The organism is Bradyrhizobium sp. 482_C4_N1_8, assembly GCF_052075965.1.
GTDB classification, from domain to species: domain Bacteria; phylum Pseudomonadota; class Alphaproteobacteria; order Rhizobiales; family Xanthobacteraceae; genus Bradyrhizobium; species Bradyrhizobium barranii.
Map to the genome: position 1 here is coordinate 8333329 of NZ_CP197231.1, position 54775 is coordinate 8388103.

Below are 54775 nucleotides of genomic sequence, written 5' to 3' on the forward strand. Positions count from 1 at the left end.
TCATGCCCTGGACCTATCCGCCGCAATACGACCTCTTGCTCGCGCCGTTCGCATTCCTGCCGGTCGGCGTCGGCTATCTCCTCTTCACCGCCGCGACGCTTGCACTCTATCTCGTGACGCTCCGGGCGATCGCCGGCCGGAATTTCGCGCAGGTGCTGGTGATCCTGTTTCCGGCGATGGCGATCACCATCGGCTGCGGGCAGAACGGCTTTCTGACGGGGGCGCTGATCGGGCTGGTCTGCCTCAACGTGGAGCGGCGGCAGCTGTTGGCCGGCCTCGCGCTCGGCGCCATGGTAATCAAGCCGCACCTGGCGATTGCCGCCGGCGTCTATCTGCTGGTGACGCGGCGCTGGATTGCGCTCGGAACGGCCGCGGCCGTCGTATTGGCGAGCTCACTGCTCTGCACGCTCCTCTTCGGGTGGCAGATCTGGCTCGCGTGGCTCGGAGCGATCAGGGAATCGGCGGGCTATCTCGAGCAGGGCTTCTACCCACTCTTCCGCATGATCTCGACCTATGCGGCGCTGTACAAGGCCGGCCTTCCCGCAAGCGCCGCCTTCTGGGGACAGACGGCAGTTGCCGGGCTGGCCTTGTTCGCCGTCCTTCTCGGTGCGGCGCGGGGCGCTTCACCGGCCTTCACGCTCGGTGCCGCCGTGATGGTATCCGTGATGATCAGCCCCTATGCGTATGATTACGATCTGCCGATGGTCGGGATCGGTCTGGCCCTGATGCTGCCCGATCTCGCCAGGATGGCAAGCCCGCGCGAGCGGAGCGTCATATACGGGCTGATCCTGTTCGCCGGAGCCTATGGGCTGTTGCAGTCGGGGCGGCTCGCGGTGCAATTCGGGCAGAAGGCCGATCCCGACCAACATTTCGCGCCCGCTCTGGGTGGCTTCGCCCTGATGGCGCTCCTGGTCCTGCTGCTGCGGCTGCTGTGGCGCGGGACGCAGCCGGCGCCCATCCTGTCGCAGGCCGCGGAATAAAGCCTCTACGTCCGCTGCAATGCCAGCGTCACGCCGCCGAGCGTGAGCGCCATCGCCGCCCATTCGCGCAGGCCCAGCGGCTCGCCCAGGATGATCGCGGCGGAGACGACGCCGATCACGGGAACGATCAGCATGCCGGTCGAAGCCGAGGTCGGCGGCAGGCGGCGCAGCGTCTCGAACCAGGTGACGTAACAGACGCCCATCGGCACCAGCGTCATATAGACGAAGCAGCCGAGTCCCAGCGGGGTGATCGCGGTGATGTCGGGATGCTCGAACAGGATGCCGAGGATCAGCATCGTGGCGCAGCCGAGCCCAACCTGCCAGGCGACGACCACGAGCGGCGGCATCGGCAGCGGTTTCCGGTTGAGGACATTGCCGAGCGCGAACAGGATGGCGCAGAGCAGTGCGAGCGCGATGCCGAGCAGCTTGTCGGCGCCGAACGCAAAGCCATGGCCGCCGAGGAGCAGCGCGACGCCGGCGACGCCGAGGACGAGACCCAAAATATCCCGCATGGTCGGCCGCGTACCCAGCACCGGCCAGGCGAACAGCATGGCCCAGATCGGCATCGTATAGGCGAGCAGAGCCCCCTCGCTCACGGTCACATATTTCATCGCGACCGTGCCGAGCCCCATCCAGGCAAGGACGTTGGTGAGGGTCGCAAACAACAGCCGCGGAATCGCCTCGCGCGGAACGGCGAAGGATTCCTTCCGGCTCAGTACCAGCACACCGAGAATGAGCGAGGCGCAGACGCCGGCCAGCCCGCGCGCGAACAGCGGCGGCCATTGCTGGAGCAGCAGCTTCATCAATGGCCAGTTCAGCGCCCAGCCGAACGCGGTCACACCGAGGCAGAGAGAGCCGATCGTCCTGTCGCGCCGCGCCGAATCCATGGACAGCGCTTAGCAGGCGGGTGCGGCGCACTCCACCTCGGCTGGCGCATGCGGGCCATGGCGGACGATGGAACCGGGAACGCCGGTACCCGTTCAAATGGGAGCGGGTGGCGGTGGTGCCGCAGCGCAAACGAGGGAGACGTACCATGCCCACAGCCGAGACGGATCACGTCTACAAGATCCTGGAGCTGGTCGGATCATCCGAAACCTCCATCGAGGATGCGATCAAGAATGCGATCAGCCGCGCCGCCAAGACCGTTCGCGAAATGAAATGGTTCGAGGTGGTGCAGACACGCGGTCACATCGAGAATGGCGCCGTCCGCCACTACCAGGTGACGCTGCGCGTCGGCTTCACGCTGATGGACTGACGCGACAGACGCCGCGCGAAACATCCTGCCGCGGCGGCGTGGTTAACATCCGACGATGAGAGTCGATCAAAATATCGACGATCTCCTCTGGCTGACTACGGACGCGCAAAATCATCGCGGAAGTTGCAACAGGCCGTTAAGACCAAAGTGAGAGGTTTGCTCCGATTTGGAGCAAGCCGATGGTCACGGCCCGCGAGCTCGGCAAGACGCGCCTTCCGCTCTGGGCGGCGGGATTCGTCGTGCTGATCTGCGTGGCGATCCTCGGCTTGAGCGTCTGGCGCGAATGGGAAACGCACAACGCCGATCTCAGGAACGCCGAGATCGACGTCGCCAACCTCGCGCATTCCCTGGTCCAGCACGCGGACGACACGTTCGAGCTTGCCGATACGATCCTGGTCGGACTGGTCCATCGCCTCGAACTCGACGGAACCGGCCCGGACACGATCGCGAAGCTCCAGACTTACCTGCCGACCCGCAAATCATCGGACCGCATCCGCGGCATCTTCGTCTATGACGAGACCGGCCGATGGCTTGCTACGACCGAGCATCTCGACTTCGCCAAGCTCAACAACAGCGATCGCGAATATTTCCGGCAGCACCGTGATTCCCGGGCGAAGGACACGCTGATCGGCCGGCCCATCAAGAGCCGCGCCGGCGGCCAGTGGATCATCACCGCGTCACGCCGGATCAACCACCCCGACGGCAGCTTTGCCGGCGTCGCGCTGCTAACGATCGACGTCGCCTATTTCGCGAAATTCTACGAGCGCTTCGACGTCGGGTCGAACGGCTCGGCATCGCTGCTCAACGACGCCGGTATCATGCTGGCGCGCAGCCACGACGAGAGCGGCGCCTTCATCGGGCGCGACCTCTCCAATGCGCCGCTGTTCAGGGAATGGAAAAGTCGCCCGGCGGCTGCGGTCTACTATTTCAAGTCGCCGCTCGATGGCGTGCAGCGGCTGAGCTACTATCAGCGCAGCAACCGCTATCCGCTGATGGTGCTGGCGAGCAAGTCGCAGGACGACGTGCTGGCGCCCTGGCGGCGCGCGGCAGCCGTACGCACGGTCTTCGTGCTCGGCCTCGTCGCGCTGATCGCGGTGATCGGCTTCTACCTGGTCCGCCAGCTCTGGCAGCGGCAGCGAATGGCGCAGGCCCTGGTCGCGAATGAAGCCCATTTCCGCCTGCTCGCCGAGCAATCCAGCGACATGGTATCCCGGATCGGGCTGGATAACCGGCTGCTCTACGTCTCGCCCTCGTGCGTGCGCATCATCGGCTGGTCTCCCGAGGAGCTGCTCGGCACGTCAGCGGTGGCCGGTATCCACGCGGACGACATGGAGCGGGTCGAGCAGGCCATCGCAGCGCTGAAGAACGGCGAGGCCGAGGAAGCGCGGTTCGTCTATCGCCAGCGCCATCGCGACAAGGGCGATATCTGGGCCGAGGCGGCCTTGCACGTGACCCGAGCCTCCGACAGCGGCGAAGTCGACGGTGTCGTCGCGGTCGTGCGCGACATGACCGAGCAGAAGGACTTGCAGGACAAACTGGCATCGCTCGCGACCACCGATGGCCTGACCGGCCTTGCCAACCGCCGCGCGTTCGACGAACGCCTCGCGGAGGAATGGGCACGCGCCCGGCGCGACGGCACGCAGATCTCGCTCCTGTTGATCGACGTCGATCAGTTCAAGAAATTCAACGATCATTACGGACATCAGGCGGGCGACGGATGCCTGCGCGCACTCGGCCGGATCCTGTCCGCTCAGGCCAGGCGCCCGGCTGACCTCGCGGCGCGCTACGGCGGCGAGGAATTCGCCGTTCTGTTGCCGAACACCGGCCCGGATGGTTGCGCCGAAGTCGGCGAAGGGATTCGCGAGGCACTGCACGACCTCGCCATGCTGCATGCGCAGAATCCGCCCTCCCGGCTGGTTACGGCAAGCATCGGCGCTGCGACAAGCCTTCCATCTCAGACCGCGCTGGACTGCAACACGCTGGTCGCCGGCGCCGACCGCGCGCTCTACGCCGCCAAGGACAGCGGCCGTGACCGTATGGTGATGTCGGGACAGGTCGTGCCCTGGCCCGCGAAGAGCGCGTGACGAATTCTGCCAGGCGTAGCGAACGCCGCCCTTTCCTGCGTAGCAGGCAAGCGAGGCTAGCGCGGCGTGCACATGCGGCACATCGGCGCGCGCCAATTCCTGCCCACCATCGCTTGCGCACCGATTTCTGAATGGCTACATCCCGAGGCGATGTTGGGGGGCCGCCGGACTTCTTCGATCGGGTCCATGCGGTACGGCCTCATCGTGGGGCAATGCAGACGAGACGGCCGTGAACGAGACCATGCCGGCGGACATCCCGGGGCGCGGGGTGGACGCGCTGAGACAGTTGCGCGCCATGACGGCCGACATCTGCGATGTCGTTCCGCTCACCACGGAGGACAACTTCCATGTCACCACCGTGACGATGATGACCCGCAATGCGTTGCTGGTCGATACGCGCGCGACCGATCAGGAATACGACCGGACGCCTGCACACGTCGCCCGCGGTGCGATGGATCACTTTCAGATCACCTTGTGTGTCGAAGGCGAGATGCGGTTCAGCTCCGGCCGGCGCGAGGTGACGATGGGGCCTGGCGCCATCTGCCTGATCGACATGGCGCAGCCGAACCGGACGGTGTTGCGCGGCGGCGGCAGTCGTACCCGTCTGATGGCGATCATCCTGCAACGCGCCATGCTGGCACCACGGCTTGCTCATCCGGATTCGGCCACGGCAACCTTGCTGCCGTCAAACCATCCTCATACGCGCCTGCTTGCCAGCCATTACGCGGCGCTTACGCTGCCACCCGAGCCTGAGGCCGGCAGCGCCGAGGCCACGATCGAAGCGATCGCCGACATCGTTGCCGCGGCCGCCGGCGGGACCGCCGACATTGCAGCCGGAGTCGAACGCGCCGAGCGGCATCTTTATCTTGCGATGATCAAGCGCCGCATCGCGGACAATCTCGAGACCGACGCGCTCACCGCAGACGAGTTGTGCCGCCACTTCCAGATCTCGCGCGCGACCCTCTATCGGCTGTTTGAGGCGGATGGCGGGCTCTCGCACTATGTGAGGGAGCAGCGGCTCAATCTCGCTTTCCGCCAGCTGATATCGCCGTCCGCGGAGGACACGCGGCTGATCGACCTCGCCGTCGGCATGCGCTTCAGCAGCGATTCCACCTTCATTCGCGCATTCCGCCGCAAGTTCGGCTTGACGCCGGGCGAACTGAGGGAGCTGGCCGACAATTGGCTCCGCGAGACTGGTGCGGTCCCGACCATCGACACGGTGCTGCATCAACTGGCCCGCCGCCGCACCTCGTAGCCATGAAGCTGCGACGCTCGACACCAGTATCGCAACGTTCGGCCTTGGCGCCCGGATTTGTCGCCCGCGCTCCAGTGGGATATGACTTTGAGCACGGCCGGATGTTTCGGTCCGGCCGGGAGCGTTCCCGTGCCTGACGAGATCAAGCTTGTCCTCTTTGATATGGACAATGTCCTCTGCGAATACGACAGAGGAAGGCGCGTCGCGTTTCTGGCGGAGCTTGCGGGGACCACCAGTGAGTTCGTCTACAAGGCGATCTGGGAGAGCGGATTCGAGCTTCTCGGCGACTCCGGCACGCTCGATGCCGCCGACTATTTGCGGGGATTTGGCGAGCGCATCGGCTATCCCCTCTCGCTCGATGAGTGGGTGGAGGCGCGCCGCCGTTCGATGAAGGCCGATCGCGCGATGCTGGAGATTGCGCGCCGCCTGCATGAGACCATCGATGTTGCCGTCCTGACCAACAATACCACGCTGGTCGCCGACCATATCGACGCGCTGCTGCCGGAATTGCGTCCGCTGTTCGGCTCCCGCATCTACACGTCGGCCCGGTTCAAGGCCGCCAAGCCGGACCCGCGCTGCTATCGCCTCTGCCTGTCGGAGCTACAGACGACGCCGCAGACCGTTCTGTTCGTCGACGACCTCGCGGCAAATGTCGCCGGCGCGCGGGAAGCGGGCCTCTTCGCGCATCATCACACGTCGGTGGAGGCTTTCCGGCAGGCCCTTTCGGCCCACGGCCTGCTCAGGGACGGATGAACGGGCGCACCGCCTCGCGCGACGTCAGGCGAGATGGCACGCCACAAAATGGCCGCCCGCCCCTTCCCTCAGTACGGGCGCGCTTTCCGCGCAGCGCGGCTGGGCGATCGGGCAGCGGGTGTGGAAGTGGCAGCCGGATGGCGGCTTCATCGGGCTTGGCACGTCGCCCTTGAGGCGAATGCGTTCACGCTTGAGCTTGGGATCGGGCACCGGCACCGCCGACAACAGCGCCCTGGTGTAGGGATGCTGCGGATTGCGGTAGAGATCGCTCGCTTTCGCCAGCTCGACGATCCGGCCGAGATACATCACGGCGACGCGGTCGGAGATGTGCTCGACCACCGACAGGTCGTGCGCGACGAACAGATAGGTGAGGTTCAGCTCGGCCTGGAGATCCTCCAGCAGATTGATCACCTGCGCCTGGATCGAGACGTCGAGCGCGGACACCGGCTCGTCGCAGACGATCAGCTTCGGCTCGACCGCGAGCGCCCGCGCGATCACGATGCGCTGGCGTTGGCCGCCCGAGAATTCGTGCGGGTAGCGGCGCATGTGCTCGGCCTTGAGGCCGACCTTCACGAGCAGGCTGGCGACGCGCTCCTCGCGCTCCTTGGCCGACGACCCGAGCTTATGGATGATCAGGGCCTCACCGAGGATGGCGCCGACCGTCATGCGCGGATTGAGCGAGGCGAACGGATCCTGGAACACCAGCTGCATGTTCCGCCGCATCGCGCGCAAATCATTGCCGCTGAGCTGGCGCACGTCCTGGCCGTCGAACACGACCTCGCCGTCGGTCGGCTCGATCAGGCGCAGCACGCAGCGGCCGGTGGTGGACTTGCCGCAGCCGGATTCGCCGACGAGGCCGAGCGTCTCGCCGCGGTTGACCGAGAACGAGACCCCGTCGACCGCATAGACGCTGCCGACCTGGCGCGACAACAGGCCGCCGTGCACGGGGAAATATTTCTTCAGGCCGCTGACGCGGAGCAAGGGCTCGGTCATGCCGTGCCTCCCAACTGCGTATCTCCGAGGTGACAGGCCATGCGATGGCCGGGCGCGATCTCGCGCAGCAGCGGCTCCTTCTCGGTGCAGACGTTCATGGCAAACTTGCAGCGCGGGGCGAAGCGGCAACCGACCGGCGGATTGATCAGGATCGGCACCGAGCCGCCGATCGCTTCGAGCCTTGTCTTGTGCTCGCTGTCGAGATCGATGCGCGGGATCGAGCGGATCAGCCCCTGGGTGTAGGGATGGCCGGGATTGCCGAAGAGGTCGTCGACGAGCGCTTCCTCCACCACCTTGCCGGCATACATCACGACGACGCGCTGCGCGGTCTCGGCGACGACGCCCATGGCGTGGGTGATCAGCATCACCGCCATGCCGAAGCGCTCCTTCATGTCCTGCAAGAGGTCGAGGATCTGCGCCTGGATGGTGACGTCGAGCGCGGTGGTGGGCTCGTCGGCGATGATCAGCTTCGGCCTGCAGGCAAGCGCCATCGCGATCATCACGCGCTGGCGCATGCCGCCTGAGAACTGGTGCGGATAATTGTGCACGCGTCCCTCGGCGTTGGGGATCTGCACCAGCTTCAGCATCTCGATGGTGCGCTCGAGCGCCTGCTTCTTCGTCACCGCTTCATGGCGGCGCAGGCTCTCGGCGATCTGCTCGCCGATGGTTAGCACCGGATTGAGCGAGGTCATCGGCTCCTGGAAGATGAAGCCGATCTCCTTGGCCCTGATCTCGTCGAGTTGACGGCTCGTCAGCGGCACGAGATCGCGGCCCTCGAAGATGATCTGGCCCGCCGCGATGCGGCCCGGCGGCATGGCGATCAGCTTCAGGATCGACATCGCGGTCACGGTCTTGCCGCAGCCGGATTCGCCGACGACACAGAGCGTCTCGCCCTTGTTGATGGAGATGTCGACACCGTCGACGGCCTGCAGGATGCCGTCGTCGGTCGAGAAGTGGGTTTTCAGCCCTTTGATTTCCAGCAGCGGCGCCATCAGATCACCCGTCGCGCATCGAGCGCGTCACGCAGGCCGTCGCCGATGAAGTTGATGGCGACCACCGCGATGAAGATCGCGCCGCCCGGAAACAGCGCCCAGTGCGGGCCGATGTCGAGGAAATCCTTGGCGTCGTACAAGAGCCGGCCCCAGGTTGGCGTATCCGGCGGAAAGCCGAGGCCGAGGAAGGACAGCGTCGATTCCGCGATGATGGCGGCAGCCACGTCGATGGTGCCGGCGATGATCACGGGACCGAGCGCATTGGGCAGGATGTGCCGCACCACCTGGCGCACCGGACTTGCGCCGAGCGCACGGGCGGCCTCGACGAACTCCTTCTCGCGGATCGACAGGAACTGCGCGCGCACCAGCCGCGCGACCGGCATCCAGCGCAAGCCGCCGATCACGAGCACGATCAGGATGAAGATGCCGCCCTCGGGACCAAACATCTGCTTCAGCCCGTCGCGGAAGAGATAGATCAGCAGCAGCAGCAGCGGCAGTTGCGGCAGGGACAGGAAGAGATCGGTGAGCCACATCAGGCCGTGACCGAGCGCGCCGCGCGACATGCCGGCGAGCGCGCCGATCAGGACACCGATAAAGACGGACACCAGCATCGCGGCAAGGCCGACCGCGAGCGAGATGCGGCCGCCATAGATCATGCGGGCCAGGATGTCCTGCCCGAGATCGTCGGTGCCGAACGGATGGGCAAGCGACGGCCCCTGCATGCCCGCCACGATATCGATGTCGTCGATCTTGACCCGCCAGACGAAGGGGCCGGCCACCACCGCCAGGATCAGAATGAGGAGCAGAAACGCACTGACCACGGCGAGCTTGTGGCGGCTGTAGCGCCGCCACATCTCGCGCCAGGGCGAGTAGACGCGCCGCTCAGCGGAGGGAGATGCGAGGGTCAAGCCAGCCATAAAGGACGTCCGCGATGAGATTGAACAGCACGACGAGGCACGCGAAGACGAAGGTAACGGCCATCACCACCGGCGTGTCGTTGGAAAGGATGGAGGAGATCAGCAGCGAGCCGATGCCGGGGATGCGGAAGATCTGCTCGGTGACGATGGCGCCGCCGAACACGGCCGGCATCTGCAACGCAATCAGGGTGACGACCGGGATCATGGCGTTGCGCATGACGTGCTTGACGATGACCGTGGCCTGCCCAAGCCCCTTGGCGCGCGCCGTGGTGACATAGTCGAGCCGGATCACGTCGAGCATCGCCGAGCGAACGAAACGCGTCATCGACGCCGCCTGAAACAGACCGAGCACCGCCACCGGCATGATCGCCTGCCGGATCATCTCCAGCACCCAATGGATGCCGGTGCCCTTGATGTCGGTCGTATAGACGAAAGGCAGCCAGTCCAGCGTGACCGAGAAGATCAGGATGAACAGGATGCCGGTGAAGAAGGTCGGCAGCGAGAAGCCGACGAAGGCGAGCGTATTGGCGATCTGGTCGAACAGCGAATAGGGCTTTGTCGCCGCATAGACCCCGACCGGGATCGCGATCAGGAGCGCCAGGATCTGCGCCGAACCGATCACGTAGAGCGTCGCCGGCAAACGCTGGAGGATCAGCGTGTCGACGTTCATCCGGCTGACGAAGGAGAAACCCCAGTCACCGTGCAGCATGGCGTTGAGCCAGTGCAGGTAACGGAGGTGGATCGGATCGTCGAGGCCGAACTTGGCCCGAAGTGCGGCCTGCACCTCGGGCGGGACGTTCGGGTTCGTCGCCAGTTCCGAGAACGGATCGCCTGGCGCAAGCGCCAGCACGACGAACAGCACGACCGAGATTCCGAGAAGACTCGGAATCGCGATCAGGAGGCGACGCAGGACGTACTGACTCATAGGGAAAGACCCCGTCTAGAGCTGGGGGATCATTCCTCGCGATACCAATCGTGCAGATTGTCGGTTTCGTTGGCCCAGCCGCTGATGATAGGACGCAGATTGTTGGCCGCCGCTTCCACCTTTAGGCGATGCTGCGCCGGGATGAACACGGTGTCCTGGAACATGAGATCGTTGGCCTTGATATAATGCGCCGCGCGCTTGACCGGATCCATTTCGCCTTCGGCTGCTTCGATCGCTGCGTCATAGTCCTTGTTGACCCAGCGCGGGAAGTTCGTGCCCTGCCACTTGTTCTCCTTCGTGGCGACGTTGGTCGACAGATAGCGGCGCATATGCTGAGACGGATCCGGCTGGCTCAGCGGGATCTGGAACATCTGGAGATCGGCGTAGAAATGCGCGTAGGTGTCGGGGTTGGCGACATCGGAGGAGAAGAACACGGACGCCACCACCGACTTCAGCTCGACGTCGATGCCGGCCTTCTGACAGGCCTGCTTGACGATCGCCTGGGTCTTCTGACGCGGTCCGTTGATCGAGGTCTGGTACAGAAGCTTCAGCTTCTTGCCGTCCTTCTCGCGGATGCCATCCGCGCCGGGCTTCCAGCCGGCGTCGTCGAGCAGCTTCGAGGCCTTCTCGATGCTGAATTCCCAGGTCGTGTTCTTGGAGACGAACTTCTCGGGACCGTTGAGGAAGTTGGCGGTGGTGCGGCCGGCGCGGCCGTAGATCGCCTTCTTGATGGACTCGCGGTCGACCAGCATCGACAGCGCCTTGCGTACCGCCGGATCGGAGAACAGCGGATGCTTGGTCTTCATCGAGGAGCGCTCGCCATCGACCTCGGTGTTCGGATCGGTGAAGTTGAGCGCGATGAATTCGGTGTCCCCGCCCACGGCATAAACGGTCTTGCCCTTGCCGCCCTTTTCGAGGCGCAGCAGCACGTCGTCCTCGACCTGGATGTTCCATCCGAAATCATATTCGCCGGTCTGGATCACCGCGCGCGCCGCAGAGACGGCGTCGCCGCCGCCCTTCATCTCGACCGTGTCGAAATAAGGCCGGTTCGGCATGTGGTAATCGGGATTGAGCTGGCCGCGGACGAGATCGCCCGGCTTGAACTCGACGAACTTGTAGGGGCCAGTGCCGACCGGCGAGAGGTTGGTGGGCGCTTCCCGCGATTTGGACCCCTTGTAGTCGGCGAACAAATGTTTGGGGATGATGGTGTTGGGAGCCCCGACAAAGGCGTCGGCCCAGAACGGCGTCGGCTTGTTAAAGAGGATGCGAACCGTGAGGTCATTCACCTTCTCGACCGTGATGTCGCGGAGCGTCGCGATGGTCAGGGCGGAGGTCGCGGGATCCCTGGCGTATTCCCAGTTGAACACGACGTCATCGGCGGTGAACGGCTTGCCGTCATGCCATTTGACGCCTGGTTTGAGCTTCCAGGTCACCGACTTGCCGTCGGCGGCGAGGCCGCCGTTCTCGATCGAGGGAATTTCGGCCGCCAGAACCAGCTTCATGTTGCCGTCGGGATCCCAACAAGCGAGGGGCTCGTAGAACAGGCGCGCGCCGTCCTGGTCCTTGGTGCCGGTGGCGAAATGCGGATTGAGCAGGGTCGGCCCCTGCCACCACAGCAGCTTCAGCGCACCGCCGCCGCCGCGCTTGGTCGGCTTGTAGGTCTGGGCACCTTCCGCCATGGCGACGCCGCCGAGCGCGAGGATCTGGTTGGCGAGGGGTGCGGTGAGGCCGACCGCGGCCATACGCATGATGAAGGCACGGCGGTCCATCCGGCCGTCCTTCACGTCACCGATCATCGAACGCAGTTCTTTATCCAGCATGGTTGTCCCCCGTCTGGTTCCCGTATGGATGCAGGCAGCCGCACCGCGGCCGCCGGGTTTTGCTGGCGGTAGATGGCACACCGAATAGGCCGCGCGTCAACTGCGACCATGTGTATGCAAACGGTGTTCTGGCTGTCTGTTGGGCAAAACTCTGTTCCGCAGCCCAAGCGTTCGGCAATCCGGCGCTAAATCGCGCCGGAATCCACGTTGCACTGCGGAAAATTTGTTCGCGGCATCAGACGAAGTATCGAGGCGAAATTCTACGCCACGGACATGGTCAGCGGCGGCGCGACGTGGTCCGGCAGCGGGCAGACATAAGGTGTCTTGGCGGTCCGCTTCTGCAAGTCCGCTTTCGCGGCCTTAATCAGCTCCGGATCCGTCAACGCCTTGATGCCGATCCCGGCCATCGCCTTCGCCGCCTGCACCATTGCCTTATGAGCGTGTCCGCTCTTGCCCTGCGCCACCACCTGCCAGGTGTGGAACGGCGTGCCGATTGCAACCGTGGGTGCGTGAACCTGCACGGTCGGCACCACCCAGCTCACGTCGCCGACGTCGGTCGAGCCGACCAGCGGGTTGCGCTTGGCATCGAGCGGCACCAGGAAGTCGGCCAGCGGCCGATCAGTCGGCTCCATGCCGATCGCGTAATAGACCGACGCGATGTCCTTGTCGGTCAGCGTGGCGCGGATCTGGCTGGCAAAGCCCTTGTCGGCGTCGTCGAAATGCGGCGGCCCCAGCTCTTCCATCACCCGGTGCAGCGCCTGCTCCAGCGGCGTGTTCGGCAGGATGTTGGAGACCGCGGAGATGATCTTCATCTCGACCTTGGTCTCGGTCATCAATGCCGCGCCTTCCGCGATCTTGCTGACGCGTCCGACCAGCTCGTTCATGCCGGGCAGATCGCGGGCGCGGATCGAATAGCGCACGCGCGCATGCGCCTGCACCACGTTGGGGGCGATGCCGCCGGTGTCGAGCAGGGCGTAATGCACGCGCGCGTCGCTCGGCATGTGCTCGCGCATGTAGTTCACGCCGACATTCATCAGCTCTACTGCGTCGAGCGCAGAGCGGCCGAGATGCGGCGAGGCCGCCGCATGCGAGGTGCGGCCGGTGAAGATGAAATCCGCGCGCGTGTTGGCAAGCGACGGCGTCACCGCGACTTCCCAGAAGCTGTGCGGATGCCAGGTGATGGCGATGTCGGCGTCTTCAAACGCGCCCGAGCGCACCATGAAGGCCTTGGCTGCGCCGCCCTCTTCCGCCGGGCAGCCGTAATAGCGCACGCGGCCGGGCACCTTGTTCTCGGCGAGCCAGTCCTTCATCGCGGTCGCGGCGAGCAGCGCCGCGGAACCAAGCAGATTGTGGCCGCAACCGTGGCCGTGGCCGCCGGTCTCGACCGGACGGTGCTCGGCGACGCCGGCCTCCTGGCTGAGGCCCGGCAACGCGTCATATTCACCCATGAAGGCAATGACCGGACCGCCCTCACCCCACTCGCCCATTACCGCGGTCGGGATGCCCGCGACGTTCTCGGTGATACGGAAACCCTGGTGGCGCAGCTCGGCGAGATGCTCGGCGGCGGACCGCGCCTCGGTGTAGCACACCTCGGGCATGCCCCAGACCCTGTCGCTGAGGTCGATGAAACGCGCCTTGATCGTGTCGACGCCACGCCAGATGTCGCTGCGATTATCCATGCTTCGGTCCGTGATCTCTTGGTCAAACGAAGCGGCAATGGTTAGCAGCTTCATTGCACCCCGCCTAGCACGTCGCGGGACAGCAGCCATGCGGCCGGTGCTGGATCGCGCGGCCGCTTGCCACCTGTGCGGGCGTCCTGTGCCTGTCGAAGATTTCACGCGGCGATCTCCGGAATAGTTGGGAACGAGGCTTTCAAGACGGCCTCCTCCAGCCTAAATTATGAGTGCTTCGCGCGTCGTTCCGCCGGCCAAGGCGGAGCAATGCTCTCAGCCAGGAGAACTCCATGCCCGCCCTGACCGAATGGAGAGTGCCGCCGGCCAATCAGCCGCGCGCGAGCGATTACGGTTTCGATCTGGACCGTTCGCTCGCGTCCGTCGTCGGCCTGCACGCCATCATCCCGCCCGATGCCTTCAGTGCCGAAACGCTGGGCACCGAACGCGCCGGCAACGGCGTCGTGATCGACAACGGGCTGGTGCTGACCATCGGCTATCTCATTACCGAGGCGGAATCGGTGTGGCTGCATCTCGCCGACGGGCGCGTCGTCGAGGGGCATGCGCTCGGTTTCGATTCCGTCACCGGCTTCGGCCTCGTGCAGGCGCTCGGTCAGCTCGACGTCGAACCCTTGCCGCTCGGCAACTCGGCGAAAACAAGGGTCGGCGACCGCGTCGTGGTCGGCGGCGCCGGCGGGCGCACGCGCTCGGTCGCGAGCCAGATCGTGGCCAAGCAGGAATTCGCCGGCTACTGGGAATATCTGCTGGACGAGGCCGTGTTCACCTATCCCGCGCATCCGAACTGGGGCGGCACGGCGCTGCTCAACGAGCGCGGGGAGCTGATCGGCATCGGCTCGCTGCAGCTCGAGCGCGAACGCGAAGGCAAGGCCGAGCACGTCAACATGATCGTGCCGATCGACCTGTTGAAGCCGGTGCTCGACGATCTGCGCAAATTCGGCCGCGTCAATAAGCCGTCGCGCCCCTGGCTCGGGCTCTATTCGACCGAAATCGACAACCGCCTGGTGGTGATCGGGATCTCCACCAACGGCCCGGCCGCGCGCGCGGAGCTGAAGACCGGCGATGTCATCCTTGCAGTGGACGGCGAGGAGGTGACGAGCCAGACCGCCTTCTACAAAAAGATGTGGGCGCTCGGCGCCGCCGGCGTCGACGTGCCGCTCACCGTGCATCATGAAGGTGTCACCTTCGACGTCACGGTGACGTCGACCGACCGCTTCAAGCTCTTGAAGGCGCCGAAGCTCCACTGACGAGATCGAACCGACATCAGGCAAGGAAGCGGCGATGACCGAGGCCGTCGTTGACGACATCGTGACCGTGCTGCCGCCGTTGCTCAACGCGCTGGAAGCACTCGGCTTCTTCACCCGGAATCTGCATCCGCCGGCCTTTGCCTCGGTGATGAATGCGATCGGCGCGCCCGACGCGGCGCTGCAGGCGGCGCACGCTGCGATTGGTGCCTGGCCCGAGCAGTTCACGGGGCTGCGCGAGCGGCTCGACCGCGCCTGCAACGAGACGATCGCCGCCTTTGCCGCCATACGCGAGGTCGAGCGCGGCAATGGCGATCTCGTCGCGGTCTTCCGCGCGCTGCGCCATCTGCCTCGTGCACAGGAGGCGCTGTATCCGCTGTCGACCCAGTTCCCGCCGGTGAGCAGCTTCTTCCTCAACGCCGCCAATCGCGAGAATGACGATCTGCTGGCGCGGCTGGAAGCCGGCGCGGGCGAACACGCCGGCATCTTCCACGACCACAACGAGCCCGGCAGCCGCGGCGGCTTCTCGGTCTATGTGCCAGAATATTACTCGCCGGAGCGCGCCATGCCGCTGGTGATGGCGCTGCATGGCGGCAGCGGCAACGGCCGCGGCTTTCTCTGGAGCTGGCTGCGCGATGCTCGCTGCCTTGGCGCGATCCTGGTGGCGCCAACCGCGACCGGCCCGACATGGGCGCTGATGGGCGACGATAGCGACACGCCGAACCTCATGCGCATTCTCGATACGGTGCGCAGCCGCTGGACCATCGACGGCTCGCGCCTGCTGCTGACCGGCATGAGTGACGGCGGCACCTTCTGCTACGTCACCGGGCTCGACGGCGCCTCGCCCTTCACGCATCTCGCGCCGGTGTCGGCGACCTTCCATCCGCTGATGGCGGAGATGGCGGACGCCGTGCGCCTGCAGGGACTGCCAATCTTCATCACCCACGGCAAGCTCGACTGGATGTTTCCGGTACAGACCGCGCGCCAGACGCAGGCGGCCCTCTCCGCCGCCGGCGCCGATGTCACCTATCGCGAGATCGACGACCTCAGCCACACCTATCCGCGCGAGATCAACGCAGAGCTGCTGGAGTGGCTGAACCGCGGATGAACGGGTCGTCCTTATCTGCGCCGTACTGCCGCGGAACCATCACTCCGGGCCGACGTTATCGCCCGTCACCGGAGGTTCGCAGATGCAGACGTTTTTCGGAATGATTTTGGGCGCGCTACTGCTCGGTTGCGGCGTATACGTCTATGACTCCATGCAGACGTCGTCGGTCGCCAATGGCGAGGTCGCGACGACCAATCGCACCATCGTGAACTGGGACGTCGCCAAGGCCGACTGGGATGCGCTGCGCGATCGCGCGCACAAGGACTGGGTCCGCATCTCGTCGAAGTAACGACGCCGTATCACGAACAAGGCGCCGTCGCGGGTCCGCGGCGGCGCCTTTGTGTTGACGGCGATCGATCCGGTCGCGTCAGTTCATCTTGGCCTTGCGGGCATCGGCGATGACCTGCTCGAACTCGGTCATGCTGAGCACGCCCGGCACGCGATACTTGCCGACGATGAAGGAGGGGGTACCGCTGAAGCCGAAGGCTTCGGCCTGCTCGTTGTTGCGCTTGAGGACGGCGTCGATGTCATTGGCGCGGTCGGTGAGATCGCGCTTCAGGCGGTCCATGTCGACGTCGGCGGCCGCGAGCAGCTCGTTGATGCGCGGCTCTGTCAGGCGCGAGCTGACACCCATCATGGCGTCATGCGCCTGATGGTACTTGTCTTGGAATTTTGCCGCGAGCGCGATCCGCGCCGCGGTGACCGAGACCGGCCCGAGGATCGGCCAATCCTTCATCACCAGCCTGACCTTGCCATCGTCCTGGACCACCTGGCGCAGCTCCGGCTCGAGCTTGCGGCAATAGGGACAGTTGTAGTCGGACCATTCGATGATGCTGATGTTGCCGTCGGGATTACCGGCGACGGGAACATCGGGGTCGCGCAGCACCTTGGCTTCGGTCAGCACCTCGTCATCGGCGGCGGCCGCGCGCGCAGAGGTGATCCGACCTGCCGCAAGGGCACCCGCCCCGATCAGCGTCAGCGCCGCACGCCGCGTCGCCACGAGGCCCTTGTTCCTGAATCCAGCCATATCTCGTCCCGTTTCGGTCCCATCGCTGCAAATACGGTTCGCGACCGGGAACTGTTACGCGTCATATAGAGCGTTGCGGGCGCGATGTCATCGCCATGCTATGCGCGGATCGCCGCCGGCGCTGGCGAAGCCGCCGCGCGGGGCAGCATCGCCATCAGCGTCCCGGTCATGGTGGCGATCAGCGTGGTGTTGCCCTCGTGCTCGGCAAAGGCCCTCGCCTCGCAGAAGGTCAGCGTCCGGCCGGGCTTGACCACCTCGGCCTTGAAGACGAAGCGAGTGCCGCGGGCGGGTGCCAGCAGCGTGGTCTTGAACTCGACGGTCAGGATGTCGGCCTCGCGCGGCATCAGGGTGAAGGCGGCGACACCGCAGGCATTATCGAGGCCTGCCGTGATGATGCCGGCATGGATAAAACCGTTCTGCTGCGTGAAGGCCGCCGAATGCAGCATTGCCAATTCGACCTCGCCCGGCGCGAGGCGGACGATCACGATGCCGAGCGTGCGCATCGCCGGCTGGCCGTCGAACATGGCAATGGCGGCAGCGCGATAGCCCGGATTTTTCGGCTCGAACGCGGCCATGGCTCAGGCCTCGGCCGGCTCGGCAAGATGTTGCAGAGCGACCGCGCGGATCGCATCCGTGAACGGCGCCGACTTCCGCTGGCTGCGGTCCATATGCACGCCGGTGATGTCGCAGAACGCGGCGATCTCGCCAGTCTCGGCATTGGTCATGTCGTGCCGGAAGCGGATCGACTTGTCGCGGACCTCCAGCAAATGGCTGCGGATCTCGACGATGTCGCCGGCGAGCAGCTCCCGCCTGTAGGTGATGTTCTGCTGGACGGCGGCCATGCCGCGGCCGGAAGAGCGCAGATAGCTCGGCGTCAGCCCGAGGCGGGCGAACAGATTCCAGTTGGCCTCGTCGAATTTTCCGACATACCACATGATGTTCATGTGGCCGACATGATCGCACTGCCACGGATAGACCGTGCCGCGATAGGTCGCCTCCTGCATCGCAATTCCTCCTGCCGTTTTTCCGCCCTCTGATCATTGATACGGTAGCGTATCAACGCCTCCGCGCGTTAGCAATACGGTACCGTATCAAGAACCGGTGAGGCTTCCTTCATGAACGACGGCAAGGGCGATGTCTGGGTCGAGGCAGGGTTTACCGAGCTCGCCCGCTCGGGGGTCGAGGGTGTCAGGGTCGAGGTGCTCGCCAAGAACCTCGGCGTCACCAAGGGCGGCTTCTACCGCCGCTTCGCCGACCGTGCCGCGCTGCTCGATGCCATGCTGGAACGCTGGCGCGAGGGACGTGCGGCGTCAATCGCGCAGCAGACAAGCCTCGATGGGCAAGAGCCCCGCGAGCGGCTGAAGGCGGTGATCCAGCTCTATTCCGAGCGGCTCAATCCGGAGGGCATGGCGATCGAGCTCGCGATCCGGCAATGGGCCCGCTCGGACGAAAACGCCGCCGCGGCGGTCGCGAGCGTGGACGCGGCGCGGCTCAAGCACGTCGCCGAGCTTTATCGCGCGACCGGCCTCGAGGCCGAGGCGGCCGAGGCGCAGGCCTTCCTGTTCTATTGCTTCATCTTCGGCCAGAGCTTGCTGTTCGTCGAGCGCGGTCCACGCAAACGCTCGCAGCTCGTGGCGAAGTCGGCCGAGAAGCTGCTCGACTAGCGAAATGGCCGGAGCTTTGCTCCGGCCATCGCATCATGTCGAAGCTCAGGCGGCGCCCTTCAGCTTCTTGTTGCACTCGCTGTAATAGCCGCCGCCCTTCTCGATCCACTTCATGCCGCCATTGCCGTTGGTGGTCTTGTTGGCGTTGTACTGGTCGACGCAGGTGTGGAGGCGGGCCTTGCCGGCGGTCTCCTTGGCGTATTTCGGGTCGACCGCATTCGGATAGATTGCGGGTCCGGCCGGCAGGGTTGGCGCGGCAGCGGGGGCCGCCTCCTTCTTCGCCTGCTTCGGCTCGGCAGGAGCGGCGGGCGCAGCCGGAGCAGCGGCGGCCGGCGCGGCGGCAGGCGTCGCATCCGCTCCGCACTGGGCCTTGCGGAAGTCATTCCACTTCGTTGTGCCAAGCGAGCCGTCCTTCTTGGCGGCCTGGTATTTCGCGCTGCACTCCTGCGAGGTCAGCGCCTGCGCCGGCGCGCTCGCGACCAGCGCGGCAAAGCCCGTCAATGCAACCGCACACAGCAATTTTGATTGAATGGTCATCCTTGGTCCTCCTCCTTGGTCTTCCCCGACGGAAGCGAAACGAGGATTGCTATCCTAGCGTGCCGCCCGGCCGCGACAAGGAAGCGATGGCTCCTGCCGCCAAAATATAGTGATCCCCCGGCTCGGATTATTCATGTCGCGTTCAGCAAGGCGAGCCGACGTTCCCAACCCTCCGCAATCTCGCAAGAGTGCACCACCATGACCTTCACGTCTCGCCTCGCCATCGTCGCCCTGACCTCCCTGCTCGCCACCGGCACCGCCTTCGCGCAGACCGCCGCGCCGGCTGCCAAGACCGACGCCAAGACCACAACTGCCGCCGCCCCCGCCGACAAGAAGGCGTCGAAGGAGCGCTCGGCGGAGTCGCTCGAATGCTCCAAGCAAGCGGACGCCAAGGCGCTGAAGGGCAAGGAGCGCAAAAAATTTCGCCGTGAGTGCATGAAGGAAGCGAAGGCCGGCACCGCCGCCCCCGCCGCCCCCGCCGCCGACAAGAAGTAAATCCGTCACACTACGGCTCGCGAGCATCCGTGAGAGGCGCGCGCATTGCGGCATGACGAAGCTGCAATTGTGTGCCTCTCGCTGATTTGCGATAAGGTGGCGTGAAGCAAATCACCGCCTCCCTGCCGTTCGAATGGCCAAGCCGTGCCAAGATCTTGAGCACGGTGGAGACGCTCGTCATCGGCACCGTCGGCGGCCTCGTGTTTCTGGTCGCCGGACTTCCCGGGGGACTGATCTCGGGCTCGATGATCGCGGTCGGGATCGCCGCGATCGCCGGCCGCCAGCTGGCGCTGCCGCCGATCCTGACCCAGACCGTGCTGGTGCTGCTCGGCATTTCACTGGGCTCGGTCGTCTCGCGCCACCTGCTGCAACAGGTCAGCGCCTATCCCCTCACCATCGGCCTGCTTGCGCTCGCGACCTTCTGCTCGACCTTCGGCTCGAGCTATTACCTCCAGCGCATTCATGGCTGGGACCGCACCTCGGCCTTCCTCGCCGGCAGCCCCGGGGCGCTGTCGCAGATCACGATCCTGGCGGTCGAGCGCGGCGCCGACCTGCCCGGCATCGCGGTGGTGCAGACCATGCGCGTCATCATCCTCACCGCGGCGCTACCGATGGTGCTCGCGTTCGCGGGCGTGGCGCCCTCCGTCGCACCGTCGCTGACGACGACGATCGCCTCACCGCTCGAGCTCGTGGAGCTGGTCGCGGCCTCGCTGGCCGCGGCGCTCCTGCTGCGGCTGATCAGGTTTCCGGCGAGCTGGATGTTCGGCGCGATGATCGCCTCCAGCGTGCTGCATGGCGCAGACTGGGTCGAGGGCGGCCTGCCGAACTGGGTGCGCGGCGTGGCGTTGATCGGCATCGGCGCATTGATCGGCAGCCGTTTCGCGCGGATGCGGATCAAGACGCTCGCCGGCCACATCCATGCGGCGCTGGGCTCGTTTGCCGTGGCCATCGCCGTCTCCGCCATCTTCGTCGGCATCATCGCGCTCACCGCGCAGGTGAAATTATCGGATGTCGTCGTCGCCTTCGCGCCGGGCGCGATGGATGCGATGCTGGCGCTCGCGCTCACGCTGCACATCGACCCGATCTTCGTCGGCGCCCATCATTTGTCGCGCTTCGTGTTCGTGACGATCGCGACCCCGGGCATCGTGCACCTGTTCGGCCGCACGCAGGACGATGTGGATGATTAGCGAAGCGCCGCAGTCGTAGCGGAGCTCCGGTCTCGTAGGATGGGCAAAGGCGCGCTAGCGCCGTGCCCACCATGCTCCCGCACTATCGCTAAAAATGGTGGGCACGCTTCCGCCATCGCTCTTCGAGCTACGGCGGACAAGTCGCTTTGCCCACCCTACGGCGCTTGCCTAGCGCTTCGCCGTCCGCAAAAATCCCCACGCCGCGATCGCGGCCATCAACAGCGAGATCAGCACATTGTAGCCGGCGAGCGAGAGACCGAGGAAACGCCACTGCACCTCGTCGCAGCGCACCACCTTGACGGTATCGAGCTTGGACAGCAGGTCGGCGGCATTGCCGAGATTGATGACGGGACCGGAGCAATCGGTCGGGCCCTTCCAGAACCCCCATTCGACGCCGGAATGGTAGGTGCCGAGGCCGGCATTGGCGAGTGTCGCCAGCGCGAGGATCGCAAGGCCCGCGAGCAGCAGCGGCCGCGGCGCCCCGCTCCGCGCCGCAAGCGCCGTGAGCACACCGACCGGGATCGCGAAATAATAGGCGTAGCGCTGCTCCAGGCACAGCGGACAGGGCAGGATCTCCAGCACGAGCTGGAAGAACCAGGCGCCGGCGATGGTCGCGGCGGCAATCAGCGTGACGAGCACCGAGGCAGTCAGCGCGGGACCGGTCCCAGCCGGCCTGAATGCAGGTATTGCGGCACTCTGGGTCGTCACGGCAGCCTCTTCCGATGGGGTCGCTTTCTTAAGGCTCTAACCCCGGCCCAGGCGGCTGTCGAGAACGGCCGGGATCACTTTGGCGCGGGTTGACCCTGCCCTGTCCATGGCTATAGTCCGCCCGCTTTGCGAGGCCCTTTCCAGGGCCGACCGGGAGCCCCTGTGGCGGAATTGGTAGACGCGCTCGACTCAAAATCGAGTTCCGCAAGGAGTGCTGGTTCGATTCCGGCCAGGGGCACCAGCCTTCGCTGCTTCGCAGCTACGGCTGGGCGAGCCAGGCTCCAGTCTATCCATGCGAAGCAGGGAAGGCTGTCCCGCCGAAGCCTTGGCGAAGGCGGACTAGATCAACGAATCCGGTATTTCCCTCCCCTTCCAATCGTCACATCCCGCCTGTATAAACCGGTAGCTTCTTCTGTAACTCGAAGGAGCTCACATGAACGACCTGCATACGTGGCTTTCGCAACAGCACCACGGCCTGCGCACCTTCCGGACATTTCAGCAAAAGCTCGAGACGCTCGGCCGGGACGATCCCGCCCAGCGCGGTCTTTGCCGCCTGTTGAGCGGCCTCGTCGGCAGCTATGTCGAGGCCTTTGACGAGGAGCCGCTGCCGGTCGAAATCGCCGATGGCGCATATCAGCGTCTGCTAACGCTGGTCGAGAGCATCGATCTTCACGGCGACGCCGACCGCCGGCTCGCCGACATCAACCGCGTGGCGGAGAGTGAGCTCTGGCGGTGAGAGGCGGCACGGCCGTCGCCATCGCCCCGGCTTGATCACGAGAGACGCGTGTAGGTCGTGTTCATCGTGTAGTCCTTGCGTGGACCCGATACGACATGACGGACGACGAACGTTCCATCCGGCCGAAACATGTAGGCCGACTGATAGTCGTCGTGCTTGCAAAGATGGCTCGCACGTCCGCTCAGCACTCCCCCGGAAGATGCGGACAGTGAAATCTCGTGAAACAGCCGCGGCGGATCTTCCCTGAAGAAGACCTTGAATCCTCCGTCGCTGTTGCTGAAGACGTATTCGCGTTCGGCCTGCACAATGGTGCCGTTCGCGAGCTTCAGATGTCCCTGCTCACGATAGGCCAACCGCCCCCCGTCCAGTGGCGTGAAGATCGCGATACCCTGCATCGTAGCCTGGCCTTCGATGACACGGTCGAAGGACCACGAGCCGATCAGCTTTTTCGTGACGTCCGAGGCGTCACCCCAAAAATCGATCATGACTTCGTTCATATCTTCAGACCTGCACATCAACCAACCGGTCCAGCCTCACAGGACCCGCAGCCGGGAGTTCGACTTCGGCGAGCCGATACCTATATCCTACCGCAACGAAATGGTGATGCAGTGAGCAGCTTTGATGGCCAGGAGACGCACGACGGAAGCGGACGCCGACGACCTCCCCCGCTATTTCGTCTGGGTCCGGGGCCTCGAGGGCCCCGAGCCGCAGAAATGGATGGCGATGGATTTCGGCATCGGTGACTGGAAGCGGCCGCAAGTGCTGGCCTTTCTGGAGCTGCCGGAAGGCGAACGGCACCTGCCGCTGTCGGCGCTGGCGCGCCGCTATCCGCCGCCGCGGGTGGAGACCTAGCGCTCTCTCACTTCCCCCTCGCCGCGGTCGGCGTCAACCCAAACCGCCTGCGGAAGCAGCGGTTAAAATAAGAGAGATCGTTGAAGCCGCAGGCAAAGGCGATGTCGCTGATGCGGCCCTCGCGGTGCGCCAGGAGGTCGGCGGCCTTGCGCAGACGCAGCTCAGTGAGGCGGGTGGTGAAGCTGGCGCCGGCCTCGAACAGCAGTTCGTTGACGTAGCGCTCGGAAAGGCCGGCGGCGGCGGCAAGCTTCTGGGCGGAAAAACCCGGCTCGTGGAAGCGCGCCTCAAGAATCGACAGCACGGCCTTGAGCCGCACGACGCGCAGGCCCCCGCGTCGCGCGGCAGTGGCGATATCGCTGCGGGCACCGAGACCGATCGCGGCAAGGTCGAGCAGATGGCCGGCGATCGCCATGCCGGCCTCGTCGGCGGCCGTGGGATTGCGGAGGAGGAGATCGCTGTAATCCATCGCCAGCGACAGCGCGCCGCCGGGCTCGAGCTCGCAGCCGACGAGATCGTCGATGTCGGCGACCATCGCGCGCAGCGTATCGACCGGCAGATGCACGTTGGTGAAACGCTTTTGGCTCGCGCCGTCGGCCGCGAAGAACGGCTCGTCCAGCTTGAGCAGCACCATCGCTCCCGGCCGCATGGTGAATTCGCGGCCACGATGGATCACCTGAGACGGAAGATCTCCGGTGTTGCGCGCGAGGCAAAAGCGGTCGTCGCCGGTCTCGATCACCTGGCGCTTCTCGCGCCGGACCGTGACGAAGCTGCCGTCGCAACGGCCGAGCATGGTGGTGCCGATATGGATCGAGTTCATCGTGGCGCGAAACGGCACGTCGGACGCCGGATCGAGCTCGCCGGTGTTGGAGAAATGCTCGAACAGCTCCGCGAAGCGGATGAAGCGCTGCCGGTCGGACAAGTCCTGCGGCAGCATCTCGGTCGAGAGCGACTTCCTGATGACGGACATCGAGAACGACTTTTCGAGAATGGCTTTTCTAAGTTCTTCAAAAAAAGACTTGGCGCTCGCTGAACCTCGCACGCCAAACGGACGCCCGCAGAAGACCAGCATACCGCAAGCTATCAGCACGCCAACGTGAATCAAGCTGCGCCGGTCAGTCCAAGCTGCGACGGCGCTGGCGCCGGTCAGTCCAAGACGCCCCGCACAGGCGGGCCCTATTCAGGCCGCGGATGCGGCATCCCGGCACAGACGGGACTGCATCCGGGCAAACGGGCGGCCCCAGCCTGACGCCCGCTGGAGGAGACAACGACATGCGAACCTCTCTACCCCGCAGCCTCGTGCTCGGCGGCGCCATCGCGACCAGCCTCTGCATCGGTTACGCGCTTGGCGCGCAGCCGCACATGGACGAAGCCATCGCGATCCTGCAATCGGCCCGCGCCGAGCTCGGCAAGGCAGAGCCGAACAAGGGCGGTCATCGCGAGAAGGCGATCGGGATGATCGACCAGGCGATCGCCGAAGTACGCGCCGGCATCGCGTTCGCCGCCGGCCATTGAAGCAACGGCATTCGGGAGGAAGACATGATACGCACCCTGTTTGCCACGGCTCTCACGCTCGGCGCGATCACGGGCGTTGCCCAGGCCATGCCGCTCACCCTGCTCAACGCAGCCGCGAACGGCGACGTCATCGCGGTCGCCGGCGGCTGCGGCCCCGGCTGGCACCGCGGCCCCTATGGCGGCTGCCTCAGGAACTACGCCAACCCCGCCGCGCATGCCTGCCCGCGCGGCTACCATATCGGCCCCGGCGGCGCTTGCCGCGGCAATGGCAGGTAGGAGCTGAACATTCCGCCTCTCCCCGCTCGCAGGGGAGAGGCGTCCGCCGACATCGCGCCTCTCGCCACCGGCACCAGCAAGACCAAACGTTTTCGTAACCGTCATGCCGCGGCGTCCGACCGCGGCAGGGCGGCGGCGCGATCCCGCTTGCTACCTCAACGGGACTATGCACAGAATGCACCTGTTTTCATAACGCAACCATTGATTGAAATCGTGGAGTACTGAACGGCTCCGGCCTGAAGTGCTTCACCGTCGATTGCCAGAGGGGCCCCATGACCCACCATGATGGCGCGCAGAATGGCGATTCTGCCAGACCCAAGCACACGCATGACGATGCAAGCGCCGGCGGGCCGACCGCCACCACCCTGTCGAAGCGCAAGCTGGTGCTGTTCGCCGACGGCACGGGCAACGCGTTCACCGCCCAGGAATCCAGCGTCTGGCGGCTCTATGAAGCGCTCGACCACACCCAGCCGGACCAGATCGCCCACTACATCAAGGGTGTCGGCACCGCCGGCTGGGCGCCGCTCGCAGCCATCGACGGCGCCACCGGCATCGGCGTTCCCTCCAACGTCCGCAAGCTCTACCGCTTCCTGTGCTGGAACTGGCGCGAGGGCGACGAGATCTACATCTTCGGCTTCAGCCGCGGCGCCTTCACCGCGCGCACGCTGGCGGCGCTGATCGCGAGCCAAGGGTTGGTGCCGGCGGAAATCAAGGGCGAGCCGGTCTCGCATGCCGAGATGGAGCGCAACGCCATGTCCGCATGGCGGGAATACCGCAAGGAATCGGTGGGCTATCGCAGCCTGCCGACGATCTGGATTACGCGCTGGATTCGCGACCTGCTGCTCATCATCTACCATTTCGTCTGCGGGCACCGCTCCTATTGCACGGTCCGCAAGGCCATGGCCGGCCGCAAGAACGTCAAGATCGAATTCCTTGGGCTGTTCGACACGGTCGAGGCTTTCGGCGTACCGATCGAGGAGCTGCGCGTCGCGATCGACTGGGCAATTTGGCCGATTTCGTTCCGCAATCACCGGCCCTCGCGCAAGGCGAAGCACATCTGTCACGCGCTCGCGCTCGACGACGAGCGCACCACCTTTCATCCGCTGCGGATCGACCAGAGCCGTCTAGCGAATGACCAGACTGTCAAGGAGGTGTGGTTCGCGGGCGTCCATTCCGACATTGGCGGCGGTTACCCGGAATCCACCCTCTCCTTCGTTCCGCTGGTCTGGATGACCGAGCAGCTCGGTGGCCAATTGCGCTTTCAGAACGGCACGATCGAGCGTTTCCGCGAGTATCAATCGGCGATCGGGCCAAAGCACGATTCACGCAGCGGCGCCGCCGTGCTTTACCGCTACGGTCCGCGGCCGATCCTCGAAGGCGATGTGAACGGCGGCAAACCGGTCGTTCACTTCGCCGTGGTCGAACGAATGCTGTTCGGATGCGACGATTATGCGCCGATCATGCTGCCGGCGAACGCGCGGGTGCTGATGCCCGACGGAAGCATCAAGGAGCTCACCAACGACGGCGCGCACCAGGCCATGCATGACGCCTACGCGAAGAAAGCGAGGCGTCCGATAAGCAAGGAGGAATCCGACGCCTTCACTGGAATGAAAGCGCCAGACGCGGACATGGCGAATCTGGCGCGCGGCGCCGTGTGGTGGCGACGCGTGGCCTATTTCGCGCTCCTGATCATGACGGGCATCATTGCCGCCTGGCCGTGGATCGCCCACAAGATCATAGATACATCCGGCAAGAGCCTGCGCGATTTTGTCAGCAACATCGACTGGGGTTTCAGCGCCATACTCGGCTCCGTCGCGAACCTGCTCAAGAACGTGTTGCCCTCCTATGCGGGGCCATGGCTCAATATCGCACTCTATTATCCTGTCGCGACCTCACTCGTCGTGCTGGTCACGTGGTGGGTCTGGAGCATCAACGCCTCGCTGCGTGATGGCATCCAGGAGCGGGCGCGGCTCGCCTGGTACCGGCCGGAACGGAAGGCGAGCGCAAAAAACCTCAGCCGGATGAGTTGGTTGTTCAGGTTTGGCGGTTTGATGCAGCGAAATGCGCGGTGGATGAGCTTTCCGTTCACCAAGATCATCTTTCCCGTCGTCTCCATCGTCGTCATCTACGCCGCGGCCTTGCTGATCGCCTCGAGCAGCTTCTTCACCTGGCGCGTCGCGACCGGACAGGTTTGTGAAGCCCCGGAAACAAAAGCCGCAGAGGCGCAGAAAAAGGGAGCGAACGTCGCGATAGACATTCCGCCAGCCAAGCCGGTGGGCGACAACGCGCTTCCTGCGACCGAGCTTTTCAACGTCAACCAGTTCTGCTGGGCAAGCAGGCTCGCCGTGGAGAAGGGCCGCAAATACCGGGTCTGGATCGATATCGACCAACGCTGGTTTGACCGTACGATCATGACCGGCGTCAACGGATTCCAGACCTACGAAAACCACCATTACCTCGCTCTCCCGACCCGGCGACTGTTCGGCGCGGACTGGTTCCAGCCGGTCGTACGCGTCGGCGAGAAGGGCCTGAACGATCGGCCGCTGCAGGCCATGAACGTGATGTCGGCAGATGAACTGCCGCGCCGCATTGACCCGACCCTTCCCGAGGAAAATGCTCAGGATGAGCCAAAAAACAGATATCCCGTCCGCATCGAAAGCGCTGAGGAATCGAGCACGGACGATGCGGCGAAGCTGACGAAACTCAAGGCCGATATCGCGAAGATGGGCACATTCGATGCGCTTCCGCCAGACGAGTCGGCACGCAAGGTCTGGGACACGCAGAAACTTGCAGACCGGATGGTGGCCGAATTCACCGCACCTGATTCCGGCGAGCTGTTCTTCTACGTCAACGACGCCGTGCAGATCGTCCCGGGCTTCCTGCGATGGCTGGCTCCGGCAAAATACGCCGACTATTTCGGGCCGGACGAACAATACTACAAGAACAACAGCGGCACGGCGCGGATCACGGTACAGCGTCTGCCCGCGCCGCCGACGCCATCGGCTGCGGCAAAGCAGTAGGCGCCGGCCACAACGGAGCGGAAGAGTGACAACGCCCCCATGATTATGGGTGTCGCGGCGTCCGCGCCGCGGCTAAACTTGGCCTCGCGCCGCGGGGGACACGCGGTGCGGGACGATGAACATGAGCGAACAGGGCGAGACGGGTGAGGCCATCACCATCCTCCTCGTCGAGGACGACGCGCCGACCTGCTGGCGGCTCCAGGATGCGCTGGTCAAGGCCGGCTACAAGGTGCGCAGCGCAGGCACGCTCGGCGAGGCGCGCCAGGCCCTGAACGGCGGCGCGCCGCGCGTGCTGCTGACCGATCTGCGGCTGCCCGACGGCCGTGGCATCGAGCTAATCCGCGAGACCCGGCAGCGCTTTCCCGACACCGAGATCATGGTGATCTCGGCGCTCGGCGACGAGGAGAGCGTGATCTCGGCGATCACCGTCGGCGCCACCGGCTATCTCCTGAAGGACGCCTTCCCGACCGATATCGCCACCACCGTGCGCGATCTGGTCGCCGGCCATTCGCCGATCTCGGCCTCGATCGCCCGTTTCATCGTGCGCAGAACGCAAGGCGTCGCGCCGAGTTCGGTCGAGCCGCCGCGGGGTCCCGTACTCAACACCGCACGACTCACCCCGCGCGAGATCGATATCCTCTGGGGCATCGCAAAGGGTTTCAGCTACGCCGAGATCGCGAGCCATCTCGGCCTCTCCAGGCAGACCGTGCCCGGCCACATCAAGAACATCTATCGCAAGCTCGAAGTGCACACGCGCAGTGAAGCCGTGTTCGAGGCGGTGCAGCAGGGCCTGATCAAGCTGTGAGCGAGATCGCGGTGAAAGCACCTGCGCGACCGCGGCGCCGGCTGATCGCGGCGCGCCTCGTGCCCTATCTGCTGCTACAGGCGCTGATCGTGATCGTCACCATCCAGGGGCTGCGGCTGCTCCAGCCCAGCGACCCCGACGATTATGCCGTGAGCGAATTTTCGCTGCGGGAGGACGGCACGACCCGGGCGGTGACGTTGCCGCATTTCACGTCGTCGCGCTACGCGCTCCAGGACCCGCCGCTCTATTCGGGCACGTTCGTCTTCAAGCCCGATGCGGCAAACACGGCCTGGTCGGTCTTTCTGCCGCGCTTCAGCAACGGCGTGGAGGTCGCGGTCAACGGCGTCGCGATCCTGGACTCCCGGCGCGATCCCACCGCCAACCGGCCCGACCGCAACACGCCGGAGATCGCACTGATCCCGTCGTCGCTGCTGCGCGACGGCAGCAACGAGATCACCGTGCGGCTGTTGGTGTGGGGTCCGCTGCGAGGCTTCCTCGACACCGTCTATGTCGGGCCGGACGAAAGCCTGCGGGGAGCCTACGAGACGCGCACGCTGCTGTTCGTGACGCTGCCCGTGGTGTTCTCGGCCTGGCAATCGTTGCTGGCGGTGATCCTCGCCATCATGTGGCTGATGCGACGCCGCGAGCCGGTCTATGGCGTGCTGGCGGCAGGAATGCTCGTCGGCGCGATGCAGGCCTTCGCGCCGGCGCCGCTGCCGCCCGCGCCTTATCCGCGGCTGGCCGCCATCCTGCTGGCGTCCGCGCCGATCGAGAGCGCGCTGGTCGTGACGTTCGCGGTGCTGTTCTTCGGCTGGCGCTGGCCGCGCTACGGGCTGCTGTTGTTCGCGCCGGGGCTCGTCATCCTGCTGGTCGGGCTCTTTGCGGGCCAGCCGATCCCGCGCATCACCTTCCTGTTCCTCGGCGTGCCGACCGTGGGCCTGTGCCTGATGCTGCTGGTCGTCATCCTGACGTGGGCGGTGATCAGGCGGCAGGACGCGGCGAGCTTTACCTTCGGCTGCGCCGTGACCATCGTGCTGACCTGCTGGTTTCACGACATGCTCTCGGCGTTCGAATTCGTGCCGGACGATCGCACCTTCGTCACGCGGCTGTCCTATTCCGCGATGCTGGTGGCGATAGGCGCCGGACTGACCTGGCGCTTCGCCCGCGCGCTCAACGAGGTCGACAGCTTCGCCGGCCAGCTCATCGCACGCGTGCGCGAGGCCGAGGAGCGGCTGAAGGCAAGCTTCGCCCGCGAAGAAGAGCGGGCGCGGGCCGCCGCACTCGCCAACGAGCGCACGCGGCTGATGCGCGACCTGCATGACGGCCTCGGCGGCCAGCTCGTCAGCATCGTCGCGCTCTCCGAGCGTGGACACGAGGGCGCGACCATCACGGACGCTGCGCGCGCCGCGCTGAAGGATCTGCGCCTGGTCATCGATTCCATGGACGACATCGGCGGCGACCTGATGCTTGCGCTCGGCTCCTGGCGCGAGCGTGCGGCGGCACAATTGCGGCCACACGACGTCGCACTCGAATGGCACGTGGCGACGCCGCAGGGCCTGCCGCTCCATCCCGAACTGCGGCCATGGCACGTCATCCAGATCGTGCGCATTCTCGACGAGGCCGTGACCAACGCGGTCAAGCACGCGCAGGCGCGCCATATCGTTGTTACCATCGAGACGCGCGACGATGGCCAAGGAGATGGTGACCGGCCGTGTGGCGTGATCAGCGTTGCGGACGACGGCATGGGCTTTGCCCTGTCCGGCAACGGCGAAGCCGGGAGTGCAGGCCAGACCGCGCGGGGTCTGCGCAACATGCGAAGCCGCGCCGCGCGCTGCGGCGCGGTGCTGGATCTGGCCTCGGATTCCTCGGGGACGCGCGTACGGCTGCAACTACCGAAAATCTTTCCCGATAGCGACGCCGCCGCCACGGGCTGAAAAGCCCCCTCCCCGAACGTGTGGGACGCACGGAGAGAGGGAACGGGCCGGATTATCGTCATGCGGAGGACGGGGGGTTCGTCCGCAAGTCATCCTTTCGCCCGAAGCGATGCAATCAACTCAATCAAACGAGATCGTCAGCGCACGCCGACGCGATTGACCGGGCCTCCGCGATTCATCGGCGTTCCCGCACGAACGCCGACGCCGGGCGCGCCGACCCCGGGCGTCGCCACCGCGACCGCGGCGGCCGGCGCAACCACCACCGCCCCGGTCGGCCGCACCACGCAGCCCTTGGGCACGCCGACCGTCTTGCAATAGACCACCGCCTGCGCCGGGCTCGTGCCCAGCGACACCATCGCCGCACCCGCGAGCATCATGACCGTCAGGCCGGCGCTCAGCGCTCCCACGTTTTTCGACATCTTGCTCTCCTGCTTCCCGTTCGGCGCCCCGATGCAATCACCGGGTTTCGCAGCCGACGTGCAGCCTGAATGGCAAAAGACGGCGCGCGGATACATGCCATGAAGATGGGGGTGTGGCGGGCGAGCCGATGCCATGAACATGGCATGGACCGGCAACGCCCTCCGCGAGATGGTCCGGCTCACCCGATCCCAGCGGGACCCGTCACAATCCCAAAGAGGTGTTTCATGAAGACTTCAGTTCTTGCCGCGCTGCTGCTCGCTGCCGCCATCCTGCCCGCCGCTGCGCAATCCGGTCCGACGCCGCAGGAGCAGATGGCCTGCCGCGGCGACGCCGGCAAATTCTGCGCCGAACATGTCGGCAAGCCGCCGCAGATGAATGCCTGCCTGCGCGAGAACAAGACAAAGCTCTCGGACGCCTGCCGCAAGGTGGTGGAGTCGCACGGCGGGTGATCTTCTTCCCCCTGTGGAGAAGGTGCCTTGCCAATGGCAAGGCGGATGAGAGCTGCCTCGACGCACCCAGAGCAGAGACTCTCTACCGCGAGCCACCCTCTCCCGCGAAGAAGGGAGGGGGACAGCAGCTAATTCGTCAGGCCATAGACGTCGATGCGGCCGTCATAGGTCGGGCGATAGATGCGGCCTTTCCAGACGATCGGACGGTTGAACTTGGGATGCATGAAGGCGTGCTCCGGGCCCCAGTCCTCGCTGTCCCAGATCACCTGGAGCCGTTTGGAGCCATCCGGATTGGTGGCGAAATTCTGCGCGTCGTAGACCAGGAAGCGGCCCGGACTGAGAATCATGTTGCTGTCCTGATAGGGCACCATCGCCACGATGATGCCATCGGTGCCGTTGTTGGCGGCAAGCGTGATGCTCCAGCCAGGCATGCCGCCCGGCGGACGCGGCGATTGCGGCGAGGCGATCTCGTTGCCCCCGGCGAGATAGGTCGTTCTCCCGTCGGCCGCAATCGACCAGGCCCGCAAGGCGCTGTTCTCGCCGCCGACGAAATGCATGGTGCCGTGGGTGGCGGACTGGAACAGCAGCGGCGTGCCATGCAGATGCCGCGTCGCGCCGCCGGGAAACACGTTCAGCTCCATCGGTGACGCCGGTGCCGGCGGCACGGCGGGATCGAAATACGTGTACAGGATCGGTGGCATGAGAAGCCTGTTGTAGTTCGCCGCGAAATGGCCGGCCGCAAGTTCGCCCGGCTGCGTCTTGCCGAGCGCATTGGCATTGCCGGTGTAGAGGATGCCGTCCTTGCCCGCGGCCAGAATGGCATGGGCGGAGGCGACGTAGACCGGACCGCCGGAACCGAAATCCTGGTCGCCCCACATCGACTCGTTCATCGCCTCCATGTGATGCGCCACGACCGGCGCGATCTGCGCATCGGTTGCACTGCGACCCGAGGTGACCGCGACATGCGGCATCTCGCGCGCATACCGAGGCTTCAGCGTCATTCCCATGCGCCTTGCATGCGCGATCACAGAGGGCAGGGAAACATTCGACGGCAACGCCAGTTCGTCATTGTCGTCGTCGGCGGCTGCTGCGTCCGCGGCCGCGCCGACCCGGTTGGCGTCGGTCCATGGCGCCCACCACGACATGACCTCGAAATGCGCATGGCTTCCGGTGTGCAAGGCGAGCCGCACGATGCTCTCGCCGAAATCGCCATGCTGCGGCGAGAACGCTCCGTTGCCGGTGATGACGTAGATTGAACCGTCGGGAGCGAGGGCCGGGCCGGCCCCGCTCTGCCACAGCCCGCCGCCGGAGCCGGTGACGGTGGAGCACCACGACGCAGCGAGCCGCCAGGCATGGACGTCGACCGCGAGCAGCCAGCCGCGCGCCGTCTTCGACGTCTCGGCGATCGTGCCGAAGGGAATCAGCACGTGGTTCCGCGTCAGCGTCAGGGCGCTGCGCTGCTTGCGCTGGGCCGAGACGAATTTCTGCACCGGCAGGCCGTTCGGCGGCGTGTAGACCGCGCCCTCCAGGTTCAGCAGCCCGTGCACCTTCGAGCCGTCGCGGATCCGCAGCGCCGCGAGGAAATGCTGCCCCTTGGCGACGCTGCCGTCGTCGCTGATCCAGGCGCAGGCATAGAGAATGCTCGCCCCCTCGTCGATCACCGGGGTCGAGAGAATGCCCCAATGGACGTTGGTCATGTGGCCGTCGATCACCCTCGTTCCGACGATGGGACGCCCCAAGTTGGTCGCCCAGATCTTCTCACCGGTCACAGCGTCGAATGCATAAACCCAATTGCCCATGCTGGCCTGCAAGATCAGGTCGCGGGTCTTGCCGTCGGCCGTGTGCACGCCGCCGACCGCCAGCGGCTGCGCCTCGAGCCTGGGATCGTCGGGAATCGGAAGGCTGAAGAGTTTGACGATGCCCCTGCTGCGGACGGCGGTCGCCGTCAGCACCGTCTCGGAATTGTTCGCACCGGTACGGGCACGGTCGTAGCTGCGGGTCGTGACGGAGGCGACCATGGTCAGGCTCCGTAGGCGAGGAGGCTTCCGGCCGCAATCAGGCAAGCCGCCGCAAGCGGTCGTACGTCGCGCAAGCCTGCGCGCCACCCGCTCGACACGGCGGCTCCGCAGGCAAAGCCGAGCCCGGCCATGATCGCGCTCGACAGTGCGGCAACGGCCGGCGCATCAGGCGTGCGCGACACGAGATTGTCGATCGCCAGCAGCGGTGGCAGCACATAGAACCAGCCCGGCGCATTCAAAAGACGTTGCGCGATGGGGTGGCGCACGACCAGCGATGCGCCGCACGCGATCAACAGGATCGCTGCGAGCCCGCCCGCGACCGGCATCGTGACGCCGAGCGCGGAACCCAGCGCATCGCAAGCGCCGAACATCAGAATGAGCGGCAGCACATGCGGTTGCGGAACGATGAGTGCGAGCGCAAAGGCCACGATGAGACTGTCCGCGGACGTCCACAACAGATGTATCGACATGGAAACCTCTAAAAGGTTTGCAATGCGAAATAAGTGAGGTCAGTCGAGAAGGCCGCCCCGTCGTCCGCCTTCGAGGGCCATTGCAGCGCGGTGAAGCCGCGATTCCGCGCGTGTCGCGCGAGAAAGTGGAGCAGCCAGGCAATGCCGGCTCTATCAACCGGCGTCGGCACGGTGACGCCTTCGCGGTACGGCGCGAAGAAGCGACCCCAAGCTAACAGCGCTACGCCCATGACGCGGCCTTTGGCTAGCGACGCCAATCATGCATTGAACGGAGATCGTCTGGAAGTTGAAATTCGAGACAAGCACGTCCGCAGAACGAACCGTCGCTCACGATCGCGTGCACGACGGCGAGGATGGGCGCTAATCGTCGTCAGACCCGAACAGCCTGATCTGCGGCAAGCCGCCGCGCGGCCGGCTCGCGACATCGCGCGCGTCGGAATCTTCGCGGATGTTGCGCGCGACGTCATCCCAATCGGTGCGGTCGCGCATGCCGCGCGGCTCGCGGGGATCGTAGTGCCGGCGCTCGGCCCAGCGCTCGCGGCGCTCCGTGCGGCGCCGTTCGGACGCGGCGCGCTTCACATCGGAATCCCTGGCCTTGGCATAGGCGTTGTCGGGTGAGGATGGCTGCTCTGTCGATGCCTGCTGCTCGGCAGGCTTTGCGACTTGCGGAGGCGATGCCGGTGCCGGCTTGGGCGGCTCGGCCGCGGCCGCCTGGGAAGGCTGCGGCGCTGGCGGCTCGGCGTTCGCTTGACTTGCCTGCCTGTCGGGCTTTGCGGGTTCGGATTTGGCTTCGGCCTGTGCCGGCGCGGCGATCATGGCGCCGAAGGCTTGCGAGCCGGTGAGATATTGCAAGCGCTCGGACGGAGCGTCCGTCGTCGCTGGTTTGGCGGCTTCAGCGCGCTGCGACATCTTGCTCGTGTCCGGCCCCTGCTTGGGCGCGACCGGATTCATGATATTGCCGGCGACGATGCCGCCACCGAGACCAATGGCGATGGCGGCAACGATCGTTCCGGCACCGACGAAATAAGCTGTCGAGGCGCGCATTGATCCACTCCCTCTTTGGAGCGGGCAACGCTTGCCGATTGCCGGATGTTCCCGATGCGGGGCGCAGTTCCCGGAGGAACTTGCGCGTCAGATCTGCTGCGCGACTTTTTCAAGCCCGATGATGCGGGCGAGCTTGCGCACTTCTTCCTTCTGATCCTCGCGCAACTGGAACAGCAGCGGCATTGCGGCCGACTTCAACTGCTGGACCTCGTCGCAGTTCGGATCGATCGGCACGCCCGGCGCGTTCGGATTGGAGAGCTTGTTCGCAGAGATCTTGCGGACGACATTGCGCAGCGCGGTCTCGACCGAGGGCCAGTAATATTCCTGCGACGACGACAGTTTCAGGCGATCCCTGATGCCCGCGATCTGTACGTCGGACAGCAGCGAATAGCTTTTCTGCGGCTGCGGCTTGGCGGCGACCTTCGGCTTGGCCGGAGCTTCGACCGGAGCCTCTGCGGCAGCAGGCGCTTCATGCACACTCGCCTTGGGCATCGGGAAATCGGCGGGCGTTGCGGCGGCAAACGCCTGGCGCAGCGGCTCGGTCAGCACCGGCGCCTGCGAAAGCTTGTCGGCGGGGACCTGGACCGGATCGATCGCGGCCGAGGCCAATGCCAGCGTCGGGACCAGGCGGTCGGCCTTGGCGGCGCGATTTGTCGAAAGCTGCTTGGGCGGCGGAGCCTGCGTGATCATCTCTGCGCTGACGCTGGGCACGCTGTCACGGCCAAGGATGGCGGTGGTGGCGGCGCCGAGGACGAGGAAACAGGTCAGCACGACGATGGTGATGGCTTTGGACAAACGTCTCTCCAGGCCCAGCTTCAAGTCCACGTGATGGGTGCCCGGAAACTGGGCGGTAAATAAGGCTTAACCGTGCCATCGTAACGGCAATCGCGCGGACTGCGGCGACATGCCCGAAATCTCAAGAAAATCAGGCAGCTAGCGCCAGGTCGTAGGCATCCTGGATGTCGGCGACGATCTCGGAGGCCTCCCAGACCGCGCGCGGCTCGACCGATTGCAGCGTCACCGTCCAGTTGCCGCCCCGGCGGGTGCGGGGGACGCTGAGGATGTCGAAGCGCACGTTGCGGCACAGCGGATGACGGGCCAGAGCATGGGCCACGCGGACCCGGATTTCGTCCAGCGTCGCGGCTGTCTTGCTATTGAGAAAATCGAAGTCCATCGCCTGTCCCTCTCGGTCCTGATTGGCGGCCGTGAGGGGATTCTTGGCGGGCGTTGGTTAATCTGCCGTTAAGTACGGGGCCGCGGGGGAGCGCTCGATTAACTGTGATCGGGGCCGACGGCCCCTCCTCTCCCTCCCCCGCAAGCGGGGCGAGGGGAAGGACGCCGCCTACCGCCCGCCCGCATCGCGATATTCGGCGAGGGTCCGCGCCACGAGATCGTCGACCGCCATCACGCCGGTCACGCCCGATGTCGCGTGCCCCCCGCTCCAGATATCGCGCCAGCGTTTCGGGCGGTTTTCGCGCGCGTCGACGTCAATGTCCTTGCCGATGTCGATCGCGCCACGCGCCGGCAGATCGTCGGGATCGAGGCCCGCAGCCACGATCGACGGCTTCAGCATGCTGGTCTGCAACCCCGTGAACGCGGTGGTCAGCAAGATGTCGTCGGCGCTGCTGTCGACCAGCATCTCCTTGTGGCGCTCGTCCGCCATGCTCTCGCGCGTCGCGATGAATTTCGTGCCCATGTAGCCGAGATCGCAGCCGAGGACTCCAGCCGCATGCAGCGCGCGGCCGTCGCTGATGCCTCCGGCGAGCACGATGATGCCGTCAAAGAATGCGCGCACCGCGCGGACGAACGCGAACGGATTGAGCCAGCCGGTCTGCCCGCCGGCGCCCGCGGTGAGCAGCACCAGCCCGTCGGCGCCGGCTTCCGCCGCGCGCTGGGCGTGGCGGATCGAGGCCACGTCCGCCAGCACCAGCGCGCCGGCATCGTGCAGCGGCTTCAACACCGGCGCGGGCGACCCAACAGAGGTGATGACGATCTCCGGCTTGTGTCGCAGCAGCACCGCGAGATCCTGCTCAAGCCGCGCGTTGGAGCGATGCACGATCAGGTTCGGGCAAAGCGGCGCGGCCTTGCGACCTGTGTGATCTTCGTGTTGCCGCAGTCGCGTTTCGATCTCGGTGAGCCACGCCTCGAGCTGTTCCGTGCCGCGGCAATTCACGGTGGGGAAGCTGCCGATCACGCCATTGCGACAGGCCGCGACCATGAGTTCGACGCCCGACACCAGAAACATCGGCGCCGCGATCAGAGGCAGAGCGAGACGATCACGGAAGTGTTGCAGTCGATCGGATGTCACTCACGCCTCCTTGCACGGGCTTTGTCGTTCCATCCCGCATTCTCTGTGCTAGCGTTGCGCACAAACATTGGCACGTCAAAAGCCGATGACAAAACAACGGGGAAACATATGTCCGATCCGCTCCACGCATCGTCCCCGACTTGCGCGCAGACGCTGCGGGCACTGTCGCGCTATCCCGGCCGCACCGCTTTCGCCTGGCCCGGTGGATCGCTGAGCTATCAGGGCACCATCGACCTGATCGGACGCATCCAGGCCGTGTTCATGCGGCTGGGCTTGCAGCCCGGCGCGCGCGTCGCGTTCCTCACCGCGAACCGTGCCGACACCTGGTGCGCCGGTGTCGCCGCGCAATTATCCAGGCTCTGCGTCACCTGGCTGCATCCGCTGGGATCGAGGGCAGACCAGCTCTTCCAGCTCGAGGATTCCGAGGCCGAGATGCTGGTGGTCGATGCCGCCACCTTCCGCGATCGCGGCGGCGAGCTTGCCGCGAGTGCGAGCCGGCTGAAGGCAGTCTTCACCACGGGACCGGCCGACTATGGCGTCGACCTCCTGCAGGCGATCGAGATCGAAGGCCATGCCAGCGCGCATTGCTTCGCCGGCCCCGACGATCTCTCAACGCTGAATTACACCGGTGGCACGACCGGAAAATCCAAGGGCGCACTGCGCTATCACCGCGAGAACGCCGGGGGTGCTGCCGCGATCCTCGCCGACTTCGAGATCCCGGACACCCCGCACTATCTCGCGGTTGCCCCGATCAGCCATGTCGCCGGCACGAAAGTCGTGCCGACGCTGATGCGCGGGGGCACCGTGCACATGCTGAAAGGCTTCGATCCCGAGGCGGTGCTGGCAACGATCGCGCGCGAGCGCATCAATTTTACGCTGTTCGTGCCGACCATGATCTATGTGCTGCTCGATCATCCCGCCTTAAGCAAGACCGATCTGTCCTCACTGGAGCTCGTGCTCTATGGCGCATCCGCGATGTCGCCGAGCCGGCTGGTCGAGGGCATCGAACGCATCGGGCCGGTGTTCTCGCAGCTTTACGGGCAGACCGAATGCTATCCGATTTCGGTGCTGCGCAAGGCGGATCATGATCCAAAAACGCCGGAGTTGTTCCTGTCCTGCGGTTTCCCGATCTCGGCCTGCGAGGTCAGGATCCTGGACGACAACGACCAGGAAGTGAAGACGGGCGAAGCCGGCGAGATCTGCGTGCGCGCGCCGCATGCCATGGCCGAATACTGGAAGCGGCCCGACATCACAGCCGAGACGCTGAAGAATGGCTGGGTCCACACCGGCGACGTCGCGCGCAAGGACGAGCGCGGCTACATGTTCATCCTCGACCGCAAGAAGGACATGATCGTCTCCGGCGGCTTCAACATTTTCCCGCGCGAGGTCGAGGACGTGCTGTCGCAGCATGCGGATGTCGCGATGGTCGCGGTCGTCGGCATTCCCGACGAGAAATGGGGCGAAGCCGTCACCGCCATCGTCGTGCCGCGTGAGGGGGCACAGCCCGATCCGGACGAGCTGATCAATCTGGTGAGGACGCGAAAAGGCTCGGCACATGCACCGAAGCAGATCCAGTTCGTCAAGCAGCTGCCGATGACCGGCGTCGGCAAGGTCGACAAGAAGGTGCTGCGCGCAGGCTTCTGGAGCGGACGGGACCGGTTGGTGGGGTAGTCATCCCGATCTGCAACTTGTAGCAGGCAGCACCGCACGTATTCCCGCGGCCGGACCCCGGGGTTCTACGGGTCGCTGTGACCCGCGAACAACAGCTCGGAAGGGACTTTTCAGGCACGCCGTCCGCGCAATTGCGGGCGAATCAACGAATCAACTAGACCGCTGACGGGGCTGGGAAGCGGAGTATCAAATGAGAGTCGCTTCCTTGGAAAGTGCGTTGGCCGCGATCACGTTGATCACGGCTATCATCGTCCTGCTGTGGGAGATCAAGATCGTCTACGGCAGCTGAACTGGCAGGACGCTGGCGTCGAACAGAGACCTCCGGACAAGAAGAGGTTCGCGACCAGGGCATCCCTTCCGCGGCGGCGGAAGTCTGCCGTTCCATCGGCGCAAGGAGCGATCACGGCGCTTGCCGACACGCTTACCGCTTTTCGATCACCAGACTCTGCACCGCCCGGCCGAAATAGCCGTGACGATCCGCGAGCCGCGACATCGCGAGGCCGGCGCCGTCGGGACCGATCCAGGATTCGCCGTCGAGCAAGATCCACTCGCCGACCGGCTGGCGCGATAGGTTCACGGTGAGGTCGGCATTGATGTAGGTCCAGGCACGGAAGTCGAGCGTCGAGGCGGTGCCGTTGGAAAAGTCGGCGGCGACCACGGCGCGCATCGCCTGCGAGACCGCTTGGCCTTCGACCAGCGGGTGGTCGAGGCGAAACCAGATCGCGCCGGCCCCGGCCTGGCCGAAGCGGCCGCGCGCGGCGCGCATCGAGACCATGCCTGCGAACGGACTGGTCGCGCCATGGCCGTCCTCGACCAGCGAGTCCTCGGGCGACGGCAGCGTGACCGGCAACTCCTTGACGTCGTCCGGCAACGGCTGTGATTGCCGCTTGATCTTGAGCACGGTGGCACCGACGACCTGAACACCGTCGGCGAACAACTTGATCTCGCAGAGCTGGATCTTGCGCCCCTCGCGCAAAACCTCGCTCTCGATCGTGAGCGGCGCCACCGGCACCGGGCGCATCAAGTCGATGGTGACGCGCGCAACATTCATCGGCACCGGCGTCGGAATGCGTTCCGCCGCCCACGTCACCAGCGCAGACGGCGCCGAGCCGTGCTGCATGCGCCGGTCCCACGGACCGGCAGCATTGGGGCTGGTGACGACGTTGTTGCCGTCGACGCGGTAAATGGCGGTCATGTTTGCACGATATCTCGGCTGGCGTTCCCCGGACGCAGTGCAGCGCGTAAGCGGCGCGCTGCAGAGCCGGGGTCCATCTGCTGCAGCGATGGGTCCCGGCTCCGCGCAGCAGCGTTGCACGCTGCAGCGCGTCCGGGACACGAGAGCGGTTAGAGCGGCGGGTCGATCGCCTCGTCATATTCCTTCTTGAAGCGCGCAATCAGATCGGCGGCGGGGATGATGCCGTCGACGCTGCCGATGCCTTGGCCCGAACCCCAGATCTCCTTCCAGGCTTTCGGCTTGGCACGCTCGCCGGAGGCATCCGTGCCGAAGTTCATCTTGGACGGATCGGACGTCGGCAGGTTTTCCGGATCCATGCCGGCCGCGAGGATCGACGGTTTCAGATAGTTGCCGTGCACGCCGGTGAAGAGGTTGGAGTAGACGATGTCGTCGGCCGTCGAACCCGCGATCATCTCCTTGTATTTCTCGACCGCGTTGGCTTCCTTGGTCGCAATGAAGGCCGAGCCGATATAGGCGAAGTCTGCGCCGAGGATGCGCGCGGCGCGGATCGCCTTGCCGTTGCCGATGGCACCCGACAGTGCGATCGGGCCGTCGAACCATTTTCGCGTTTCTGCAACGAAGGCCAGCGGCGAGATGGTGCCGGCGTGGCCGCCGGCGCCGGCCGCAACCAGGATCAGGCCATCGGCGCCCTTCTCGATCGCCTTGTGGGCGAACTTCTGGTTGATCACGTCGTGGAAGACGATGCCGCCCCAGCCGTGCACCGCTTGATTGAGCTCCTCGCGCGCGCCGAGCGACGAGATGATCATCGGCACCTTGTACTTGGCGCAGAGCTGCATGTCGTGATCGAGCCGGTTGTTCGACTTGTGCACGATCTGGTTCACCGCAAACGGCGCCGACGGCTTGTCGGGATGGGCACGGTCATAGGCCGCGAGCTCTTCGGTGATCCGCGCCAGCCATTCGTCGAGCAGCTCCGGCGGCCGCGCGTTCAGCGACGGAAACGAGCCGACCACGCCGGCCTTGCACTGCGCGATTACGAGATCGGGCACCGAGATGATGAAGAGCGGCGAACCGATCACGGGGATCGACAGGCGCCCCTTGAACAAGGCAGGCATGGACATAGGCGAAACGATCCTTTGGTGGCGAGCAAATCGAAAGCTGGAGGCCATACCAACAAGGCAATCTTTCCACTGTCAAGTATTGCGTTTTGACGCCGTGGCGGATGCCGTTACCGCAATTCCAACATGCGGAATTCGCTACGCAAATGCGGGCGGCATCACCCAATCAGATCCGGATTGATCAGCCGCTCGAACGAGAACATCTCGTCCCATTTCTCCTGCGTCAGCAGCTTGCGCTCGACCACCACGATCTGGTGCAGCGACTTGCCGCTCTTGTAGCCCTCGCGCGCGATCTCCGCGCATTGCTTGTAGCCGAGCAGCGGTTTCAGCACCGTAACGATACCCAACGAGTTCAGCACCATGTTGCGGGTGTGCTCTTCGTTGGCGGTGATGCCGACAACGCAATTCTCGCGCAGGCTGTTGACCGCGCGCTCCATGGTGCGGATCGAGAAGAACAGCGCGAACGAGATCACCGGCTCCATCACGTTGAGCTGAAGCTGGCCGGCGGAAGCGGCGAGCGTCACCGTGGTATCGAGGCCGATGACGAGGAAGCTGGTCTGGTTGACCACCTCGGGGATGACAGGGTTGACCTTGCCCGGCATGATCGAGGAGCCCGGCTGGAGCTGCGGCAGGTTGATCTCGTTGAAGCCGGCGCGCGGGCCCGAGGCCAGCAGGCGGATGTCGTTGCAGATTTTCGTCAGCTTGCTCGCCGTGCGCTTGAGCACGCCGGAGAGCTGCACATAGGCGCCGGTGTCCGAGGTCGCCTCGACGAGATCGCCGGCAAGGATGAAGTCGACGCCGGTCAGCGCACTCAAATGCCGGACCGCAAGTTTTGGATAGCCGACAGCCGCGGTGACGGAGGTGCCGATCGCGGTGGCGCCGAGATTGATCTCGCGCAGCAGCGCGCGCGCCTCGGAGATGCGGTCGACCTCCTCGCCGATCGTGGTGCCCCAACCGCGGAATTCGGCGCCGAGCGACATCGGCACGGCGTCCTGAAGATGCGTGCGCCCCATCTTCAGCACGCGCTCGAACTCGCGGCCCTTGGTGAAGAAGGCCTCCTGGAGCTGGCGCAGCGCCGTCATGTAGCTCTCGAGCCGCAGGATCAGTGCCAGCCGGAACGCGGTCGGATAGGTGTCGTTGGTCGACTGGCCGTAATTGACATGGTCGTTCGGGCTGACGTGCTGGTAGTCGCCCTTGCTGAAGCCGAGCGATTCCAGCGCGAGATTGGCGATCACCTCGTTGGCGTTCATGTTGGTGGAGGTGCCGGCGCCGCCCTGGATGAAATCGGTAACGAATTGATCCATCATGTCGCCGGCGATGACGCGGTCGCAGCCCTGGATGATCGCGTCCGCAACTTTCGCGTCGACCGCACCGAGGTCGCGGTTGGCCATCGCGGCAGCCTTCTTGACGTAACCGAGCGCCTTCACGAAGTAAGGCTCCTGGTTCATCGGAATGCCGGTGATGTGGAAGTTCTCCTTCCCGCGGATGGTCTGGACGCCGTAGTAGATGTCGTCGGCGATCTCGCGCTGTCCGAGGAAGTCCTGCTCCGTGCGGCTCATGGGCGCTCCTTTGCTGGCGCTACGTCCTCAGTTCTGGCACAGCGCGCTGGTGACGAAGGTATCGGTGCGGCAGTCATCCGGTTTGCGTTGCCGGCCCGGGATCAGAACCTTGGCCGAGCATTTTTCCGCGGAATCGGCGTTCAGGCTCTTGCCTTCCTTGTAGCCCTTGCTCTGGCAGAGCTGGTCGGCGGCCTGCTTGCAGTCGGGCGCGCCATTCGACGAGGCGGGGCAGGCCATGCGCCCCGACACCATGGCCGACGGCGTCGCCAGCCGCGACAGGTCGTTCATGGTCTCGCTCGGGCTTTTGATCGGCGGCAGGATCGAGGGCAGCTTGTCGAACAGCTTGCCCATTTCGTTGATCAGCCCGGGATTTTCCTCGCGCGCCGGCGGCGACGAAGGAGCTGATGTCGAGGGCGGCGGCGCGGTCTGCGGTCCCTGCTCCTGCAAGCCGAGCGCCGGCGGCGCGGATTGCGGCCAGCCGGTGCCGCCGGCACCGAGCAGGAGCGAAAGCACTGCAAATATCAGCGTCCCCGGTCGGAGGACCGGATTGCCGGATCGAACCATCATGACGGCAACCGTAGCCGAACCCGGCGAGGCGGCAAAGCGCGGGGTTATTGAGCGAACATGATCTTTGCGGAGAACGGCTTCACACGTTGCGCTGAGGCGGCCCTTCGGGTCCGGATCATTCCCTAGATCAGCTTGACCGCAACGACGAAGCCGAGCACCAGCACGGCGGCGCCGAGCGCCACCCAGAGACCGAGATGCTTCTCGATCCTGACGCGGATCCAGTCGCCATAGCGGTTGAGCAGGATCGCGACGATGAAGAAACGGCCGCCGCGCGCGACGATCGAGCACAGGATGAACAGGCCGATATTGTAACCGGCAAAGCCCGAGGTGATGGTGACGAGCTTGTAGGGGATCGGCGTCAGGCCCTTGAGCAGGATGATCACCGCGCCCCACTCCGCATAGGAGGCGCGGAAGGCATCGACCTTATCGCCGAGGCCATAGACCTGGATCAGCCAATGGCCGACCGAGTCAAACAGCAGCGCACCGATGGCGTAGCCCAGAAGACCGCCCACCACCGAGGTCGCGGTGCAGACCGCGGCATAGAGCCAGGCGCGCTGCGGGCGCGCCAGCGACATCGGGATCAGCATCACATCCGGCGGGACCGGAAAGAAGGAGCTTTCTGCGAAAGCCACGGCTCCCATGATCCAGAGCGCGTAGGGCTTGTGGGCGGCGTCGATGCACCAGTCGTAGATACGTTTCAGCATGGCGCCGCGATGAAGCACCATGGGACGGATTTGTCCATCGCGAGTTTTGTGACGATTTGGCGTGATCTGGAACAGTGTGTCGCGGTTTTCCGAAAGATCGCGCCCAAACAACAACCTAAAGCGCGATGACGCTTGGCGCCGGTTTCACCGCGCCTTTAGTGGCGCTTGCGCGAGACGCGCCCTTCCAGCGCGACAATTGGCCGCCTGGCGGCAACGCGCGGTGACGCGACTTTGGGCAGCTTCATCGGCGACTTCGGCAGCTTCTCGGCAATGCCGAGCATGTCTTCCCGCCGCGCCATCTCGCGCCAAACATCCTCCGGGCGCACGCCGGCCGAGGCCCAGAGCACCGTGAGATTGTAGAGCAGGTCGGCGCTTTCCCGGATCACGGCCTCGCTATCGCCATTGACCGCGTCGATGACGACCTCAATGGCTTCTTCGGCCAGTTTCTTCGCCATTTTGGATGGCCCACGCTGAAACAGCCGGGCGGTACGCGATGTTGCCGGATCAAGATCCTTGGCCGCGAGCACAGCCAGATATAGCCGCTCAAGCGAATCACTCATGGTACTCAAAACTACCCTAAACCAATGGCGAGCGCGTTAACGCGCAGGGTTAAAAGCGAAAAACAGGCCGCCGCGGCAAGCGCGACGGCCCGTTGTGGTCAAGACTTGGTAGCCAGGGACTTGGTAGCCAAGGACTTGGTAGCCAAGGCTAGTAGCAGTTCTGCATGTAGCCCTGGCCACAGAGCTCCGACGGAGCCGTGCCGCCATAGCGCTGATATTGGTAGTTCGGGCCCGGGCCGTAGTAGGGACCGTAGGCGGGGCCACTGTAATAGGCAGGGCCGCCGTAATAGCCATAACCCGGACCCGGACCGTAATCATAAGCGTAGGCGTCACGGGTCGCAGCGATCGCAAGGCCGGTGCCGACGATGCCGGCGATGGCCGCAGCAGCCGCTACGCCGCCACCACCGCCATGCCAGTGGCGGCCGCCTGCGTATGAGGCGGTCGGGGCGACCGCGGTCAGCGCCAGCACCGCGGCGGTGGCAAAGACGGCCTTGCGGCCGGCAAATCTCGAAAATCGGTCAAACATGTCCTGGACCCTCCTTGGGACCTCGAATGGTGCCTGACGACAGGCTCATGTCCTTCAAACACCCGCAGCCCATGTTGGGTTCCCGAACCCCAACAGAAGCTGAACGGGGTTGCGTCATGATCACGCAACCCCCGCTCATCCGCCGTTCATGTTGGCGCGCGCAGGCTCGTCACTGGCCGGCGCTGCGAGCGTCACGAAACCACAACAATGCGGGACCGGCGCGCCTGATGTTTGCATTCAAGACGATCGCCCTTCGCGGCCTGCTGGCCATTGCAATCTCGCTTGCCGCGCTGGCTGCGCGCGACGTCAGCGCGGCCGAGACTGCTGCGCCGTCCACTGCGATCCACTTCACATTCGATCGTCCCGTCGATGCGAGCATGGCGCCGTTCTTCCTCGCCGCGAAGGACGGCAATTTCGGCACCGAGCGTCTCAACGTGTCCTTCAAGAGCTCAGCCGGATCGCCGGAGGCGCTCGCGCGCGTCGCCAAGGGCGACAGCGAGCTCGCGCTCGTCGACATCAACGAGCTGATCCGCTTTCGCGACAAGGACGATGCCGCGCCGATCAAAGCCGTGTTCGTGTTGTTCAATCGCGCGCCTTACGCGATCGTCGCGCGCAGGAGCCGCGGCATTCACTTGCTACCCGACCTCGACGGCAAGACCGTCGGCGTCGCCGACGGCGATCTGTCGATGCGGCTGTGGCCGGCGCTGGCGCAGCAGAACGGCATCAACGCGTCGCAAGTGAAATTCCACAAGATCAGCGCCGCGGTCCGCGAGCCGCTCCTCTCCGCGGGCCAGGTCGATGCCGTCGCCGGCTTCAGCTATCTCTCGGCGGTGAACCTGCGCGACCGCGGCGTGCCCGGTGGCGATCTCGTGGTACTCCGCTATGCCGACTATGGCTGCGAGGCCTACGGCTTCGCCGTGGTGGCCAACCCCGCTTTCGCCGCCGCGAAGCCCGACGCCGTGAAGGGATTCGTCCGCGCATTGATCGCCGGCGTCAACGCGACCATCAAAGAGCCGGCCCGTGCGGCGGACGAAGCCACGAGCCGGATCGACGACGGCGACCGCGACCTCGAGCGGGAACGCCTTCGCAGCGTGCTCATCGACAACATCCTGACCGACGAGGTCAAGCGCAACGGCCTCGGCGGCATCGACCCGGCGCGCCTGGACCGCTCGATCGACCAGATCGCGCAGGATTTCAAATTCCGCAAACGGCCGGCGGCCGGCGATATCTTCGACGACCGGTTCCTGCCGCCGGTCGCGGGACGGCTGATCAACTGAGCAAAACCAGCAGCTTCCGCTGTATCTCGCGGGCGATCCCTGATTAGAATATGGGCTCACCTCGTTCGATCCGCCTGAGTTCCTCGCCCGCATGTCCATTTTCAGCCTCTACACCCGCGTTCTCGAGCTGCTCGGCAAGGAGGCGCGGCTGGGCTGGCTGCTGGCGTTCGCCAATCTGCTGCTCGCCGCCTCGCAGTTCGCGGAACCCGTGCTGTTCGGCCGGATCGTCGACGTGCTCTCCGGCAAGGCGGTCGCCGGATCAAACTCGGCTTGGCCGTTCCTGCTGGCCTGGGTGGCGTTCGGGCTGTTCACCATCGGCTGCAGCGCGATCGTGGCGCTGCAGGCCGACCGGCTCTCGCACCGCCAGCGCCAGGCGGTGCTGACCGACTATTTCGAGCACATTTTGCAACTGCCGCTGACCTTCCACTCAGGCACCCATTCGGGCCGGCTGATGAAGGTGATGCTCAACGGCACCGATGCGCTGTGGCGATTGTGGCTCGGCTTCTTTCGCGAGCACTTTGCCGCGATCCTGTCGGTCGTGGTGCTGCTGCCGCTGTCGCTCTACCTGAACTGGCGGCTCGCGATCCTGCTGTTCGTGCTCTGCATCGTCTTCACCGTGCTGACCACCTTCGTCGTGCGCAAGACCTTCGGCATGCAGATGGCGGTCGAGGAGCAATATAGCGAGCTCTCCGCGCGCGCCTCCGACGCGCTCGGCAACGTCGCGCTGGTGCAGAGCTTCGTGCGCGTCGAATCCGAGGTGAAGGGACTGCGCTCCGTCGCCGACGAGCTGCTGGCCGCGCAGATGCCGGTGCTGTCGTGGTGGGCGCTCGTCACCGTCATCACGCGCGCCTCCACGACGATCACGGTGCTCGCGATCTTCGCGCTCGGCATCGCGCTACACGACCAGGGGCTCACCTCCGTCGGCGAGATCGTGATGTTCGTGAGCTTCGCGACGCTGCTGATCCAGAAGCTCGAGCAGGTCGTGAGCTTCATCAACAACGTGTTCATGGAAGCCCCGCGGCTGCGCGAGTTCTTCAACGTGCTCGACGCCGTGCCCACGGTGCACGACCGGCCCGACGCGATCGATGCCGGGCGGCTCTCCGGCCTCGTCGAATTCAACGACGTCACCTTCTCCTATGATGGCAAGCGGCCGGCGGTCGAGGACCTCTCCTTCACCGCGCTGCCGGGCCAGACCATCGCGCTGGTCGGCGCGACCGGCGCCGGCAAGTCGACTGCGATCGCGCTTCTGCATCGCGCCTTCGATCCGCAGTCGGGCTTCATCAGGATCGACGGCATGGACGTCCGCGGCGTGACGCTGACCTCGCTGCGCCGGAACATCGGCGTGGTGTTCCAGGAGGCGCTGCTGTTCAACCGCTCGATCGCGGAGAATTTGCACGTCGGCAAGCCGGATGCGACCGAAGCCGAGATGCGCAAGGCAGCGGAGCGCGCGCAGGCGCTCGAATTCATCGAGCGCAGCGGCGGCTTCGAGACCAATGCCGGCGAGCGCGGCCGCATGCTCTCCGGCGGCGAGCGCCAGCGGCTGTCGATCGCCCGCGCGCTGCTGAAGGATCCGCCGATCCTGATCCTGGACGAGGCGACCTCCGCGCTCGACGCCGTCACCGAGGCCAAGGTGAACGCCGCTCTCGACGAAGTGATGAAGGGACGCACCACGTTCGTGATCGCCCACCGTCTCTCCACCATCCGCAATGCCACGCGGATCCTGGTGTTCGAGAACGGCCGCGTGATCGAAAGCGGAACTTTCGATGAACTCGTGGCCAAAGGCGGCCATTTTGCCGAACTCGCCAGGGCCCAATTCATGGTTCAGGAAAATGCACGGGCCAGCGTGACGGCCGCTGAGGCTGCGGCGACTGCGGTCAAGTCCCCATAGCATCGTCGAAATTCGGCCTATTTCATCACGGAATACCCGGCCGAAACCCCTATTCTCGACGCACGAGCCGGTATAGGTTTGCGACGCCGCAAGCGGCGGCGCCGGATTTCAGAACCGAACATCAGATCACGAGAGCCGACCGGAACCGGCGGGTCTCCAAGGACCGGAATCGGATAGTGCACGCCCTTCGCCCGCTGCTTCGCAAGTCCCTGTTCAACCTGTTCGCTGCGGCCCTCGCATCCGCGGTGCTGCTTGCGCCGCGCACGGCCAGCGCCGAAGCACTGCTGCTGATCGAAGCCGACAGCGGCAAGGTGCTGCAGGCCGAGAACGCGACCATCCCGTGGTATCCGGCCTCCGTCACCAAAATCATGACGGCCTACGTGACGCTGAAGGCGGTGAAGGACGGCAGGCTCACGCTCGACACGCTGATCACGGTGTCGCCGACGGCGGCTTCGCAATCGCCGTCGAAGATGGGGTTCCGTCCGGGAACGCAGCTCACCGTCGACAACGCGCTGAAGATGATGATGGTGAAGTCAGCGAACGACATGGCCGTGGTGCTTGCCGAAGGCGTCGGCGGCTCAATCGACGGCTTCTCGGCGATGATGAACGACACCGCGCAGAAGCTCGGCATGACGCAGACGAGCTACGTCAATCCGAACGGCCTGCCCGCCGACGGCCAGATCACGTCCGCGCGCGACCTCGGCATTCTCGCGCGCTCGTTCCTGCGCGACCTGCCGGAATACGAATATTTCGTGCACATCCCGGCAATCCGCTTCGGCAAGCGCGTCACCGGCAATTTCAACAAGCTGATCGGCCGCTACCCCGGGGCCGACGGTTTCAAGACCGGCTTCATCTGCGCCTCCGGCTACAATCTCGTGGCGTCGGCCACGCGCAACGGCCGACGGCTGATCGCCGTCGTGCTCGGCGCCAACTCCGGCACTGCGCGTGCGGTGAAGGCCGCGCAGCTGCTCGAACGCGGCTTCAGCCAGGACAATCTCACCTGGCTCCGCCCCTCGCTCGGCACCGTCGACAAGCTCGTGCCGGTCGACGCTTCGCCGCCGAACCTGCGCGAGGACATGTGCGGCGGTCATCGCAAGCGGCCGGCCAGCGATGATGACGACGCACTGATCGCCGCCAATGGCGGCACGTCCGGATCGGCCTCCGCCACCGGCGGCGAAGCCCAGGTCACCTTCTTCACCGCGGGCCTTCAGCCGCCCCTGATGAAGGCCTCCGAGCTGATGGCCTCCGCCCCCGCTGCGGCCGAGCCCGTGCTGGTCTATACCGGCCCGACCCGCACCGGCAGCGCCCTGATCGCGGCGGTCGCGGCCGATGCCGACCAGCAGGCCACGCCAAAGCCGCGTGGCAAGAAGTCGCGCGTCGCCAGGAAGCCTGATGCGGCCGACAAGCCAGCCGACAAGCCGAAGGATGCCAAGACGGCGGCGGCAAAGCCGGATGCCGCCAAGCCTGACGCCAAAAGCGATACCAAGTCCGCGGCGAAGCCGGCCGGGACCAAGCATGCCGCGGCCAAGCACGGTGCGGCGGCGAAACCCGCCGAGAAGCCTGCGGCAAGCGGCGATCAGGCGGCCAAGCCCGCCAAGCCCAAGGCGGCGACCAAGCCCGCCGCCAAGCCGGCCAACAACAGCTAACGGCACCCACCGCAAGCCGCGCCCGCGCTTCGCACCTGCGGCAGAGCGGCTTGCGACAATTCCAGTAGCCACTCCCTGACCTTTGTCCTAAGCCTCGACCGGCTTGCCACCCGTTCCGGCAGGCTCGATACTGGCCGCAATGAGGCAAGCCCGAGACACAACGGGCTCTGGTAAATTGAGGGGAGTTTTCCATGGAGCGCATCTGGCTCAAGCAATATCCGCCCGGCGTGCCTGCTGATATCGAGCCGACCCAATACGCATCGCTGGTCGACCTTCTGGAGGAGAGCTTCGCCAAGTTCGCCGACCGCAAGGCATTCATTTGCATGGACAAGGCGATCAGCTATCGCGACCTCGACCAGATGTCGTTGGCGCTCGCCTCCTATTTACAGGGCCGTGGCCTGCAACGTGGCGCCCGCGTCGCGATCATGATGCCGAACGTGCTGCAATATCCGGTCGCGACCGCTGCCGTGCTGCGCGCCGGTTTCGCGGTGGTCAACGTCAACCCGCTCTACACGCCGCGCGAGCTCGAGCATCAGCTCAAGGATTCCGGCGCCGAAGCCATCATCGTGCTGGAGAATTTTGCCCACACGGTCGAGCAGGTGATCGCGAAGACGCAAGTCAAGCATGTCATCGTCGGCAGCATGGGCGACCTGCTCGGCTTCAAGGGCGTGATCGTCAACCTCGTCGTCCGCCGCGTCAAGAAGATGGTGCCGGCCTGGTCGCTGCCGGGCGCGGTGTCCTTCAACGACGCGATATCGGCCGGCCGCGGCCTGACGTTCAACAAGCCGAAGCTGTCGCCGGGCGACGTCGCCTTCCTGCAATATACCGGCGGCACCACCGGCGTCTCCAAGGGTGCCACCCTGCTCCACCGCAACATCGTCGCCAACGTGCTGCAGAACGACGCCTGGCTCCAGCCGGCGCTCGCTGCACCTCCGCATGTCGATCAGCTCATGATCGTCTGCGCGCTGCCGCTCTATCACATCTTCGCGCTGACGGCCTGCTACCTGCTCGCGGTGCGTGCCGGCGGCTGCAATCTGCTGATCCCCAATCCGCGCGACATCGCGGGCTTCGTCAAGGAGCTGGCGAAGTACCAGGTCAACAGCTTCCCGGCCGTGAACACGCTCTACAACGGCTTGATGCACCATCCCGACTTCAAGAAGCTCGACTTCTCCAAGCTGAAGATCTCGAACGGCGGCGGCATGGCGGTGCAGCGCCCCGTCGCCGAGCAGTGGAAGGCGGTGACCGGCTGCTTCATCGCCGAAGGCTACGGCCTGTCGGAGACCTCGCCGACGCTGACCTGCAATCCCGCGACCACGACCGAGTTCTCGGGATCGATCGGCATCCCCGTGCCTTCGACCTGGATCTCGATCCGCGACGACGACGGCAACGAAGTCCCGCTCGGCCAGCCCGGCGAGATCTGCGCCAAGGGCCCGCAGGTGATGTCGGGCTACTGGAACAGGCCGGAAGAGACCGACAAGGTGATGACCGCCGACGGCTATTTCCGCACCGGCGACATCGGCGTGATGGACGAGAAGGGCTACACCAAGATCGTCGACCGCAAGAAGGACATGATCCTGGTCTCGGGCTTCAACGTCTATCCGAACGAGATCGAGGAAGTGATCGCGAGCAATCCGGGCGTGCTCGAATGCGCCGTGATCGGCATCCCCGATTCCAAGTCGGGCGAGGCGGTGAAGGCGTTCGTGGTGAAGAAGGATCCCAACCTCACCGCGGAAGCCGTGATCAAGTTCTGCCAGGGCCAGCTCACCGGCTACAAGGTGCCCAAGCACATCGAATTCCGCACCGACCTGCCGAAGACCAATGTCGGCAAGATCCTGCGCCGGCAGCTCCGCGACGAGAAGAAGGCGGAGGCGGCGTAGGCCGCGCCTTGGTTCATGACTCTTGGGTTCATGACTGACGTCGGCGACATCACGCCATCAGGCATTCTCGCCTTCTGGCGCGAGGCCGGCCGCGAGCGCTGGTACAAGCGCAGCGACGCTTTCGACGCGGAGGTCGGGCGTCGCTTTCTTCCGCTATGGAAGCGGGCGACCGCCGGCGAGCTGGCCTCCTGGGAAGAAAGCGACGACGGCGCGCTCGCGCTCGTCATCGCGCTCGACCAGTTTCCCCGCAACATGTTTCGCGGCACGCCGGAAGCCTTTGCCAGCGACGCGCTGGCGCGCGACGTCGCCCGCCGCGCAATCGATCGGGGCGTCGACGGCAGGATCGACCCCATCCTGCTCGAATTCCTCTATTTGCCCTTCATGCATTCCGAGCACCTGCCCGACCAGTTGCATTGCGTCGCGCTGTTTCAGAACACCGACAATGCCGAGAACCTGAAATACGCGCGGGAGCACGCCGACATCATCCAGCGGTTCGGCCGTTTTCCCCACCGCAACCGCCTCCTCGACCGCGCCACCACCGAGGAAGAACAGGCCTTCCTCGACGGCGGCGGCTTTGCCGGCTGATGACAGAACGGTGAAGGACCGCGACCCTCGCCGCCAATGTTGTGCAGCGCCGCCGCACGGTCTAAAAAGCGGGATCGATTTTCAGGGAGACTGACGATGGCGATCCAGACTGGCGACAAGCTGCCCGAGGCGAAATTCCGCGTGATGACGGCCGAAGGTCCGCAGGTGAAGACCACCGACGACATCTTCAAGGGCAAGAAAGTGGCGCTGTTCGCGGTGCCCGGCGCCTACACCGGCACCTGCCACAAGATGCATCTGCCGAGCATCTTCCTCAACGCCTATGCCATGAAGGACAAGGGCGTCGACACCATCGCCATCGTCTCCGTCAACGACGCTTTCGTCATGAACGCCTGGAAGCGCGATACCGACCAGCGCGACGAGGCCATCTTCCTCGCCGACGGCAACGCCGACTTCGCCAAGGCGATCGGCATGGAGCTGGACGCCTCCGGCAACGGCCTCGGCATCCGCTCCAAGCGCTATTCGATGCTGGTCGAGGACGGCGTGGTGAAGAAGCTGAACCTCGAAGCGATGCCCGGCAAAGTCGAGGTTTCCGGCGGCGATACGCTGCTGGGGCAGCTGTAAGGCGGCCAACGCTCTCAACCACAAATGACACTGTCATGCCCCGCGAAGGCGGGGCATCCAGTACGCCGAGGCTTCTCGGCTCAATCACAACCGTCTCGGAGTACTGGATCGCCCGGTCAAGCCGGGCGATGACAGCTGAGAATGAGGCGGCAATGACGGTAGAGTGGCCGCGGCCGCGCTCTACTCCGCCACCCGCTGCTGCAACCGCGCCTTCACAATCCCGTCCCGCGCCAGCTGGTCCGCGCGCTCGTTCTCGGGATGCCCGGCGTGACCCTTGACCCAGTGCCAGCGGACCTCGTGCTGCTTCAGCGCCGCATCGAGGCGCTGCCATAGCTCGACATTCTTCACCGGCTTCTTGTCGGCAGTGCGCCAGCCGTTGCGCTTCCAGCCGTGGATCCAGCCGGTGATGCCCTGCCGCACATACTGGCTGTCGGTATAGAGATCGACGCTGCACGGCTTCTTCAGCGCTTCGAGCGCGGAGATCGCGGCCATCAATTCCATCTGGTTGTTGGTGGTGTGGCGCTCGCCACCGTTCAGCTCTTTTTCCTTGTCGCCGAACTTCAGGATCGCGCCCCAGCCGCCCGGCCCGGGATTTCCCGAGCAGGCGCCGTCGGTATAGATCGTGACAATGGGAAGCTCGCTCACGCGACCAGTCCTGACGGCATCAGCCCGTAGTCGCGCACGCTGGAAACGCTCTGGTGGAAGCGCAGCTTGCGAAAATATTCCAGCGGATCCTTGGGCTTGACCAGCGCTCCTGGAGGCACGTTGAGCCAGTCGACCAGCCGCGTCAGCAGGAAGCGGATCGCGGCGCCGCGCGCGAGCAGCGGCAGCGCGGCTTCTTCCGCCTCGGAGAGTTTTCGCACCCGGCCATAGGCATTGAGGAAGGCGCGCGCCTTGGTGACGTTGAACGAATGGTCCGGCTCGAAACACCAGGCATTCAGGCAGATCGCGACGTCATAGGCCAGCATGTCGTTGCAGGCGAAGGTGAAGTCGATGATGCCGGAGAGCTTGTCGCCGAGGAAGAAGACGTTGTCGTTGAAGAGATCGGCGTGGATCACGCCCCCCGGCAGATTGCTCGGCCAGACCCCGCTCGAGAGATAGTCGAGCTCGGCCGCGAGAAACGCATGCAGGCCCGGCTGGACCTCATCGGCGCGGCTTGCCGCCGCGTCGAACAGCGGCCGCCAGCCGGAGACCGACAGCGCATTGCCACGCTTGATCGCAAAATTGGCGCCGGCCAGATGCATCCTGGCCAGCCCCTCGCCGACGCCGGCGCAATGGGCCACATTCGGCTTGCGCGGCCAGACGCCTTCGAGAAAGGTGATGATCGCGGCCGGCCGGCCCGACAGCTCGCGCAGCGCCTCGCCGTCCCCGGCCTTCACCGGCAGCGGGCAGGTGACGCCGTGCTCGGCGAGATGCGTCATCAGCGCGAGGAAGAACGGCAGGTCGTTCTTCGCCACGCGCTTCTCATAGAGCGTGAGGATGAACGAGCCTTTGCTCGTGTGCAGCAGGAAGTTGGTGTTTTCGACGCCCTCGGCGATGCCCTTGTA

57 protein-coding genes and 1 tRNA gene (2 of these 58 running past the window's edge) are annotated in these 54775 nt (G+C 65.2%); 27 read left to right on the plus strand and 31 right to left on the minus strand.

Annotated elements, in window-relative coordinates; all coding sequences use genetic code 11:
* Positions 1-980: the 3' portion of a glycosyltransferase family 87 protein gene (locus tag AB7Z56_RS39530; RefSeq protein ID WP_063985809.1), read on the plus strand. 268 nt of this gene lie to the left of the window's left edge; the window shows 980 of its 1248 coding nt (coding positions 269-1248); its start codon lies beyond the left edge, outside the window; the stop codon is at positions 978-980.
* A gap of 5 nt (positions 981-985) precedes the next feature.
* Here the strand turns inward: AB7Z56_RS39530 and AB7Z56_RS39535 are convergent, their stop codons facing one another.
* Complete coding sequence (locus AB7Z56_RS39535) at positions 986-1867, minus strand: DMT family transporter (RefSeq protein ID WP_063985810.1); 882 nt, start codon at positions 1865-1867, stop codon at positions 986-988.
* A 146-nt stretch (positions 1868-2013) separates the two neighbouring features.
* Here AB7Z56_RS39535 and AB7Z56_RS39540 point away from each other — a divergent pair, with 146 nt between their 5' ends.
* The 4 genes from AB7Z56_RS39540 (at position 2014) to AB7Z56_RS39555 (ending at position 6327) form a co-directional block, all read left to right on the plus strand.
* Positions 2014-2235: a dodecin gene (locus AB7Z56_RS39540; RefSeq protein WP_063985811.1), complete on the plus strand. Its 222-nt coding sequence runs from the start codon at positions 2014-2016 to the stop codon at positions 2233-2235.
* 179 nt (positions 2236-2414) lie between these two features.
* Positions 2415-4319 (plus strand): sensor domain-containing diguanylate cyclase, encoded by a 1905-nt coding sequence (locus AB7Z56_RS39545; protein WP_354096121.1) that lies wholly within the window; start codon positions 2415-2417, stop codon positions 4317-4319.
* 229 nt (positions 4320-4548) lie between these two features.
* Positions 4549-5574 carry a helix-turn-helix domain-containing protein gene (locus tag AB7Z56_RS39550; RefSeq protein WP_063985813.1) on the plus strand — a complete coding sequence of 342 codons (1026 nt, stop codon included), beginning with the start codon at positions 4549-4551 and terminating at the stop codon, positions 5572-5574.
* A 129-nt stretch (positions 5575-5703) separates the two neighbouring features.
* Entirely contained in the window at positions 5704-6327 is a 624-nt protein-coding gene (locus AB7Z56_RS39555; protein WP_231143669.1) for an HAD family hydrolase, read from the plus strand.
* 24 nt (positions 6328-6351) lie between these two features.
* Here the strand turns inward: AB7Z56_RS39555 and AB7Z56_RS39560 are convergent, their stop codons facing one another.
* The 6 genes from AB7Z56_RS39560 to AB7Z56_RS39585 form a co-directional block, all read right to left on the minus strand.
* Complete coding sequence (locus AB7Z56_RS39560) at positions 6352-7320, minus strand: ABC transporter ATP-binding protein (RefSeq protein WP_063985815.1); 969 nt, start codon at positions 7318-7320, stop codon at positions 6352-6354.
* Positions 7317-8312, minus strand: coding sequence for an ABC transporter ATP-binding protein (locus AB7Z56_RS39565; protein WP_014491616.1), 996 nt, complete (start codon positions 8310-8312; stop codon positions 7317-7319). The genes AB7Z56_RS39560 and AB7Z56_RS39565 overlap by 4 nt, the downstream gene beginning before the upstream one ends.
* The gene (locus AB7Z56_RS39570; RefSeq protein WP_014491615.1) at positions 8312-9229 is read right to left on the minus strand and encodes an ABC transporter permease; all 918 of its coding nucleotides are present in this window, start codon (positions 9227-9229) and stop codon (positions 8312-8314) included. The genes AB7Z56_RS39565 and AB7Z56_RS39570 overlap by 1 nt, the downstream gene beginning before the upstream one ends.
* On the minus strand, positions 9195-10154 hold the full coding sequence (locus AB7Z56_RS39575; RefSeq protein ID WP_063985816.1) for an ABC transporter permease: 960 nt from the start codon (positions 10152-10154) through the stop codon (positions 9195-9197). Before AB7Z56_RS39575 ends, AB7Z56_RS39570 begins: the two co-directional genes overlap by 35 nt.
* A 29-nt stretch (positions 10155-10183) precedes the next feature.
* Positions 10184-11974, minus strand: coding sequence for a peptide ABC transporter substrate-binding protein (locus tag AB7Z56_RS39580; protein ID WP_063985817.1), 1791 nt, complete (start codon positions 11972-11974; stop codon positions 10184-10186).
* A gap of 260 nt (positions 11975-12234) precedes the next feature.
* The gene (locus AB7Z56_RS39585; protein WP_063986732.1) at positions 12235-13653 is read right to left on the minus strand and encodes a M20 family metallopeptidase; all 1419 of its coding nucleotides are present in this window, start codon (positions 13651-13653) and stop codon (positions 12235-12237) included.
* A gap of 284 nt (positions 13654-13937) precedes the next feature.
* On the opposite strand from AB7Z56_RS39585, the gene AB7Z56_RS39590 reads away from it, so the two are divergent.
* The 3 genes from AB7Z56_RS39590 (at position 13938) to AB7Z56_RS39600 (ending at position 16303) form a co-directional block, all read left to right on the plus strand.
* Positions 13938-14909, plus strand: a complete 972-nt coding sequence (locus tag AB7Z56_RS39590; RefSeq protein WP_063985818.1) for a S1C family serine protease — start codon at positions 13938-13940, stop codon at positions 14907-14909.
* Positions 14910-14943: 34 nt separating this feature from the next.
* The gene (locus AB7Z56_RS39595) at positions 14944-16014 is read left to right on the plus strand and encodes a phospholipase (protein WP_063985819.1); all 1071 of its coding nucleotides are present in this window, start codon (positions 14944-14946) and stop codon (positions 16012-16014) included.
* An 82-nt stretch (positions 16015-16096) separates the two neighbouring features.
* Positions 16097-16303: a hypothetical protein gene (locus tag AB7Z56_RS39600; protein ID WP_028159206.1), complete on the plus strand. Its 207-nt coding sequence runs from the start codon at positions 16097-16099 to the stop codon at positions 16301-16303.
* Between the two features lie 78 nt (positions 16304-16381).
* On the opposite strand, the gene AB7Z56_RS39605 is transcribed toward AB7Z56_RS39600, so the two are convergent.
* From AB7Z56_RS39605 to AB7Z56_RS39615, 3 genes are all read right to left on the minus strand, one after another.
* A complete protein-coding gene (locus AB7Z56_RS39605) occupies positions 16382-17041 on the minus strand; it encodes a DsbA family protein (protein ID WP_063985820.1) in 660 nt (219 codons plus the stop codon).
* 98 nt (positions 17042-17139) lie between these two features.
* Positions 17140-17616, minus strand: a complete 477-nt coding sequence (locus AB7Z56_RS39610) for a PaaI family thioesterase (protein ID WP_063985821.1) — start codon at positions 17614-17616, stop codon at positions 17140-17142.
* A gap of 3 nt (positions 17617-17619) precedes the next feature.
* The gene (locus AB7Z56_RS39615) at positions 17620-18045 is read right to left on the minus strand and encodes an acyl-CoA thioesterase (protein ID WP_014491606.1); all 426 of its coding nucleotides are present in this window, start codon (positions 18043-18045) and stop codon (positions 17620-17622) included.
* Between the two features lie 111 nt (positions 18046-18156).
* Here AB7Z56_RS39615 and AB7Z56_RS39620 point away from each other — a divergent pair, with 111 nt between their 5' ends.
* Positions 18157-18705: a TetR/AcrR family transcriptional regulator gene (locus AB7Z56_RS39620; RefSeq protein WP_028159202.1), complete on the plus strand. Its 549-nt coding sequence runs from the start codon at positions 18157-18159 to the stop codon at positions 18703-18705.
* A 45-nt stretch (positions 18706-18750) separates the two neighbouring features.
* On the opposite strand, the gene AB7Z56_RS39625 is transcribed toward AB7Z56_RS39620, so the two are convergent.
* Positions 18751-19242 carry a hypothetical protein gene (locus tag AB7Z56_RS39625; RefSeq protein WP_063985822.1) on the minus strand — a complete coding sequence of 164 codons (492 nt, stop codon included), beginning with the start codon at positions 19240-19242 and terminating at the stop codon, positions 18751-18753.
* 198 nt (positions 19243-19440) lie between these two features.
* On the opposite strand from AB7Z56_RS39625, the gene AB7Z56_RS39630 reads away from it, so the two are divergent.
* Positions 19441-19737 (plus strand): PsiF family protein, encoded by a 297-nt coding sequence (locus AB7Z56_RS39630; RefSeq protein WP_063985823.1) that lies wholly within the window; start codon positions 19441-19443, stop codon positions 19735-19737.
* Between the two features lie 101 nt (positions 19738-19838).
* Positions 19839-20924: an AbrB family transcriptional regulator gene (locus tag AB7Z56_RS39635; protein WP_063985824.1), complete on the plus strand. Its 1086-nt coding sequence runs from the start codon at positions 19839-19841 to the stop codon at positions 20922-20924.
* Positions 20925-21092: 168 nt separating this feature from the next.
* On the opposite strand, the gene AB7Z56_RS39640 is transcribed toward AB7Z56_RS39635, so the two are convergent.
* Positions 21093-21632, minus strand: a complete 540-nt coding sequence (locus AB7Z56_RS39640; protein ID WP_063985825.1) for a disulfide bond formation protein B — start codon at positions 21630-21632, stop codon at positions 21093-21095.
* 156 nt (positions 21633-21788) lie between these two features.
* Between AB7Z56_RS39640 and AB7Z56_RS39645 the strand changes: the two genes are divergently transcribed.
* Both AB7Z56_RS39645 and AB7Z56_RS39650 read left to right on the plus strand, forming a co-directional pair.
* Positions 21789-21873, plus strand: a tRNA-Leu gene (locus AB7Z56_RS39645).
* Positions 21874-22065: 192 nt separating this feature from the next.
* Entirely contained in the window at positions 22066-22368 is a 303-nt protein-coding gene (locus tag AB7Z56_RS39650; RefSeq protein WP_028147344.1) for a hypothetical protein, read from the plus strand.
* A gap of 35 nt (positions 22369-22403) precedes the next feature.
* Here AB7Z56_RS39650 and AB7Z56_RS39655 read toward each other — a convergent pair whose 3' ends face one another.
* Positions 22404-22853, minus strand: coding sequence for a DUF6314 family protein (locus AB7Z56_RS39655; protein ID WP_231143670.1), 450 nt, complete (start codon positions 22851-22853; stop codon positions 22404-22406).
* A gap of 136 nt (positions 22854-22989) precedes the next feature.
* Between AB7Z56_RS39655 and AB7Z56_RS39660 the strand changes: the two genes are divergently transcribed.
* Entirely contained in the window at positions 22990-23220 is a 231-nt protein-coding gene (locus tag AB7Z56_RS39660) for a hypothetical protein (RefSeq protein WP_063985827.1), read from the plus strand.
* A gap of 7 nt (positions 23221-23227) precedes the next feature.
* On the opposite strand, the gene AB7Z56_RS39665 is transcribed toward AB7Z56_RS39660, so the two are convergent.
* Positions 23228-24187, minus strand: coding sequence for an AraC family transcriptional regulator (locus tag AB7Z56_RS39665; protein WP_063985828.1), 960 nt, complete (start codon positions 24185-24187; stop codon positions 23228-23230).
* A gap of 302 nt (positions 24188-24489) precedes the next feature.
* Here AB7Z56_RS39665 and AB7Z56_RS39670 point away from each other — a divergent pair, with 302 nt between their 5' ends.
* From AB7Z56_RS39670 to AB7Z56_RS39690, 5 genes are all read left to right on the plus strand, one after another.
* Entirely contained in the window at positions 24490-24732 is a 243-nt protein-coding gene (locus AB7Z56_RS39670; RefSeq protein WP_063985829.1) for a hypothetical protein, read from the plus strand.
* A gap of 24 nt (positions 24733-24756) precedes the next feature.
* Positions 24757-25008, plus strand: coding sequence for a GCG_CRPN prefix-to-repeats domain-containing protein (locus AB7Z56_RS39675; protein WP_063985830.1), 252 nt, complete (start codon positions 24757-24759; stop codon positions 25006-25008).
* A 272-nt stretch (positions 25009-25280) separates the two neighbouring features.
* Positions 25281-28028: a DUF2235 domain-containing protein gene (locus AB7Z56_RS39680; RefSeq protein ID WP_283017753.1), complete on the plus strand. Its 2748-nt coding sequence runs from the start codon at positions 25281-25283 to the stop codon at positions 28026-28028.
* A gap of 121 nt (positions 28029-28149) precedes the next feature.
* Positions 28150-28833, plus strand: coding sequence for a response regulator (locus AB7Z56_RS39685; protein WP_441256778.1), 684 nt, complete (start codon positions 28150-28152; stop codon positions 28831-28833).
* Positions 28830-30767 (plus strand): sensor histidine kinase, encoded by a 1938-nt coding sequence (locus AB7Z56_RS39690; protein WP_063985832.1) that lies wholly within the window; start codon positions 28830-28832, stop codon positions 30765-30767. The genes AB7Z56_RS39685 and AB7Z56_RS39690 overlap by 4 nt, the downstream gene beginning before the upstream one ends.
* Before the next feature lie 137 nt (positions 30768-30904).
* Here AB7Z56_RS39690 and AB7Z56_RS39695 read toward each other — a convergent pair whose 3' ends face one another.
* On the minus strand, positions 30905-31186 hold the full coding sequence (locus AB7Z56_RS39695) for a hypothetical protein (protein ID WP_014491556.1): 282 nt from the start codon (positions 31184-31186) through the stop codon (positions 30905-30907).
* 225 nt (positions 31187-31411) lie between these two features.
* On the opposite strand from AB7Z56_RS39695, the gene AB7Z56_RS39700 reads away from it, so the two are divergent.
* Positions 31412-31636 carry a cysteine rich repeat-containing protein gene (locus tag AB7Z56_RS39700; protein WP_063985833.1) on the plus strand — a complete coding sequence of 75 codons (225 nt, stop codon included), beginning with the start codon at positions 31412-31414 and terminating at the stop codon, positions 31634-31636.
* 128 nt (positions 31637-31764) lie between these two features.
* Here AB7Z56_RS39700 and AB7Z56_RS39705 read toward each other — a convergent pair whose 3' ends face one another.
* From AB7Z56_RS39705 to AB7Z56_RS39735, 7 genes are all read right to left on the minus strand, one after another.
* Complete coding sequence (locus AB7Z56_RS39705; protein WP_063985834.1) at positions 31765-33654, minus strand: hypothetical protein; 1890 nt, start codon at positions 33652-33654, stop codon at positions 31765-31767.
* A 2-nt stretch (positions 33655-33656) separates the two neighbouring features.
* Positions 33657-34124: a hypothetical protein gene (locus AB7Z56_RS39710; protein WP_063985835.1), complete on the minus strand. Its 468-nt coding sequence runs from the start codon at positions 34122-34124 to the stop codon at positions 33657-33659.
* An 8-nt stretch (positions 34125-34132) separates the two neighbouring features.
* A complete protein-coding gene (locus AB7Z56_RS39715) occupies positions 34133-34354 on the minus strand; it encodes a hypothetical protein (protein WP_063985836.1) in 222 nt (73 codons plus the stop codon).
* 130 nt (positions 34355-34484) lie between these two features.
* Positions 34485-35168 carry a hypothetical protein gene (locus tag AB7Z56_RS39720; protein WP_231143671.1) on the minus strand — a complete coding sequence of 228 codons (684 nt, stop codon included), beginning with the start codon at positions 35166-35168 and terminating at the stop codon, positions 34485-34487.
* Positions 35169-35255: 87 nt separating this feature from the next.
* A complete protein-coding gene (locus tag AB7Z56_RS39725) occupies positions 35256-35963 on the minus strand; it encodes a hypothetical protein (RefSeq protein ID WP_063986734.1) in 708 nt (235 codons plus the stop codon).
* Between the two features lie 130 nt (positions 35964-36093).
* Positions 36094-36342 (minus strand): hypothetical protein, encoded by a 249-nt coding sequence (locus AB7Z56_RS39730; protein WP_028147356.1) that lies wholly within the window; start codon positions 36340-36342, stop codon positions 36094-36096.
* 168 nt (positions 36343-36510) lie between these two features.
* Positions 36511-37476 carry an NAD(P)H-dependent flavin oxidoreductase gene (locus tag AB7Z56_RS39735; protein ID WP_063985837.1) on the minus strand — a complete coding sequence of 322 codons (966 nt, stop codon included), beginning with the start codon at positions 37474-37476 and terminating at the stop codon, positions 36511-36513.
* 108 nt (positions 37477-37584) lie between these two features.
* Between AB7Z56_RS39735 and AB7Z56_RS39740 the strand changes: the two genes are divergently transcribed.
* Positions 37585-39147, plus strand: coding sequence for an AMP-binding protein (locus AB7Z56_RS39740; RefSeq protein WP_231143672.1), 1563 nt, complete (start codon positions 37585-37587; stop codon positions 39145-39147).
* A 421-nt stretch (positions 39148-39568) separates the two neighbouring features.
* On the opposite strand, the gene AB7Z56_RS39745 is transcribed toward AB7Z56_RS39740, so the two are convergent.
* The 7 genes from AB7Z56_RS39745 to AB7Z56_RS39775 all read right to left on the minus strand — a co-directional run bounded on the left by AB7Z56_RS39745 (position 39569) and on the right by AB7Z56_RS39775 (position 45373).
* Positions 39569-40342: a thioesterase family protein gene (locus tag AB7Z56_RS39745; RefSeq protein WP_063985839.1), complete on the minus strand. Its 774-nt coding sequence runs from the start codon at positions 40340-40342 to the stop codon at positions 39569-39571.
* 149 nt (positions 40343-40491) lie between these two features.
* On the minus strand, positions 40492-41460 hold the full coding sequence (locus AB7Z56_RS39750; RefSeq protein WP_014491545.1) for an NAD(P)H-dependent flavin oxidoreductase: 969 nt from the start codon (positions 41458-41460) through the stop codon (positions 40492-40494).
* A gap of 155 nt (positions 41461-41615) precedes the next feature.
* Positions 41616-43016, minus strand: coding sequence for an aspartate ammonia-lyase (locus tag AB7Z56_RS39755; RefSeq protein ID WP_014491544.1), 1401 nt, complete (start codon positions 43014-43016; stop codon positions 41616-41618).
* Between the two features lie 27 nt (positions 43017-43043).
* The gene (locus AB7Z56_RS39760; protein ID WP_063985840.1) at positions 43044-43583 is read right to left on the minus strand and encodes a hypothetical protein; all 540 of its coding nucleotides are present in this window, start codon (positions 43581-43583) and stop codon (positions 43044-43046) included.
* Between the two features lie 122 nt (positions 43584-43705).
* On the minus strand, positions 43706-44308 hold the full coding sequence (locus tag AB7Z56_RS39765) for a YqaA family protein (protein ID WP_081369120.1): 603 nt from the start codon (positions 44306-44308) through the stop codon (positions 43706-43708).
* Positions 44309-44442: 134 nt separating this feature from the next.
* Positions 44443-44847 (minus strand): phosphoribosyl-ATP diphosphatase, encoded by a 405-nt coding sequence (gene hisE, locus AB7Z56_RS39770; protein WP_028147364.1) that lies wholly within the window; start codon positions 44845-44847, stop codon positions 44443-44445.
* Positions 44848-44995: 148 nt separating this feature from the next.
* The gene (locus AB7Z56_RS39775) at positions 44996-45373 is read right to left on the minus strand and encodes a hypothetical protein (protein ID WP_063985842.1); all 378 of its coding nucleotides are present in this window, start codon (positions 45371-45373) and stop codon (positions 44996-44998) included.
* Positions 45374-45600: 227 nt separating this feature from the next.
* Here AB7Z56_RS39775 and AB7Z56_RS39780 point away from each other — a divergent pair, with 227 nt between their 5' ends.
* The 6 genes from AB7Z56_RS39780 (at position 45601) to AB7Z56_RS39805 (ending at position 53228) form a co-directional block, all read left to right on the plus strand.
* On the plus strand, positions 45601-46650 hold the full coding sequence (locus tag AB7Z56_RS39780) for an ABC transporter substrate-binding protein (protein ID WP_063985843.1): 1050 nt from the start codon (positions 45601-45603) through the stop codon (positions 46648-46650).
* A 91-nt stretch (positions 46651-46741) separates the two neighbouring features.
* On the plus strand, positions 46742-48538 hold the full coding sequence (locus tag AB7Z56_RS39785; RefSeq protein WP_063985844.1) for a glucan ABC transporter ATP-binding protein/ permease: 1797 nt from the start codon (positions 46742-46744) through the stop codon (positions 48536-48538).
* Between the two features lie 176 nt (positions 48539-48714).
* Positions 48715-50184: a D-alanyl-D-alanine carboxypeptidase family protein gene (locus tag AB7Z56_RS39790; protein ID WP_063985845.1), complete on the plus strand. Its 1470-nt coding sequence runs from the start codon at positions 48715-48717 to the stop codon at positions 50182-50184.
* Positions 50185-50375: 191 nt separating this feature from the next.
* On the plus strand, positions 50376-52061 hold the full coding sequence (locus AB7Z56_RS39795; protein WP_063985846.1) for a long-chain fatty acid--CoA ligase: 1686 nt from the start codon (positions 50376-50378) through the stop codon (positions 52059-52061).
* Positions 52062-52091: 30 nt separating this feature from the next.
* Positions 52092-52646, plus strand: a complete 555-nt coding sequence (locus tag AB7Z56_RS39800; RefSeq protein ID WP_063985847.1) for a DUF924 family protein — start codon at positions 52092-52094, stop codon at positions 52644-52646.
* 96 nt (positions 52647-52742) lie between these two features.
* Positions 52743-53228 (plus strand): peroxiredoxin, encoded by a 486-nt coding sequence (locus AB7Z56_RS39805; protein WP_007597501.1) that lies wholly within the window; start codon positions 52743-52745, stop codon positions 53226-53228.
* A gap of 180 nt (positions 53229-53408) precedes the next feature.
* On the opposite strand, the gene rnhA is transcribed toward AB7Z56_RS39805, so the two are convergent.
* Together rnhA and AB7Z56_RS39815 are read right to left on the minus strand one after the other, a co-directional pair.
* Complete coding sequence (rnhA, locus tag AB7Z56_RS39810; protein ID WP_063985848.1) at positions 53409-53873, minus strand: ribonuclease HI; 465 nt, start codon at positions 53871-53873, stop codon at positions 53409-53411.
* Positions 53870-54775, minus strand: the 3' portion of a protein-coding gene (locus tag AB7Z56_RS39815) for a homoserine kinase (RefSeq protein WP_063985849.1). It continues 78 nt past the right edge of the window; only the last 906 of its 984 coding nucleotides appear in the window; its start codon lies beyond the right edge, outside the window; the stop codon is at positions 53870-53872. The genes rnhA and AB7Z56_RS39815 overlap by 4 nt, the downstream gene beginning before the upstream one ends.

Bases quoted from the DNA above. Each gene is read 5' to 3' on its own strand.
- AB7Z56_RS39535 (WP_063985810.1), bottom strand. From the start codon at position 1,867: ATGGATTCGGCGCGGCGCGACAGGACGATCGGCTCTCTCTGCCTCGGT.
- AB7Z56_RS39540 (WP_063985811.1), top strand. From the start codon at position 2,014: ATGCCCACAGCCGAGACGGATCACGTCTACAAGATCCTGGAGCTGGTC.
- AB7Z56_RS39545 (WP_354096121.1), top strand. From the start codon at position 2,415: ATGGTCACGGCCCGCGAGCTCGGCAAGACGCGCCTTCCGCTCTGGGCG.
- AB7Z56_RS39560 (WP_063985815.1), bottom strand. From the start codon at position 7,320: ATGACCGAGCCCTTGCTCCGCGTCAGCGGCCTGAAGAAATATTTCCCC.
- AB7Z56_RS39565 (WP_014491616.1), bottom strand. From the start codon at position 8,312: ATGGCGCCGCTGCTGGAAATCAAAGGGCTGAAAACCCACTTCTCGACC.
- AB7Z56_RS39570 (WP_014491615.1), bottom strand. From the start codon at position 9,229: ATGGCTGGCTTGACCCTCGCATCTCCCTCCGCTGAGCGGCGCGTCTAC.
- AB7Z56_RS39575 (WP_063985816.1), bottom strand. From the start codon at position 10,154: ATGAGTCAGTACGTCCTGCGTCGCCTCCTGATCGCGATTCCGAGTCTT.
- AB7Z56_RS39580 (WP_063985817.1), bottom strand. From the start codon at position 11,974: ATGCTGGATAAAGAACTGCGTTCGATGATCGGTGACGTGAAGGACGGC.
- AB7Z56_RS39585 (WP_063986732.1), bottom strand. From the start codon at position 13,653: ATGGATAATCGCAGCGACATCTGGCGTGGCGTCGACACGATCAAGGCG.
- AB7Z56_RS39590 (WP_063985818.1), top strand. From the start codon at position 13,938: ATGCCCGCCCTGACCGAATGGAGAGTGCCGCCGGCCAATCAGCCGCGC.
- AB7Z56_RS39595 (WP_063985819.1), top strand. From the start codon at position 14,944: ATGACCGAGGCCGTCGTTGACGACATCGTGACCGTGCTGCCGCCGTTG.
- AB7Z56_RS39600 (WP_028159206.1), top strand. From the start codon at position 16,097: ATGCAGACGTTTTTCGGAATGATTTTGGGCGCGCTACTGCTCGGTTGC.
- AB7Z56_RS39605 (WP_063985820.1), bottom strand. From the start codon at position 17,041: ATGGCTGGATTCAGGAACAAGGGCCTCGTGGCGACGCGGCGTGCGGCG.
- AB7Z56_RS39610 (WP_063985821.1), bottom strand. From the start codon at position 17,616: ATGGCCGCGTTCGAGCCGAAAAATCCGGGCTATCGCGCTGCCGCCATT.
- AB7Z56_RS39615 (WP_014491606.1), bottom strand. From the start codon at position 18,045: ATGCAGGAGGCGACCTATCGCGGCACGGTCTATCCGTGGCAGTGCGAT.
- AB7Z56_RS39620 (WP_028159202.1), top strand. From the start codon at position 18,157: ATGAACGACGGCAAGGGCGATGTCTGGGTCGAGGCAGGGTTTACCGAG.
- AB7Z56_RS39625 (WP_063985822.1), bottom strand. From the start codon at position 19,242: ATGACCATTCAATCAAAATTGCTGTGTGCGGTTGCATTGACGGGCTTT.
- AB7Z56_RS39630 (WP_063985823.1), top strand. From the start codon at position 19,441: ATGACCTTCACGTCTCGCCTCGCCATCGTCGCCCTGACCTCCCTGCTC.
- AB7Z56_RS39650 (WP_028147344.1), top strand. From the start codon at position 22,066: ATGAACGACCTGCATACGTGGCTTTCGCAACAGCACCACGGCCTGCGC.
- AB7Z56_RS39655 (WP_231143670.1), bottom strand. From the start codon at position 22,853: ATGATCGATTTTTGGGGTGACGCCTCGGACGTCACGAAAAAGCTGATC.
- AB7Z56_RS39660 (WP_063985827.1), top strand. From the start codon at position 22,990: ATGGCCAGGAGACGCACGACGGAAGCGGACGCCGACGACCTCCCCCGC.
- AB7Z56_RS39665 (WP_063985828.1), bottom strand. From the start codon at position 24,187: ATGTCCGTCATCAGGAAGTCGCTCTCGACCGAGATGCTGCCGCAGGAC.
- AB7Z56_RS39670 (WP_063985829.1), top strand. From the start codon at position 24,490: ATGCGAACCTCTCTACCCCGCAGCCTCGTGCTCGGCGGCGCCATCGCG.
- AB7Z56_RS39675 (WP_063985830.1), top strand. From the start codon at position 24,757: ATGATACGCACCCTGTTTGCCACGGCTCTCACGCTCGGCGCGATCACG.
- AB7Z56_RS39680 (WP_283017753.1), top strand. From the start codon at position 25,281: ATGACCCACCATGATGGCGCGCAGAATGGCGATTCTGCCAGACCCAAG.
- AB7Z56_RS39685 (WP_441256778.1), top strand. From the start codon at position 28,150: ATGAGCGAACAGGGCGAGACGGGTGAGGCCATCACCATCCTCCTCGTC.
- AB7Z56_RS39695 (WP_014491556.1), bottom strand. From the start codon at position 31,186: ATGTCGAAAAACGTGGGAGCGCTGAGCGCCGGCCTGACGGTCATGATG.
- AB7Z56_RS39700 (WP_063985833.1), top strand. From the start codon at position 31,412: ATGAAGACTTCAGTTCTTGCCGCGCTGCTGCTCGCTGCCGCCATCCTG.
- AB7Z56_RS39705 (WP_063985834.1), bottom strand. From the start codon at position 33,654: ATGGTCGCCTCCGTCACGACCCGCAGCTACGACCGTGCCCGTACCGGT.
- AB7Z56_RS39710 (WP_063985835.1), bottom strand. From the start codon at position 34,124: ATGTCGATACATCTGTTGTGGACGTCCGCGGACAGTCTCATCGTGGCC.
- AB7Z56_RS39715 (WP_063985836.1), bottom strand. From the start codon at position 34,354: ATGGGCGTAGCGCTGTTAGCTTGGGGTCGCTTCTTCGCGCCGTACCGC.
- AB7Z56_RS39720 (WP_231143671.1), bottom strand. From the start codon at position 35,168: ATGCGCGCCTCGACAGCTTATTTCGTCGGTGCCGGAACGATCGTTGCC.
- AB7Z56_RS39730 (WP_028147356.1), bottom strand. From the start codon at position 36,342: ATGGACTTCGATTTTCTCAATAGCAAGACAGCCGCGACGCTGGACGAA.
- AB7Z56_RS39740 (WP_231143672.1), top strand. From the start codon at position 37,585: ATGTCCGATCCGCTCCACGCATCGTCCCCGACTTGCGCGCAGACGCTG.
- AB7Z56_RS39745 (WP_063985839.1), bottom strand. From the start codon at position 40,342: ATGACCGCCATTTACCGCGTCGACGGCAACAACGTCGTCACCAGCCCC.
- AB7Z56_RS39750 (WP_014491545.1), bottom strand. From the start codon at position 41,460: ATGTCCATGCCTGCCTTGTTCAAGGGGCGCCTGTCGATCCCCGTGATC.
- AB7Z56_RS39755 (WP_014491544.1), bottom strand. From the start codon at position 43,016: ATGAGCCGCACGGAGCAGGACTTCCTCGGACAGCGCGAGATCGCCGAC.
- AB7Z56_RS39760 (WP_063985840.1), bottom strand. From the start codon at position 43,583: ATGATGGTTCGATCCGGCAATCCGGTCCTCCGACCGGGGACGCTGATA.
- AB7Z56_RS39765 (WP_081369120.1), bottom strand. From the start codon at position 44,308: ATGGTGCTTCATCGCGGCGCCATGCTGAAACGTATCTACGACTGGTGC.
- hisE (WP_028147364.1), bottom strand. From the start codon at position 44,847: ATGAGTGATTCGCTTGAGCGGCTATATCTGGCTGTGCTCGCGGCCAAG.
- AB7Z56_RS39775 (WP_063985842.1), bottom strand. From the start codon at position 45,373: ATGTTTGACCGATTTTCGAGATTTGCCGGCCGCAAGGCCGTCTTTGCC.
- AB7Z56_RS39780 (WP_063985843.1), top strand. From the start codon at position 45,601: ATGTTTGCATTCAAGACGATCGCCCTTCGCGGCCTGCTGGCCATTGCA.
- AB7Z56_RS39785 (WP_063985844.1), top strand. From the start codon at position 46,742: ATGTCCATTTTCAGCCTCTACACCCGCGTTCTCGAGCTGCTCGGCAAG.
- AB7Z56_RS39795 (WP_063985846.1), top strand. From the start codon at position 50,376: ATGGAGCGCATCTGGCTCAAGCAATATCCGCCCGGCGTGCCTGCTGAT.
- AB7Z56_RS39800 (WP_063985847.1), top strand. From the start codon at position 52,092: ATGACTGACGTCGGCGACATCACGCCATCAGGCATTCTCGCCTTCTGG.
- AB7Z56_RS39805 (WP_007597501.1), top strand. From the start codon at position 52,743: ATGGCGATCCAGACTGGCGACAAGCTGCCCGAGGCGAAATTCCGCGTG.